A 56,567-nucleotide genomic window follows, 5' to 3' on the forward strand; every position below is an offset into this window, starting at 1 on the left:
TTCCCATCCCGAACAGGACCGTGAAACACCTCAGCGCCGATGATAGTGCGGATTGCCCGTGTGAAAGTAGGACATCGTCAGGCTAATATCCCCAAAAACCCCCTCCAGCTAGCCTGGTGGGGGTTTTTGCTTTGTGCCTTTCTAATGGCGGTTTGAATGCCGCGGAACCCAGGTCGACGTGTATGACCTGCCCCCATCCGCCATACCAGTCATTCGGAGAGAGTCCGGGGTTGAAGGGTAACTTCGTTGGGGGTTGGGTTTTGATCTGTGCCAGCTTGCTGGCGATGCAGGCGCGCGAAGCGCCTCGGTGGCATGCGGCCAATGCTCGAATGGGGTCGCACCTCGTTGTAGTCCTGGACCCAGGCCCGGATCACTTCGCGTGCCTGAGGCAGGGTCTCGAACCAGTGCTCGTTCAGACACTCGTCCCGGAACTTGCCATTGAAGCTCTCGATGTATCCGTTCTGCATGGGCCGGCCTGGTTGAATCAGAATGTGCTGGATCTTGTGGCGCTCGCACCAGCCCAAGAACGCGCGGCTGGTGAACTCCGGTCCGTTGTCGGTGCGGACCGCCTTGGGATAGCCGCGGAACTGGGCGGCCTCGTCCAAGAGCCTGGTCACGTACTGCCCGCCAATGCCAAAGTCCACGGCCATCTGCACGCACTCGTGACTGAAGTCGTCGGCCACGGCTAGGCACTTGATGCGCCTTGCGTTGCACAGGCTGTCGGAGACGAAGTCCATGCTCCAGACGGCGTTGATCTTGTTGGTCGCCATCAGCGGCGTGCGCTGGCCCAACGGGCGCTTGGCCTTCTTGCGCTTGCGAACCGCCAGGTCGGCTGCCTTGTAGAGGCGGTAAACGCGCTTGTGGTTGACGCCAGGAAAGTCGGCGCGCAGCACGTCATGCACGCGCCGGTAGCCAAAGCGCCTTCGCTCCAACGCGATGGCCTTGATCTTCTGGCTCAGCATCTGGTTCTCCGCGCTCGCTTCGGGCGGGTTGCGATAGGCATCTCGGCTCAGCCCCACAAGACGGCAGGCGCGGCGTTCGCTCAACTGGTGCTCCTGCACCATGCGACGCGCCGCGTCCCTGCGCATCTGTGGGGCTAGCGCTTTACCCCGAAGACGCCCTTGAGCGCGCTGATGTCCAGCATGGCCTCTGCCAGCAGCTTTTTAAGCTTGGCGTTCTCGCCTTCCAGCTCACGCAGGCGCACGGCCTCGCTGACCTGCAGGCCGCCGTACTTGGCGCGCCACTTGTAGAAGGTGGGCTGGCTGAAGCCTTCCTTGCGGCAAAGCTCGGCCACGGGTTCACCGGCGGTGGCGCGGTTCAAAAAACCAATGATCTGCTGTTCGCTGTACTTGCTGGTTCTCATGTCCGTCATTCTCCAGATGGGACGGACTTCTCTCGTTCAGGTTGGTACGGCTGGGAGGGGGCAGGTCATGTAGGGTTTCCATAGAAAGAGGGCGCGACATGTCGGCACTCCCTTTCCAATCGCGTCCAAGCTCCGCTGAGGCCCAACCCGCCGCAGACGGTCACCGTCATTCGACCGTGACCGACTTCGCCAGGTTGCGGGGCTTGTCCACATCCGTGCCCCGTGCGCAGGCCGTGTGATATGCCAGCAATTGCAGCGGGATCACGTGGAGGATGGGGCTAAGGGCGCCGTAGTGTTCGGGCATGCGGATGACGTGCACGCCTTCGCTGCTCTCGATGCGGCTGTCGGCGTCGGCGAACACGAAAAGTTGGCCACCGCGGGCGCGCACTTCCTGCATGTTGCTCTTGAGTTTTTCCAGGAGGGCGTCGTTGGGGGCGACGGTGACCACCGGCATCTCGGCCGTGACCAAGGCCAGCGGGCCGTGTTTCAGTTCGCCGGCGGGGTAGGCCTCGGCGTGGATGTAGCTGATCTCTTTGAGCTTGAGCGCGCCCTCCAGGGCGATGGGGTAGTGCAGGCCGCGGCCCAGGAACAGGGCATTCTCTTTGCGCGCAAAGGCTTCGGACCAAGCCACGATTTGTGGCTCCAGGGCGAGCACGGCCTGCACCGCCAGCGGGAGGTGGCGCAGTTCCTTGAGGTAGCGGGTTTCGTCGGCGTCACTCAGGTGGCCGTTCTGTTTGGCCAGCACCAGCGTGAGCAAGAAGAGCCCGACCAACTGCGTGGTGAAGGCCTTGGTGGAGGCCACGCCCACCTCGGCGCCGGCGCGGGTCACAAACTGCAGCGCGCATTCGCGCACCATGGCGCTGGTGGCGACGTTGCAGACGGTCAGCGTGTGTTCCATGCCCAGGCTCCGCGCATGCTTGAGCGCAGCCAGGGTGTCTGCGGTCTCGCCGCTTTGGCTGATGGTGACGACCAGGGTGCGCGGGTCGGGCACGGAGTCGCGGTAGCGGTACTCGCTGGCAATCTCCACGCTGGTGGGGATCTTGGCAATGGATTCCAGCCAGTACTTGGCCGTGCTGCCGCTGTAGTAACTGGTGCCGCAGGCCAGAATGAGCACGCGGTCCACCGCCTTGAGGCGTGCGCCGGCGCCCGGGCCCAGTAGCTCGGGGCCTATGGTTTCGACGGCGTCCAGCGTGTCGGCGATGGCTTTGGGCTGCTCGAAGATTTCCTTCTGCATGTAGTGGCGGTAGGGGCCCAACTCGGCGGCTCCGCTGTGGGCGTGCACGGTCTTGACCTCGCGGCTCACCTGCTCGAAGCGGCCACTCTCACTGAGGTGGGTGATCCAGTGTTTGCCCAACTGCAGGTCGACCACATCGCCTTCGTCCAGGTAGCAGATTTGCTCGGTGATGCCGGCCAGGGCCATCGCATCTGAGGCCAGAAAGCGCTCCGGCGTGGCGGCGTCCTGCCCCACACCCAAGACCAGCGGGGATCCCTCGCGGGCGCCCACCACGCGTTCAGGCTCGTCGCGATGGAAGACGGCAATGGCATACGCCCCTTTGAGCCGCCCAACCGCTTGTTGCACCGCTTCGAGCAGATCGCCGGTGTAGAGCGAATCCACCAAGTGGCAAATCACTTCGGTGTCGGTTTGGCTGACAAATTGGTAGCCGCGCGCTTGCAACTCGGCGCGCAGTTCATCGTGGTTTTCGATGATGCCGTTGTGGACCACGGCCACGCGCCCGGCCGCATCTGCCGGCGCGTGGGCGCCTGGGCTGAAGTGCGGGTGGGCATTGCGGACGGCCGGCGCACCGTGGGTGGCCCAGCGCGTGTGGGCGATGCCGGTGCCGGAGGCAATGCCATCGCTGGCGGCCTGGGCTTGCAGTTCGGCCACCCGGCTGGTCGAGCGGGCGCGACGCAGTGCGCCGCCTTGGTGCACGGCCACGCCGCAGCTGTCGTAGCCACGGTACTCCAGCCGCTTGAGGCCCTCGATCAGGATGGGGGTGATGTTCCGGTTGCTGACCGCGCCGACGATGCCGCACATGATGAGTCGCCGCCCACGCGGCGCATGAAGTGTGAGGGCGCCATGCTAGGTGTGTCGGTTTGAAATGTGCTGTCTAAATTTGTCTCATCACGACAGAAAATTGCATGAACTAGACTCGCTGCAGATTTCATTCAAAATGACAGTAAAACTGAAAGAAAGAATGATCTTGAACGATGCCGACCGCCGCTTGCTGGACTTGGTGCAGACCGATGCCAGCCTGACCAACCAAAAGCTGGCCGAACGGGCTGGCCTGTCGCCCGCAACGGCCCTGCGGCGCATGAAGGCTTTGCGCGAGGCGGGCGTGATCGAGCGCGAGGTGGCGCTGCTGGCGCCCGCCCAGTTGGGCCCGGTGCTGACCGCGCTCGTCGAGGTCACGCTCGACCGCCAGGGCGCCGAGCACCTGGATGGCTTTGAGGCGCGCGCCGTGGCGTGCACCGAGGTGCAGCAGTGCTGGCGTGTTTCGCCAGGGCCGGACTTCCTCCTGGTCATCGCCACGCGCCACATGGAGGCCTACGCCGCGCTGGCGCAGCGTCTTTTCACGCAGGATGCCAACGTGCGCAACGTCAAGGCCTTCTTCGCCACCAAGCGCGCCAAATTCGAGCCGCGCCTGCCGCTGCCCGATCCGGCTTAACGGCGCATTACCAGCAAGCCCTTGAGGTACTCGCCCTCGGGGAAGCACAGGGTCTGCGGGTGGTCCGCGGCGGCGCCGACGCGGTCCACGATGTAGGCGTCTACAAAGGCGTCCATGCCTGCACCGGCCACGATCTTGTGGAAAAGCTCGGGGCCCACGCCGCCGGAGCAGCTGTAGGTGCACAAGAGGCCGCCCGGCTTGAGCAGCTTGAGCCCCAGGCGGTTGATGTCTTTGTAGGCGCGGCTGGCGCGGTCGGCGTGCGCGGCCGAGGGGGCAAACTTGGGTGGGTCGAGCACGATCGCGTCGAACTGCCGGCCCTCCTTCAGGAAGCCGCGCAGCGTGGCGTTGACGTCGGCGTCCAGGGCGCGGTGGTGGTCCGGGTTGAAACCATTGAGCTCCACGTGGCGCGTGGCCCGCGCCAGGGCGGGGCCGGACGAATCCACGCTGGTCACGTCGGTGGCGCCGCCTGCCAATGCGGCGATGGAGAAGCCGCCCGTGTAGCTGTAGCAGTTCAGCACCGACTGCGCGCCCAGGCGGCGCACCCACTGGGCGAACTCGCGCCGGTTGTCGCGCTGATCCAGGTAGTAGCCGGTCTTGTGGCCTTCGGCCACGTCCAGGCTGAGCTTCCAGCTCGACTCGGTGAGGATGACCTCGGTGTTGCCCTCGCCGCGCACCCAGCCCTTGACGGGGGTGAGGCCTTCGAGCTGGCGCACGCCCGAGTCGCTGCGCTCATAGAGGCGCGTGAGGCCGGTGGCGGCGAGCAGGGCATCGGCGATCACGCCCTTCCACTTCTCGGTGCCGGCGGCCAAAAACTGCGCGACCAGCAGGTCGTCGTAGCGGTCGACGATGAGCCCGGGCAGGCCGTCGGCCTCGCCGTGGATCAGGCGCACGCCATTGCTGTCGACCGCGAGGCGCTCGCGGTAGGCGAGGGCGGCGGCAATGCGACGCGCAAAAAAGGCTTCGTCGACGCGCTCGGTTTCATCCCAGCTCCAGGCCCGCACCTTGATGGACGAGCTCGGGCTGTAAGCCGCCCAGCAGAGGAAGTCGCCACCGGCGGATTCCACGCGCACCGTTTCGCCGAAATCGGCCTTGCCCTTGGCGATCGAGCCCTCGAAGACCCAAGGGTGGCGGCGCAAGAGCGAGCGCTCTTTGCCCTCGCGGAGTTTGATGACTTTCATGCCGCCATTGTCGCGGCAAGGCTTGCGGCTTACTTCTTGGCCCGCGGATGGGCGGCGTCGTAGACCTGGGCCAAGTGCTGCCAGTCCAGCCGTGTGTAGACCTGGGTGGTGCGGATGTTGGCGTGCCCCAGCAGCTCTTGCACGGCGCGCAGGTCGCCACTGCTTTGCAGCAGGTGGCTGGCATAGCTGTGGCGCAGCATGTGGGGGTGCACATGGGTGGGCAGGCCGGCCTGCTGCGCGGCCTGGGCCAGGCGAGCGCGGGCTTGGCTGGCTGAGAGCCGGCGGCCCCGTTCCCCCAGCAAGAGGGCCGGCTCTTCCGGCTGGGCCCACTGAGCGCGGGCGGCCAGCCAGGCGGTCAGGGCGGCGAGGGCGGCCTGGCCCAGGGGCACGCTGCGCGCCTTGCCGCCCTTGCCCAACACGTGGGCCTCGCCGGCTTCGCGGTCGATCCAGCCCGCGCCGCCGGGGCGAAGGTCAAGGCCCAGGGCTTCGGAGATCCGCAGCCCGGCGCCGTAGAGCAACTCGATCAGGCAGCGGTCGCGCAAAGCGGCGGGGTCGTCACCCGAGGCCGGCTGCTCGGCCAGCGCGACGGCGTCGTCCACGGCCAAGGCTTTGGGCAAGGGGCGGGCCGCTTTGGGCGGGCGCAGGCCGAGGAGCGGGTCGTGCTCCATCAGGCGCTGGTGGGCCAGCCATTTGAAGAAGCCGCGCCAAGCCGAGAGCGTCAGCGCCAGGCTGCGCGGCCCCAGGCCGCCGGCGTGCAGCTCAGCCACCGCCTGCCGGGCGCCGGTGGGCCGCAGGGCCAGTGGCGTCAGGCCTTGTGCTGCGCAGGCGGCCTGCAGCCGCTCCAGCGCGGCGGTGTAGAGCTGCAGGCTGCGCGCCGCCAGACGCCGCTCCACCTGCAGGTGCTGCAGGTAGGCGCCGGCGTGCTCGGGCAGCGGCATGGCCGGGTCAGTCGTTTGCGGGCACCAGGCGGGCCAGGGCGGCGCTGGCGACCTCACCCACGCGGATCAAGAACTCCGTGCCCTTTTCGGCGCTGTAGCGCGTCGCATCGGGCGAACCCAAGGCGAGCAGGCCAAAGGCCTCGCGCTGCCCCGCACGCCGCAGCGGGATCAGGGCCAGGGAGGCCACAGCCTGCCCCTCGCTCGCGAGCCACTGCGCGGGCTCGGTGCTGCCGCTGCCGGCTTCGTGCACGCCGCAGTAGGGCTCCAGCAAATCGGTCGCGAACTGGCGCACCTCGTCGCTGCAGCCGCCGTCGTGGAACAGGCGCAGGGCGGTGGCGGGAATGAGGAAGCGGTCGCGCAACTCGGCCTGCAGGCGTGCGGGCAGGTCGGTCGGGTCTTGCACCTGGATCAGCGCCAGCGTCCAGGCCTGCAGCTTCTCGAAATGGCCGAGGTTTTCGGTGCCGGCGCGGATCATTTCGATGATCTTGCGCTCCAGGCCTTTGATGCGCTCCCGCAGCATCTCGGCCTGCCGCTCCTGCAGGGACACCGTGCGGTGGCCCAGCGGGTGCGAGAGCTGGATGTGGTGCAGGAGCTCGGCGTGGCGCTCGAAAAACGAGGGGTTGGCGGCCAGGTAGTTGGCGATGTCGGCTTCGGTGATGCCGTCCAGGGGTGCTGCGCTCACAGTGAAATCGTTCCTTCAAAAACAAGGGTGGCGGGGCCGATGAGAAACACGGAGTCCGTGGCTTGACCGCTCCATTCGATGCGCAGGTCGCCGCCGCGGGCCTGCACCTCCACCGCGGGGTCCAGGAGACCGGCGCGGATGCCGGCGACCACCGCGGCGCAGGTGCCGGTGCCGCAGGCGAGGGTTTCGCCCGCGCCGCGCTCGTAGACGCGAATGCGCGCGCGGGCCCGGGTTTGAATCTGCAGGAAGCCCACGTTCACGCCCTGAGGGAAGCGCGGGTCGGCCTGCACTTGGGGGCCCAAAAGGGTCACGGGGGCGCTGTCCACGTCGTCCACGAACAGCACGGCATGCGGGTTGCCCATGGAGATCAGGGCGGCGTCCACGTGCACGCCATCGACCAGTTGCAACGGCCACAGGCCGCGAGGGTCGGGGCGCAGGCTGCCCGCTTCGAAGGGCAGGCTTTCCGGCACCAGGCGGGGTGGACCCATGTCCACGCGCACACGGCCGTCGGGCATCAGGGCCAGCTCCAGCACGGCATTCACGGTGCGCACTCGTACCACCGACTGGGCGGTGAGCCCGCGGCTTGTGACGTAACGCAGAAAGCAGCGGGCGCCATTGCCGCAGTGCTCCACCTCGTCACCGTCGTTGTTGAAGATGCGGTAGCGGAAGTCCACGTCATCCCCGGGAGCCGGGCGCTCCACCACCAGGATCTGGTCGCAGCCCACGCCGAATCGGCGGTCGCCCAAACGGCGCAATTGCTCGGGGCTGAGGTCAAATGGCGTGGTGGTGGCGTCCAGCACGACGAAGTCGTTGCCGGCGCCGTGCATCTTGGTGAACGGGAGTTGCATGGCCGGATTGTCGGCGCCCTCAGTACACGGGCGGCTCGCCCGCTGGGCGCGTCTTGAAACGCCGGTGCACCCACAGGTACTGCGCGGGCTGCTCCCGAATGCGCGCTTCCAGCCAAGTATTCAGGGTGCGGGCATCGGTCAGCGCGTCCCCCGAAGGGTAGGCACTCAGCGGCGGGGGGCAACTGATGCGGTAGCCACGGCCCTGGGGCAGCATGGTCACCACGAGCGGCAGCACCACCATGTTCAGGCTGGCGGCCATCTTGGCCGGGGCCAGCAGGGTGCTGGCCTGAACGCCGAAGAAGGGCACGAACTCGGAGTCCTTGAGCCCGAAATCCATGTCCGGCGCGTTGACGAAGCCATAGCCCTCGCGGATCTTCTTGAGCACCGGGCGAATGCCCTCGTGGCGGCTGACAAAGGCACTCTGTCCGAAGCGCCCCCGGCCCCGCATCAGTTGAGCGTCGAAAACGGCGTTGCGCTGATGCTGGTACACATCCACTGCCGGTTTGGTCTGCATCAACGTCAGGGCGGGGCCAACCCACTCCAGGCCGGCAAAGTGCGGCAGCAGCCACATCACCGGTCGGTCGCTGTGTGCGCCTTGGTGGATGTCACCCTCCACCTGAATCAGGCGCAGCAGTCGCTCCGGGGGGGCGAACCACAGCAGGCCGCGGTCCAGGATGGACTGGCCCATCCAACCAAAGTGCGCGCGCGCCAGGGCCTCGCGCTCGACCTCGGATTTTTCAGGGAAGCACAGGGCCAGGTTGCGCAGGGCGATGCGTTTGCGCGAGCGTGCCAAGCGCCACAGCAGGGCCCCGAGCCCCCGGCCCAGGGCGGCAAGTGCGGGCAGGGGCAGCCAGTGCAGCAACCACAGCAGCGCAATGGCCAGTCGCGCCCCCAGTCGGCCCATCATGACAAGTCCCCCAAGTCCAATGGACGGGGGCCTTTGTAGCGGTTGTAGCCCCACAGGTACTGCTGGGGCGCTTCGAGAATCAAACCTTCCATCGCGCGATTAATTTCGAGTGTGACGTGGTCCAGCGTGGCCTCCGGTGGCGGAGCCGGAAACTCCCGCACGTGGATGCAGAACCCGCGCCCCCAGGACAGTCGTTCGCCCCACAGCAGGGCGACCGGTGCTTTGGTTTGCAGCAGCAGCCGGGCTGCCAGCGTCATGGTGTAGGCCGGTCGACCAAAAAAGGGAGCCCAGAGCCCCAGGCCCTCGGGCGGTACCTGGTCGGGCAGAAGTCCGACGCACTGCCCGCCTTTGAGCGCGCGCAGCATGTGCCGCACACCGGCCAGGGTGGCCGGCGCGGCTTCTAGACCCGGTCGATTGCGGGATGCGGCCACCAGTTCACGCAGCCAGGGCTTTTTGGCGGGGCGAAAGAGCACGGTGATGGGATGCTGGGCGCCATAGCGTTGCGCAAAGGCCTGGGCGGTGATCTCGAAGCAGCCCATGTGAGGCGTCATCAGCAGCAGACCCTTGCCTTGCGCCAGCAGGGCATCCAGGCGCTCCACCCCTTCCCATTGGACCCAGCGGCCCAGGGGCGTGGCGACCGGGCGGAGCCACAGCCAGGGGATTTCGAACAGCATCTTGCCGGCTGCGGCGGCCGCTTGCCAGGCCTGCCAGCGCGACGCGCCGGCGGCGCGGGCGTGTTGCCACAGGCGACGCCCGTAGGAGCGCGACAGGCAAAAGGCCAACCACCCGGCCAGCGCGCCCAAACCGTGCAAAAGCCCCAAGGGCCAGCGGGACATCCAACGCAACAAGAACATGGAACGGTGCACAATCCCTGGGTCGCCGAGTTAAAAGGACAACTTGCGGGGCGACCGGGCCCGAAAGGGCTCCCACAAATGCCGCTAAAGCGTTCGCCGCGACTCCCTCGAATCCGGCAACGCCCGTTGCACTAGGACGAAAGGAGTTTAGAAGTGGCCAGCAGCGATTTCCTCTTCACCTCGGAATCGGTTTCCGAAGGACACCCCGACAAGGTGGCCGACCAAATCTCGGACGCCATTCTCGACGCGATCTACAAACAAGATCCACTGTCCCGCGTGGCGGCTGAAACCCTGTGCAACACCGGCCTGGTGGTGCTGGCCGGCGAAATCACAACGAATGCCCATGTGGATTACATCCAGGTGGCGCGCGACACCATCAAGCGCATCGGCTACGACAACACCGAGTACGGCATTGACTACAAGGGCTGTGCAGTGCTTGTGGCGTACGACAAGCAGAGCAATGACATTGCGCAGGGCGTGAACCACGCCAGCGACGATTACCTGAACACCGGGGCCGGTGACCAAGGGCTGATGTTTGGCTACGCTTGCGACGAGACGCCCGAGTTGATGCCCGCACCGATTTATTACGCGCACCGCTTGGTCGAGCGCCAGGCCCAGTTGCGCAAGGACGGCCGCTTGCCCTTCCTGCGCCCCGACGCCAAGAGCCAGGTGACCATGCGCTACGTCGACGGCAAGCCGCACAGCATCGACACCGTGGTGCTCTCCACCCAGCATGCCCCCGAGATGAGCTTGGGGGACAAGATGAAGCCTGAGTTCTACGAGGCCGTCATCGAGGAGATCATCAAGCCCGTGCTGCCCAAGGAATGGTTGCAGGACACCAAGTACCTGATCAACCCGACCGGCCGCTTCGTCATCGGGGGCCCGCAAGGGGACTGCGGCCTGACCGGGCGCAAGATCATTGTGGACACCTACGGTGGCGCCTGCCCGCACGGCGGTGGGGCCTTCTCGGGCAAGGACCCGACCAAGGTGGACCGGTCAGCGGCCTACGCCGCGCGCTATGTGGCCAAGAACGTGGTGGCCGCCGGTCTGGCGCGTCAGTGTCAGATCCAGGTGGCCTACGCCATCGGCGTGGCGCACCCTATGAACATCACGGTCTACACCGAGGGCACGGGCAAGATCGCCGACGACAAGATTGCCGAGTTGGTGAAGCAGCATTTCGACCTGCGTCCGCGCGGCATCATCGAGATGCTGGACCTGCGCCGTCCGATCTACGAGAAGACAGCAGCCTACGGTCACTTTGGTCGAGAAGAACCCGAGTTCAGCTGGGAGCGCACGGACAAAGCGGCGGCACTGCGTGCCGCAGCGGGGCTGTAAGGCCTGAACAAAAAAGCCCGCGAGTCGCGGGCTTTTTTCTTTACACATCCACGACCTCGTCGTCCTCGCGCCGGGCCAAGCCGCGCTGCAGGAACTCTTCCAAGATCACCTCGCTCCAGGCGGCTGGGCTGGCGCTGTCGGCGGGGGCCCAGCGCTCCCACAGCGACCGGATGGCGGGCACTCCGGCCGACCAGACCAGGGTGGCGGCCACCGGTTCTCGCCCCACCTCCATCAGGTGGAACTTCAAGAGGGCGCGCAGGGCGTGCCGTGCGTGGGCGGCGGGGTCTTGACGCCAGTGCGCCAGCTTGGCGCGCGCTTCTCGCAAGGCATGGGCCACGTCGGAAAAGGGCTGACCGTGTCCCGGGATCACCCAGCGAACCGGCAGGCGCTCAATGCGGTCCAGCGTGCGTTCGGCCGCTTCAAACCCATCGCGCCCCATCAACTCTGGAAACACCAGGGCCATGCCGTGTTCCCACAGCGAGTCGCTGCTGATCAAGATGCCGCGGCTGCGGTCAAAGAGCAATTGCCCTGCCTCGTCGTGGCCGGCCGCGTCCAGCGACTCCCACAACACGCCTCCGGCCTCAAAGCTGTCACCGTGGGCCAGGGCCCGGTGAACCTTGAAGCGCGGGCAGTATTGCCCCGCCAGGACGTGGTTCATCGCCGATTCGTCCCACTGGCGGGCCATGCGCGCTTCTTCGGCGCTGACCCAGGTCTCGGCGCCGAACTGGCGCTGCAAGCGGGCGTTGCCGCCGCAGTGGTCCGCGTGCAGATGGGTGTTGACGACCGCGTGCAGGGCTTCCTTTCCCAGCAGGGCTTGCAGCTCCTGCACCAAGGCCTGCGAGTGCAGGCCGTGCCCACTGTCGACCAGTACGGCACCGGGTTCGCCTTCCGCCGCGCGGATCAGCACTCGATTGGACGACAGCCAACCCCCCTCCAAAACCTGGAGGTTGTCTGTTGAAAAAATTTGCATGGCCCGCATTGTGGAGGCGGTGCCCCGAGCCGGGCGCGGTTGTCGGCCGCTATCCTGCCCCTCCTTTGAGGGGGCGCAAAACCCTGTGCCTTCGAAAACTTTCTTGGGAGGGTGATGGCCCAGCTCTCGCTTCGTGACCTGCGGCGCCATGCGGTGGCGCGCAGCCTTTTCGCCCCCACCACGCTGGTGGGGGCGGTGCAACGCCTGGGCGGTTTTGTGCAAGCCGATCCGCTGCGGGCCCCGGCTCGGGCTCAAGACTTGACCTTGCGGCATCGGGTCAAGGGGTATGCCGCGGGGGACTTGGAGCGCCGCTATCCCCAGTTGCCGCTGCAAGAGGATTTCTTCATCAACTACGGCTTTGTCACGCCGGAGCTGCGCGCCCTGATGCACCCGCGCACCGCGCGCCGAGTGTGGGACCCGGCGCGCTGGCGCCAAGCCGAAGCGGTGCTGGCCGAAGTCGCGCGCCTGGGCGAAGCCCATCCGGCGGACGTGGATGCCGCGTTGAACCACGGCACGGTGCAGAACTGGTTTGGGGGCAGCAGCCGGTTGTCGACCGAGTTGCTGGATGGCTTGCACTACCGCAGCCGATTGGACGTGGTGCGGCGCGACAGCGGCACCCGCTGCTATGCCCTGGGTCCGGTGTGGACGCCCGCTGCCGACCCGCAGGCCGCCATGGATGCGCTGGCCGACGCCCTGGTGCAGAAGTACGCCCCGTTGCCCGCCGCCAGCCTCTCCCAACTCATCAGCATGCTTTCGGCTGCTGCTCCGCAGTGGCGCGAGCGGCGCAGCACCACCCTGGCCCGGGCCAAGGCGCGGTTGGCGCACCGCCGTGTGGAGGGGGTGGACTGGTACTGGCCCGCGGGCGAGGACCCAAGCCAGGGTTGGCGCATCCCCACCAAGGTGCGCTTATTGGCGCCGTTCGACCCCGTGGTCTGGGACCGTCGCCGCTTTGAGCTGCTGTGGGGCTGGGCCTACCGATTCGAGGCCTACACCCCGGCGGCCAAGCGGGTTCGGGGGCATTACGCCCTGCCCTTGCTCTGGCGCGACCAGGTCATTGGCTGGGCCAACCTCAAGGTGGTGGCCGGGCGCCTGCAGCACGAGCTGGGTTTTGTGGAGCGCCGGCCGCAGGAGCCGGCCTTTGACGATGCGCTGGACGACGAATTGAGGGCCATGGCCGCGTTTCTCGGCCTTTAGAATCGTGGCTTCTGCTTTCGAGGAGCGTTGCAACCGGTTGCTGACCGGCCAGGCTCGAAGGCCAGGGTCGGACACCCTGCTGCAACGGCGCTCACCCGCTGAAACGACGTGGGTGAGTCTTGCCGGTTCATCCCTCGCTTCGGCGGCCCTTTGAATGATTCAACGAGGAGCCCGCCATGTCCCACCCCGATTACAAGATTGCCGACCTGTCGCTGGCCGACTGGGGTCGCAAGGAAATTGCCATCGCCGAAGGCGAAATGCCGGCGCTGATGGCGATCCGCAAGGAACTGGCCGCCACGCAGCCCCTCAAGGGCGCGCGCGTCACCGGCAGCCTGCACATGACCATCCAGACCGCCGTGCTGGTTGAGACGCTGCAGGCCCTCGGCGCCGAAGTGCGCTGGGCCTCGTGCAACATCTTCTCGACCCAAGACCACGCCGCTGCGGCGCTGGTCGCCAAGGGCACGCCGGTGTTCGCCTACAAGGGCGAGACGCTGGAAGACTACTGGGACTACACGCACCGCATCTTTGAATTCGGCGCCAAGAACGAGCCGGGCGAAGGTCCGAACATGATCCTGGACGACGGTGGCGACGCGACCCTGCTGCTGCATCTGGGCCAGAAAGCCGAGAAGGATCAGAGCGTGCTGGCCAACCCCGGCAGCGAAGAAGAGCGCATTCTCTTTGCCGCCATCAAGGCCAAGCTGGCCGTGGATGCCACCTGGTACACCCGCAAGAGCGCCGAGATCATCGGCGTGACCGAAGAGACGACGACCGGTGTGCACCGCTTGAACGAGATGTCGGCCAAGGGCACGCTGCTGTTCCGCGCCATCAACGTCAACGACTCGGTCACCAAGAGCAAGTTCGACAACCTCTACGGCTGCCGTGAATCGCTGGTGGACGGCATCAAGCGCGCCACCGACGTGATGGTGGCCGGCAAGATTGCCGTGGTGGCCGGCTATGGCGACGTGGGCAAGGGCAGCGCCCAGGCCTTGCGTGCGCTCTCGGCCCAGGTGTGGGTGACTGAAATCGACCCCATCTGCGCCCTGCAGGCCGCGATGGAAGGCTACCGCGTGGTGACGATGGACTGGGCGGCCGACAAGGCCGACATCTTCGTGACCGCCACCGGCAACAAGGACGTCATCACCCGCGCCCACATGCAGAAGATGAAGAACAACGCCATCGTCTGCAACATCGGCCACTTCGACAACGAAATCGACGTCGCTGGGCTGGAAGGCTGCCGCTGGGACGAGATCAAGCCCCAGGTGGATCACGTCGTGTTCCCGGATGGCAAGCGCATCATCATGCTGGCCAAGGGCCGCTTGGTGAACCTGGGCTGCGGCACCGGCCACCCGAGCTACGTGATGAGCTCCAGCTTCGCCAACCAGACCCTGGCCCAGGTGGAGCTGTACGCGCACAAGGACCGCTACGCCGTGGGCAAGGTCTATGTGCTGCCCAAGCACCTCGACGAGAAGGTGGCGCGCCTGCAGCTGACGACGCTGAATGCGGAGCTGACGACGCTCTCCGACGCCCAGGCCGCCTACATCGGCGTGGACAAGGCCGGTCCTTACAAGGCCGACACGTATAGGTATTGAGGTAGATAGGCGCCGCTCCTGTCGGCGCCTGATTTGTTCCTCAGGAAATCAATATGTTGCCGATGCCCCTAGAAGACGCAATGCGCCTGGCGAACGCGCATGCTGCTCAGGTACGCCTGGATCATTCTGACTACCGCATGAGTTGTGAGCTTGTCGGCAGGGTCGGGGGCGCTTGGTTGTTTTCCTATCGGACCGTTTGCCTCAGCAACGTCCCGCCCGAAGTCCAAGAATTGTTTGCGGGCGCAGCCGGATTTTTGCTGTCCGAGCGGGCGGCAGTGAGAGAACTCGCGGCTCCGGAGTTTTTTGCCCTTGAACGAGAAGCTACCAAGGCATGAACCTCACCGAACGCATCGATGTCCTGCTGGTCCAACGCGGCCTGGCGCCCAGTCGCTCGGCCGCGCAGCGGCTGATTGCGGCCGGGGCCGTGCGGTGGCTGGGGCCGCAGGGCTGGGCCGCGCCCAAGAAGGCCGGCGATGAATTGCCGCTGAAGTGCGAGCTCAAGATCGAGGACGACGCCGAGACCCGCTGGGTCTCTCGTGGCGGACTCAAGCTAGAGGGCGCGCTCGCGCACGCCGATCTGCGGCCCAGCGGCGTGGCCCTGGACCTGGGTCAGAGCACGGGCGGTTTCAGCGAGGTGCTGCTGGCGCGCGGCGCCGAGCGGGTGGTGGGCGTGGAGGTCGGCCACACGCAGTTGCACCCCCGTCTGCGCGGTGAGGCCCGCATCGCCACGCTCGAAGGCCTGAATGCCCGTGAGCTGAGCGTCGGGGACCTCGACGGCCACGGGCCCGATGAGGGCTTCGACTGGGTGGTGGGCGATCTGAGTTTCATCTCGCTCACCCTGGTGCTGCCCCAATTGCCGGCGCTGATGAAGCCCGGTGCACGCCTGCTGCTCTTGGTCAAACCGCAGTTTGAGTTGCAGCCGGGTGACATCGGCAAGGGCGGGCTGGTGAAAAGCGAAGCCAGCTACCCCAAGGTCGAGGCCAAACTGCGTGAGGCCGCCAGCGCCGTCGGCTTGCGCGTCGATGACTATTTCGACAGTCCCATTGCGGGCGGCGATGGCAACCGTGAGTTCTTTCTGCTCGCGACCCGTACTTAAGGAACGCGTTCATGCGCACCCCGGTCAGTTTCGAATTTTTCCCTCCAAACACCCCCGTTGGCCATGACAAGCTGCTGAACCAGGTCGTGCCAGCGCTGGCGGCGCTCCAGCCCGAGTACTTCAGCGTGACCTATGGCGCAGGCGGGGCGACCCGCGAAAAGACGCTGACCACGGTGAAAGCCATTGCGGCCACAGGCCATGAGGCCGCGCCGCACCTCTCCTGCATTGGGGCCACACGCGAATCCATTCGCGAAATCCTGGCCGAATACCGCAGCCAGGGCATCCGCCGCGTCGTGGCGCTGCGCGGCGACCTGCCCAGCGGCACGGCCGGGTTGGGCGAATTCCGCTACGCCGAAGAACTGGTGCGATTCATTCGCGACACCGAAGGCGCGGATTGGCAGATCGAAGTCGCCGCCTACCCGGAAACGCACCCGCAGTGCCGCTACGCCGCGAAGGATTTGCAGCATTTCGCCGGCAAGATGAAAGCGGGGGCCAGTGCAGCGATCACCCAGTTCTTCTTCAACCCCGAGGCGTACTTTCACTTCGTCGACGAGGCGCGAAAACTCGGGGTTGACCAACCCATCGTGCCCGGCATCATGCCCTTCCACAACTACCACCGCATTGCCCAATTTGCCCAGCGCGATGGTATTGACATCCCCCGCTGGGTGGCGCTGAAGATGGAGGGCTACCTGGACGACTCGGCCTCGATCCGTGCGTTCGGGCTGGATGTGGTGACGCGCTTGTGTGAACGCTTGATGGCCGGTGGTGTGCCGGCCCTGCATTTCTACACGCTGAACCAGAGCGAGTTGGTGCTCGAAATCGGTCGACGCTTGGGGCTGGCCCGCGCATGACCACTCTCGCGCTCCTGCTGGCCCTGGCGACCTCCCTGTTTGCGCTGTGCATGGGGGCTCTGGCCCTGCAACGGGCCCTGGGTTGGGGGCCGTTGATGCTGGTGATGGGGGCTCTGGAGGGTTTGAAGATCTTTGTGCTCACGCCGACGGTGATCGACTTTCCCGGTGTGGGGGCCATGCGATTGGGGTCGGTGCTCAGCTACATGAACGCGCTCACCGTGGTTCAGGTGGTTTATTTGCGCGGTGGCTTGGGCGCGGCGCGGCAATTGGTATGGACGCTGGCTGGTGTCTCAGCAGCTTTCGCGCTACTCGGACCACTGCTGACCAATTTGTTGAGCGCGCCGGAAATACGACAACCCCTCCACATTGACGTTGAGGTGCTCAATAGCAGTGCTCGTGTGGAAGCCATCGGCAATGGCTTGTTGATCATTGGACTTTCGGCGAGCGTGTTGCTGGTCAATGCGTTTCAGAGACTGAACTGGGGACGGTGGTTGAGTTTGTTCCTGACCCTGCTGATCGTGTCTGCGGTCGACAGTGTGCTCTTTATCGCGTTTGCGTTGGGTTCGGAGATTTTTACGTTCCACATGGTCCTGTCTGCGGTGCAGGGTAAGTCTCTAATGGCCGTTGCATTCGCGAGTCTGGCCTGGTTGAGCTTGGTGATCCTGAGGCGCGACCATGGTGAACCCAGGACGGTTTTGCCGGGGCGTGAGCTGCTGGCGTTCTTGTCCTTTCAGCGCCAGTTGGGACAGATTGAAGCCCAACTGCTGCGGGATCCGCTCACGGAGGTTTACAACAGGCGTTACCTGGAGCAAGTTGTGCCTGACCTCTTGCACTTGGATCAAATGCGGCAACTGCCAACCAGCTTGGTTTTGGTGCATGTGCGTAGCGTCGGTGTGGCGAACGAGACGTATGGACGGGCAGTCGGGGACAGGGTGCTGGCTCATGCAGCGCGATGTCTGGAGCTGGCCGTCCGGCGAAATGATGTGGTGATCCGAGATCATGGGGCGACCTTTGTGGTGGTTCTCCCTGGTACCTTGGGTGCGGATGCAATGCAGGCGGCCCAGCAGGTGCTTGAGCGCCTGAAAGCGCAGCCCATCGCGCTGGCTAAAGGTGCGCCTATTGAAGTTGACGCCTGCGCGGGCCTAGCCGTTGCCCCCGACGACGGTGACGATTTGGGTAGTCTCCTGGTAACGGCTCGCCAGCGCTTGGAGATGGCTCGCTCGGACGGTGCAGGGCAGGTGGTGGGCCTGCTTGGGTAAAGAAGCGCAAAGCCCGGCGCTGGCTTTTGGCAGGGCTTTGGGTGGCGGGAGACACTGACCGGATGCGACGCTTCCTCTTGACCTGTGGCCTGTGGGCTGCCACGGCGCTCCACGCGCAAACGCAAACGCAAACGCCGACGTCGAAAGATCCCGATCCCAAGTCCAAAGAGACGCCGGAGAAACTGGACAAGGTCGAAGTCAACAGCCGGGCCACCGACGAGAGCCGCCGCCGTGCCAGCACGGCCAGCAAGATCATCATCAGCCGCGACGATCTGCTGCGGTTTGGCGACGGCAATCTCACCGATTTGATGCGACGCCTGCCGGGTGTCACCCCGGGGGGGCGCCCAGGGCGCGGCGGTGAGATCCGCATGCGGGGCATGGGCGGCGGGTTCACGCAAATTCTGGTCGACGGCGAGCGCATGCCGCCCGGCTTCTCGCTGGACCAAATCCCACCCGATCAAGTGGAGCGGATCGAGATCCTGCGCGCGCCCACGGCGGAGACTGGGGCGCGCGCCGTGGCGGGCACCATCAATGTGATCCTGCGCGAGCCGCTGGCCCGCAATCTGCACGAAATGCGCGCCAGCGTGGGGGGCGACCACGGCGCGCCACAAGCGAACCTCAGTTGGACCCGCAATGACACGCTGGCCGGGGGGCTGAACACCTCGCTCACGGTGGTGGGGCAGTCCCAGCGACGCCCCGATCTGATCGACACGCGCCAACAAGGTCCGGGTTCGCTGCTCACCACGCAGCAGGGCCACAGTGAAGAGCGTCGCAACAGCCTGAACGCCAACGGCCGATTGCAGTGGCGGTTGGGCGAGGGCGAGCAGTTGATGCTGATGCCCTTTTGGGTGGTGGCGCAAACTCGAAACAGCAGCCAATGGGCTCAAACGGGGCTTTCGCGCTATGACGCGGTGCACAGCGAAGGGGATGGATCCTTCAACAGCCTGCGCGTGGCGGGCAACTATCAAAAGCGCTGGAGCGAAACGACGCGGTTTGATGGCCGGCTGAGCGGCGGTCAGACCCGGTTGACGTCCCACGGCCAGCGGTTCGAGACCTTGGCCGGTACCCCGGTGCGGATCCAGGACGATCAGTCGACCAACCGCGATCGGGTGCTGAACGGTACTTTTAAATTGACCCAGCAAACGGCGACCGAACACAACTGGGTGAGTGGCTTGGAGTTGGAGCGCAACCAGCGCGACAACGCTCGCACCACCTTGGAAAATGGTCAACCCAAGCCGGGACTGTCGGAGTTCGGTGACGAGCTCCGTGCGCGTACGCAGCGCTTGGCGCTCTACACCCAGGATGAATGGCAGGCCACATCACAGTGGAACTTGCATGCCGGGCTGCGGTGGGAAGGTATCGAGAGTCGAGGCGATGCCGGTGCGCTGGTCGGCGAGGTGCGCAATCGCTCGTCCGTGTGGTCTCCGCTGGTGCATGCCCTGTGGAAGCCCAACCCCCAGGCGCGCGACCAGCTTCGCATGAGCCTGACGCGTAGCTACCGGGGCGCGAACCTCAATGACCTGATCGCGCGCCCTTCCATCAACAACCAGTTCCCCAGCGGGGCCAACACCGAATTGACACCGGACCGGGCCGGCAACCCGGCGCTGAAGCCCGAGTTGGCCACCGGCCTGGAGCTGGGATGGGAGCACTACCTCAGCAAGGGCGGCATGCTGTCAGCCAACGTGTTTGCGCGCCAGATCCAGGGCTTGATCCGCTCCGTCATATCGCTGGAATCCGTGCCATGGGACGCCGCACCGCGCTATGTTGCGAGGCCGCGAAACCTGGGTGACGCCCGCACGGCAGGGTTGGAATTGGAGCTCAAAGCCCGGGTGGACGAACTGTGGGCGGTGGAGGCCCTGCCGCTGCAACTGCGCGCCAACGTCAGCCTCTTCACCTCCCAGGTGGAGGGCATCCCCGGCCCGCACAACCGGATCGATGCCCAGCCGCGTTTCAGCGCCAATGTGGGGGCCGATTACCGCATGGGTGCTTGGAGCTACGGCGCCAACTGGAGTTTGACCCCGGAGATCCTGATCCAGCAAACGGAGACCCTCACCAGCCGCACCAGCCGCCGCTCGGTGGTCGATGCCTATGTGCAGTGGGTGCAGAGTCGCGCGCTCACGTGGCGACTGGGCCTCTCCAATTTGGCACCGCTGGACAGTCTGAGTCAGACGGTGATTGAGAGTGGCGCGGGCCCGCTGGTGAGCACCGACCGCAAGCCCAGCTTCACCACCTGGAACCTGCGCGCTGAAATGCGGTTTTGAGCCCCCCAACTTTTGGCCATGGGCGGTGTCGGTTTTGGCAGGGGTGAGGCCCGTCGGCGCGCCTACGGCGCCAACCACAATGGCACCATGAACGGCAGAGTGTGGATCGCGGTGGCGGTCATGGGGGTGGCGCGGTTGGCGGCCGCGGCGGCGCCCGATCCAGCGGCTCCGACCGCGGTAGGCGCGCAAGCTCCCCAGAAGCCGGCTGCTGCTCCGACGGAAAAACTGGACAAGGTGACTGTGACCAGCAGCCCCACGGCGGCCAGTCGCCGCCGCAACAGCACGGCCAGCAAGATCGTCATCGACCGCGAGGATTTGGCGCGCTATGGTGATACGCAACTGGGCGATGTGCTCAGGCGTTTGCCGGGGGTCACGCTCGGGGGGCGCCCCGGGCGCGGGGGCGATATTCGCTTGCGCGGGCTTGGAGGCGGCTTCACCCAAATCTTGATTGACGGCGAACGGGCGCCAGCGGGCTTTTCCGTGGACCAGCTCTCGCCCGATCAAATCGAGCGCATTGAAATCTTGCGCGCGCCCACGGCTGAAACCGGGGCCCGCGCCGTGGCGGGGACGATCAACATCCTCCTGCGGGAACCGTTGGTCAAGAGCGCCAGCGAGTTGCGCGTGGGCCTGGGTGGGGACCACGGTGACCCGCAGGGTGACTTCAATTGGACGCGCAATGCACGCGGTTGGAACGATGCCCTGGTGGGGGCATTCACCTTGAGTGGGAATGCCGCAACGCGCTTCAACGATGTCGATGTGCGCTACCGCAGTGAGCGATTGGACACGGGGCAAGTGACCGGTGAAAGCGGCCAGATCGGCGGTAGCCGGGGGCGCACGCGCAGCCTGAATGGCAGTGGTCGCCTGCGCTGGAAGCTCAGCGACACCCAGCAACTGCACCTCTCGCCGGTGGCCTTTGTCTCAGGGAGCGACGGCACGACCGATGTGCGGGTCTGGGGCAACAGCCGCTACGACGCGGCTCAAGGGCGCAACGAAGGCTCGAGCGCCTTGCTCCGATTGAATGCCAGCTGGCTGTGGCGCCCCGATCCGGCGCAGCGATTCGAACTTCGCAGTGGCACGGGGCGCACCCGTTGGGACAGCGAAAACCACCGGCAGGAGTTTCTGCTCGATCAAGCGGTGCGCACCCAAGACGACCGCACGCACACCCAGGACGACAACCGCACCTTGACCGCGAAGTGGAGCCTTCAAACCGACCGTGAGCACCAGTGGGTGAGCGGGGTGGAAGGGGAGTGGGGGGAGCGCGTGCAAACGCGCGCCACGCTGGAAAACGGGGCGCCCAAGGCCGGTTTGGACGAATTTGGCGACACCTTGGCGGCGCGCACCCGCCGGCGGGCGGCCTACACCCAAGACGAGTGGAGCCCCAACCCGCAGTGGTCGATTTACCTGGGGTGGCGCTGGGAGGAGTTGCGAACGCAGGGGGCGGGGGGCGGGGTAGTGCCCCCCAGCCTCACCGTCAGCCGCGTGGCATCCCCCCTGGCCCATGCCCTTTGGAAACCCAGCTTTTGGCCGCGCGATCAAGTGCGCGCCAGCTTGACGCGCAGTTACCGGGCGCCCGCGCTCAACGACCTGATCGCCAAGCCGGTGGTGAATGCCAGCTACCCGCAGGGCCTCAACCCCCAAACCCATCCGGACAGCGCTGGCAACCCTGAGTTGCTGCCGGAACTGGCCACGGGTCTGGATATGAGCTGGGAGCACTGGCTGGACAGCGGCGGCGTGCTGATGGTCAGCGCTTACGTGCGGGAGATCCGCGGGCTGATTCGCCGGCTGCTCGTGCAGGAAGTCGTGCCCTGGGACGACCGCCCGCGCTGGGTGAGCCGCCCGCGCAATCTGGATCGGGCTCGGACGGCGGGGCTGGAACTTGAGGCCAAGGCGCGGCTGGATGAGCTGTGGCCCTCCGCACCCGAGGTCTTGGGCGGACTCTTGGTGCGCGGCAACCTGGCGGTTTTCGCCTCCCGAGTGGACGGGGTGCCGGGTCCGGACAACCGGCTCGACCAGCAACCGCGCGGCACGGCCAACCTCGGGGCGGACTACTTGTGGCCGAACGGGGTTCGCGGGGGGTTCAACTGGGGTTACGTTCCCCTGACGCGGGTGCAACAGACTGCCTTGCTGGCGCGGCAAGACAGCCCGCGCCGCGTGCTGGACGCTTACCTGCAGTGGCACAGCGGCGAGGCCCGGGATGGCATCGTTTGGCGGCTTTCCACCGCCAATGTGCTGGCCTACCCCACCGAGGTGCTCACGCAGGTGGACGTGGGCACCAGCCGAACCCAAACGCTGGATCGCAAGCGCACGTTTGTGGTGTGGTCCCTGCGGGGCGAGTTCCGCTACTGAGGGTGGCCCGGCCCGACGCGGTGGGAAGTTAGGCCTGTGTGGGCAGGATGAAGACGCCCACGGCATTGAGCAGCTCGCTGCTTTGCTGCCGCAGGCTTTCGGCCGCTGCTGCGCTTTGCTCAACCAGCGCGGCGTTCTGCTGGGTGGTCTGGTCCATGTCGTTCACGGCGCGGCTGGCTTGCAGCACCCCGTCACTCTGCTGTTGATTGGCATGACTGATGGTCGCAACCAGCGAGCCCAAGTGCTGGATGGCCCGCACCACCTCGGTTACTACATCCCCGGCACTGCGGGCGTGGCCCGTCGTTCCCGAGACTTGATCCGCCATGGCGCCGATCAGGTGCTTGACCTCCGCTGCCGCTTCCGCCACGCGACCCGCCAGGCTGCGAACCTCGCTGGCCACCACGGCGAAACCGCGCCCGGACTCGCCCGCGCGTGCTGCCTCCACCGCCGCGTTCAGCGCCAGGATATTGGTCTGAAAGGCAATGCCATCAATCACCCCAATGATTTGGCTGATGCGCTGCGAGCTGTGATGAACCGCCTGAATTTGCTCCACAACGTCGGTGACGACTTTGAGACCCACTTCGGCCTGCTGAACCGTTTGCGTCGCCAAGCCGCGGGCTTGATGGGCATGGTCGGCGTTGTCGCGGACGGCGCCGCCCAACTCCTCCATCGTGGCGGCGGTTTGTTGAACCGCGCTGGCTTGCCGTTCCGTGCGCGTGGACAAGTCGGAGTTGCCGGCGGCGATTTGTCCGCTGGCCGAAGCCACTTGCTCCGCGCTTTGCCGCACGGCCACACAGACCTTGACCAGTTGCCCTCGCATTTCCTCCAGTGCCAACAGCAACTGCCCCATGTCGTTGGAGCCTTGCTGCGGCACCGGTGATTGCAGGTCACCCGCAGCAATGCCGCGCGCGGCGCGAACGGCACGCTCCACGGGCAACGTGATGGATCGCACCAAGCACAGGCCCAGCCACATGGAGGTCACCAGGAGCAAACCACCGACGCAGGCATAAAAAAACAGCGTTCGCTGAGCCGAATTCGCTCGGGACTTGAGCAACTGGGCCAATGCCGCCTCCGCACGGGCGGACTGTTCTTGCAGGCGCTTGAGCGGCTGAGACAGGGCCGAGAAGGCAGCGGCCGGTGAGGTGGAGCCCTGGGGGGCGGCGAGCAGTTGCTTGCGAAGGTCAAAGACGCTGGCCGTGGTTTCTGCCAACAGCTTGGGCGTCAGGACCGATGCCAGATCGGGGTTGGCGTCTGTGGCCAGCTCGTAATGGTGTTGCAGGCGTTCCTGATGCGATTGAATGTCGTGCTGGCCGTCGGCGGCCGGACCGTTCGAAGCGGCCGCTCCCGCCAACTCCAGCGTGGTGCGCGCGCGAATGCGACCGAGGCGATCCAGCAGCTCGGGCATCACCTCGTAGCTTGCGATGATCAAGTGATAGCTGTCGACGCTGGGGTCATAGGACAGCAGGGTCTCGTGAAGGATTTGCGCTGAAAACTGCGCCAACTGGTGCAGATGTTGCCGATGCAAGTCTTGGCTTTGTTGGGGGGTGAGTTCGCGTCGGGAAACGCTGCCGAGCAAGCCCTTCAAAGCGATTGCTTCTTCCTGCCAGCGTGCTCGGGTCTGCGCCGGAATTTCGGGGATCTGCAGCGCGGCCGTCACGGACTCCAGGTCACGTGTGAGCTGCTGCTGGGCCTCATGAATGGGGGCGATCGAAGCGTCCGAACGCGCCAACCAAAGCCCTGACTGGCCGCGGTGTTGCATCAGGGCGAGCCGGACAGCCACCAACCGGGAGGCCACGGCCGTGCCTTGGCTCTCTTGTCTCGCCACCTGCCAGGTCTCCCACTCCAATTGAACGAGGCGATGACCCAGCCACAGGCAGGGCAAAGCCAAGAGCAGGCCCACCAAGGCGAACTTGGTGCGTGTGTTGATCCGATCCAACCACGATTGCATGACGTCCTCCCCGCGCTTTTGTTGGGACGCGATGCTCCGGCAGTCGCCGGGCGGTGTGCTACATCATGAAGAAGGATTTCGCTTTGATCCCCCTCAAACCAAGGGGCTAAACGACTTCAGCCGCTGAGGGCGCGGAAGGCGTCTCGCGTCAAGTTCTCCGGCGCCCCTTCTGCGCGGCAGACCACATCGTCCTCAATGCGGATGCCGCCAAAGGGCTTCAGCGCCTCCACCCGCGCCCAATTGACGTGGGCAGTCAGGGGGCTGGCCTGCAGCTCGCGCAGCAACAGCGGAATGAAGTACAGCCCGGGCTCGATGGTGACCACCATGCCCGGCGCGAGGGGACGGGTCAGCCGCAAATAGGGGTGGCCAGCCGGGCGTTCGCGGCGCGTACCCGCCGCGTCGATTTGCAGGCCGGCGATGTCGTGCACCTGCAAGCCCAGCAAGTGGCCGATGCCATGCGGGAAGAACGGGCGTGTCGCGCCCTGGGTCACGGCGGCCTCGGCGCTGAGGCCCTGCAGCAGTCCCACGTCCAGCAGCAAGGTGGCGATGCGCTGGTGCGCGTCCAGGTGAATGGCCGCGTAGTCGGTGCCTGCGCGCACTTGATCGACCAGGGCCAGCTCCAACTGCTCCATGCCCGCCAGCAGGGCCGCAAAGTCGTCCCGCGCACTCCCTTGCGGCGCGTGTGGGTGCAGCCAGGTGCGGGTGATGTCGCTGGCGTAGCCGGCGCATTGGGCGCCTGCGTCAATGAGCAGGGTGGTGGGCTGCGCGGGGGCCAACCGATCCTGGAATTGCCAGTGCAAGACCGCGCCATGGGCGCCCAAGCCGACGATATTCCCGTAAGGCAATTCGCGCTCGCTCTGGCCGCTCGCCGCCAGATAGGCCAAGTGAATGTCGAACTCGGCCCCGCCGGCCTCAAAAGCTGCGCGTGCCGCCAGATGCCCTACCGCTGCACGCCGGCTGGCGGCCCGCATCAACTGCAGTTCGTAGTCCGTCTTGTAGGCCCGGGCATGGTGCAGGGCCGCCAGCACGCCTTCGGGGTTGTGCGCCACCGGCCCACCCGGCACGGCGGCATCGGCCTCGCCAATCACCGCCAAGCGCGCGGGAGCCGCCGCCTGCAGAGCCGCGGCTGCAGCTTCGAGGCTACGCACCACCTGAATTTCCAGCGCCTCCACCCAGTAACCACTCGGCGGGGCCGGGGGGGCGTGCCAATAGTCCTCGGCTTGCGGATAAATCAGCAGCGGGGGCCGGCCCGGGCGAATCAGCAGCCAACACCCAGGATGCTGGGGCAGCGGCACCCAGTGCAAGAAATGCGGATTGGCTTGGAACGGGTAGGCCTTGTCATCCAGAAAGGCGAACTTTTCCACCCCGGAAGCGATGGCCAGACCATCGAACCCATGCAGGGGCAAGAGCTCGGCGCAGCGCGCCTGTAGCTGATCCAGATGGGTCCGGTACAGCGCCGGCAGGTCGGGGTGGTGGGCGTTCATCATGCGGACATTCTGCAATGGACGCTGGGCCGGCGGTGCCGCCTGGCGGGGCGCAGCGGCGGCGCGAGTGGTGTCTTGCCGATGCGACATTCAGGCGGCACAAACCCAGCACTGAGGATTGAAGAAACCGGTCAAAAGGACGATGCTGGCCCTTCCGGCGAATCCCCTTTTGTTTCCGAGACAAGGAGTGTGAGATGACGCGTTCCCCTCGTTGGTGGCCCCTGTGCTTGGGCCTGGTGGCAGGATTTCCGGCGTCGGCGGTGGAGCTGACTCCGTGGTTGAAGTTCGACGGTTTTGGCACGCTGGCGGCCTATCGCGGCGATGACCCGGTGGCAGGGGCTCGGTCCGACCAGCGCACTTCGCAATACACCTCGAACAAAGAGTGGCGCTTTGACGGCGACTCGCAACTCACGGGCCAGTTCACCCTGAATCCCAGTGGGCCGGTGCGAGGGGTGTTGCAGGTGCTCTCCAAAGACGACGTAACCGAACGCTTCAAACCGCGCGTGGAGTGGTTGTACGCGAGTTGGGATATTTCGGCCGATTGGACCGTCAAGGGGGGGCGTGTGGTCGCCCCTGTGTTCTTGTTGTCCGATACCCGCAATGTGGGGTACGCCCAGACTGCGGTGCGTCCCAATCAGACGGTGTATCAAATCAACCCGATCACCAGCCTGGACGGGGTCAACGTCAATTGGGCCAAGGCCGTCGGCGGTGGCAATCTTTCCTTTGAAGCCGCCTTTGGCAAGACCGAGTTGAACTTGACCAGCGGCAAGATCGATGTCAAGCGCACCAGTTCGTTGGCACTGAAATGGAGCCAGGGCCCGTGGACCGTTCGTTGGGGGCGGTCAGATTTCAGGTTGGACGGGTCGCTGCCTGCCACACAGGCGGCTCTGAACGCACTGAGTTCGGGGGCCACGGCCTGCACCAACTGCGCCACGGTGCTGCCGGCGCGCTTTGCGTTCACGGACATTAAAGGACACATCGACACACTGGCGGGCACGATTGAACAGGGTGATTGGCTTGTTCAGGCGGAGTGGACGCGGCGTCTGTCCAACAGCGCGCTGGTGCCGGATATCCAAGGCTGGTATGCCCAGCTGGGGTATCGCGTGGGCGACTTCACGCCGTATGCCGCCGTTGGCGGGCTCAAGGTGACCGAAGGGCCCCTGGGCCTGCAAACCCATCCGGCGGCGCCGGCTTCTGCCGCAGCCGCCAACGCGGCGTTTGAGCACTACTTGCGCAACCCCAACGATCGCGACACCTGGCAGTTGGGGGTGCGCTGGGAGGTCCGAGAAAACTTTGCGCTCAAGCTGCAGTGGGAATCCATCAAGAACACGCGGGCTCCGTTTCTGGGCATGAACAGCGTGATTTACAGCCCCACCACGCGCCCCATCGGGACTTACATCGGGCCGGCCTGGGACGGCAAGATGAACGTCTTGTCCGTCAACCTGGACTTTGTTTTCTAAGGGAGACGAACATGGCAATTCGTGTCGTGCAACCGATCGCCCTGGTGCTTGCCTTGATGGCGGGTGACGCCATGGCCGACGTGGTGGTCGTGGTGTCAGCCAAGAGCCCGCTGGCCAAGCTGGACAAGGCCGCCGTGACGGATCTGTACCTGGGGGCCACCAAAGAAGCCCCAGGCTTGGGGCAGGCCACGCTGGTGGCCTTGGCGCCTCCGGTGCGGGATGAGTTCTATGCCAAAGTGCTGGGCAAGGAGGCCTCGCAAGTCAAGGCCATTTGGTCGCGGCTGATCTTTAGCGGCAAGGGCATCGCGCCCAAGGAGCTGACCTCAGCGGCGGAAGTGAAGGCGTTGCTCGCGGGCAATCCCAACGCCATTGGCTATGTTGATAAGGCGGACGTGGACGCCTCGGTAAAGGTGGTGTTCGCGCCTTGAAAACCCCGCATCGCTGGGTCGTGCTCGTGGCGGTGGCGCTGGTCGGCGCCGCCGCCTTGATGCTTTTGGTGCTGCGAGCCCAGCACGAGGCCCGCGCCCTGTGGGAGCAGGAGGTACACCGCAGCACCAGTCGCCTTCAGCAGTTCACGCTGAATTGGGTTGAGCACCGCCGTCAGCTGTTGCGCAGCCTGGGGTTGTTGTCTCAAGCGCAAGGGTGGCCCGATGAGGCCGCGTTCTTGGCGGACTTGAAGGCACTGAGTCAAGACACCGATGGCGACATTGCCTTGGCGGCCGTGGCCCTGAAGGGGGCGGCCGGGCAGGCGTGGCAGCGTTTGGCGTCTCAGAACGTGACACCGGATCAGTGGGCTGAGCTGGCTCGCCGTGCGGCTCCGCCGGAGCGTCGCCTGGGCGGGCTGGCCCCGCTCACCGATGGCAGCGTCCCCTTGGCCTTGCCGCAGGGCGCGGATCAATGGGTGGTCTTGCTGCTGGATGTGGGGGGCATGTTGCGCCAGTTGCAGTCAGTCGATTGGCCGGCGGGCGTGCTGCTGCAGTTGGACTGGCTGGATGCGCAGGGCGTCGCGCATGCGGTCAGCGGGGAGACGCAGACGGGATCCCTCTTGTCCTACACCGAGTTGGAGCCGGCTCCGGGGGGGCAGTGGCGGTTCCGCTGGAGCATCAAGACCGATGTGCGCAGCGGTCCGAATCAGGGGCTGGCCCTGGCCATCGCCGTGTTGGGCGGGCTCTTGGTGTTGGGGGCGGTGTTGCTGCTGGACCGAGCCTTTCGGCTGCGCGAAAGCAACCGGGCGCTGGCGGGTTTGAACCGGCAGCTCGATGCTCGCGTGGTCGAGCGGACGGAATCGCTTCAATTGGCCAACGACGGCTTGCAAAAGGCCATGCATCACCTGGCCGAAGCGGAGAAGTTGGCGGCCTTGGGGCGCTTGGTGGCCGGGGTGTCGCATGAACTGAACACGCCCTTGGGCGTGGTGACCACGGCGGCCAGCAGTTTGCAAGACCGGGTGGGGAGCCTGCAGAGCCAGGTGCAAGAGGGGGGCGGCACCTTGCGCCGCTCGCAACTTCTCGAAGAGTTGCAAACGGTGCGCGACCTCGCCGACCTGACCTTGCGCAATGCGGCACGTGCGGCCAATTTGGTCGAACATTTCAAGGAAATGGCGGTCGACCAGTCCAGCTTGAGGCGGCGGCGTTTTGATGTGGCCCAAGTCATCCAGGCGGTGTTGCAGGCGCTGGCGACCGGGTTGCGACGCGCCAACTGTGAACTGCAGATCGAGCAATCCGGAGACCCCGAACTGGACGGCTACCCGGGGGCGGTGGAGCAGGTGCTGACCAACTTGGTTCAGAACTGTTTGGTGCACGGCTTCTCAGGGCGCACTGCCGGGCGCATCCGGGTGGGTTTCGAGTCGGTCGAGGCGTGGGTCACGCTCTGGGTGGAGGACGACGGGGTGGGCATGGATGCCACCGCGCAGGCGCGGTATTTCGAGCCGTTCTTCACCACGCGGCTCGGTCAGGGCGGGAGTGGGCTCGGCGGCTACCTGATCTACAACCTGGTCACGGGGCTGCTGGGTGGGGAAGTCAGTGTCCGCAGCACCTTGGGTGAGGGCACGCGGGTGACCGTGCGTTTGCCGCGGGTGGCGCCGGTGCCACGCAACAACCTGCACGAGGCCTACGCCGTGCCGCCGCCTGCGTTCAACGCCCCCACACCACCCCCTCGTCCGTGAGCAGGGTGTCCAGGGGGCGGTCGCCTTCCAGGGGCTCCAATCCCGGCACCCAACTGACGCTGTAGGCCAGGCCGCAGGTCACCGGGTGGGGCTCGCGCTGGCGCAGCGTTCGGTCGACAAACCCTCCGCCGTAGCCCACCCGCAGGCCCCCCGCGCCGAAGCCCAAACAGGGGACCAGCAGCAATTCAGGCTCAAATTGCTCGGTGTCTTTGGGCTTGAGGATGCCGAAAGCGTCTTCCTCCATGGGGCAGCCGGGGTACCAGACGTGAAAGCTCAACAAGCCCGTGTCTTTGTGTTTCACGGGCAGGCCGATGCGGCGCTCGGGGTGGTCTTCGCTCCAGCGGTAAAGCGCGGGGAGCGGGTCGAATTCCCCCTTGATGGGCCAATAGGCGCCCATGCGCTGTTCGGGCCGTTGCAACAACCACACGCGCAACACCTCTTGCAACGAAGCGGCCCGTTGCAGACGGTCGGGCCACTCTTGGCGCAGTTCGACCAGCACATCGCGCAAGGCACGTCGGCGATCCGCCGCGGATCCGGGCAAGCTCATGTCAGGGCTTCGCTTTCAGGGTGCATCAATCGGCGCAGGTCGCCGCCGGGGTCGCCTTGGAACAGCGTTTGCGCCCAGGCCGTTTCGCGCTGCTGAACCCGTGCCAAGAATTCGTCGGCGCCCTGCATGGCGCGAAAGGTATCAAACCCGCACTCCAGGAAACGCTGCAGGTCTTCCAAACCAGCGGCAGCGGCGGGGCCTCGCATCATGCGCAGGGCCTGTCGCAAGAGTGGCTTGTGGGTGTAACGGTCCAGGGCTTGCCCCACCTGCAACGTGAGCTGAATTTGGGCCTGGCGGTGCGCCGCGCGGCCCACCTGCTGCCAGGCAGCCACGTAGGCCGACGCGTTCGCAGGTTCGCGCAGGGCCAGGGCCATTTCGGTATCGAGCTCTTCGGACAGGGCGTGCAATTCCGCCAGCGTCTGCACCGTGGTCACCACTTCCTTGGGGAACAAGCGCACCAGGGGGCGGACGATGCGGCGGAATTGCGCATCCCGCTGGCTGTAGTCACGAGGGCCGTACAGCTCGTCCAAAAAGAAGCCGGCCGCCCCGGCGTACCGGGGGCTATGCAGCAGGTCCTGATAGGCCTGTCGAAATCGCGCCTGCTGGAAGCGTTTCAAGTCTTCCGTGCGCGCGGCCAAACCGGGGTGTGCCGCACGCCGAGCGCGTTGGTGCTCCACGTGTTCCAGCGCGTCCAGAATGGCTTCGGTGCGGGCATTACTCACCGCAACTCCTCACCGGTCCACCGTTCATCCCTCGCGCACAGTGGGCGGGGCCCCGGCAATGTCCTGCAGCAAGCGCAGCGTGGGCGTGGACGCCAGGTTCAGCAGCTGTCCGATGTCTTTGACGTCATCGGGAATGGCTGGGTTGTCCCAGCCTCGAGCGCTGTGGCGGGCCAGGCGCACGGCTAAGCGCACCGTTTGCACCTGAGGGTCGGACTCACACCGGTCGTCGGTGATGTGGGCCAAAAGCGGTGGCAGGTGCCACAGTTTCATCAGCGCCTGTTCGAGCAGAGAGAGTTCGATACCCAGCACTTGTTTCTGGGCTTTGACGCTGCGCAGGGTCGGATCCGCCGTTTGCAGGCGTCGAATTTCACTGGCCAGCGTCGGGGCGTGGAACCACAGCAGCACCTCGGCAAAGTCATGCAGCAAGGCGGCGGTGTGAATCACCTGCGCATCTTGGTCCATGCGGTGGGCGGCAAACGCCAGGGCGAACCGGGCGGAGCGTTCCGAGCGATGGAGCACGTCCATGGCCCCTTCCAGTGCGCTGGGCTGATCGGCGAACCAGGCCTCCACCGTGGGCTGAGGAGGAAAGTTGGCGAAGAACGGGGTGATGCCCATCAGCACCACCGCGCTGGTGATGGTTTCGGCATCGGCGTTGCGCCGCTCCCGCCCCAAGCTGGCCGCGGCCACCAGCACCTTCAGGCACATCAGGGGGTCGTGCGAGAAGGTTTCGCCAATCGAATGGGCGTCGACGTTGTCTTCATCGGCGCGGAGTTGCTCCAAGGCCTCCGCGCTGCTGGCCAGGACGGGAATTTCTTGCGAAGCAAAGTGCTGTGCCCAAGCGCTCAAACTGCCGAGCGGGCGTTCCAGCAGGCGTCGATCCGGGAGATCCATCGGGCGAACCTTGAAGCGGCAGGTCGCCGGATGATAAAGGGCAGCGCCCCGCCATGTTCTTCGACAAGGGGGGCGCTGTGACATTCGGGCGCTTTTAGGCGCCCGCGGTGCGGATTACAGGCGTTCGAGACCTTGCAAGAAGGTGAAACGGCGCAATCCGTCCTCAAAAAGCACACCGTGCCCCGTGCGGGGGTCCACCCGGTATTCCAGGGCTCCGGTGGGAGCCGCTTCAACGGGCAGGGGACGGGCTAAGCGTGCGGCCAATCCATCCAAGCGGCGGCTGGCCGCGTGCAGGGTGTGGATCAGGAGCTGACGGGGGAGGGAGCGGCCACTGGCGCGGGCGCTGAGGGCGAGGGTGTGCATGGGTTTCTCCGGCTGCTGAGCAGCGATTCAGGTGCTTCGAGGGGGTGTCCAGAACTCGCGCAATTGGCGCGCCAGTTCGCGGCGGTCCGTCTGTCGGGGGGCGGCGGGCTGGTGCGCGCCGGCTTTGCGCCGGGCGGCCGGGGCCACCCAGGGGTTGCGGGGCTTCAAATTCAGCGCTGGGCGCGGGGACGTGAATTGCGGCATGGAGTCTCCTGATCAAGAAGGGTGATAAACGAGCGTCGAATGATAAATAAACATTGCGCAAAAGCGCAAGTGGATACGAAGTCACCCCTTCGTTTGGAGGAGTTGCTCGGTGGGCGGGCTTTTAGAATCGGAGCCAGTTACGGCGCGGTTACCAAGTCCGCGCGCCCCGGTTTTCACACTCTCAGGACCCACCCATGCCTCTCGTTTCGATGCGCCAGCTGCTCGACCACGCCGCCGAGCACGGCTATGGCATTCCCGCCTTCAACGTCAACAATCTGGAGCAGGTCCAGGCTGTGATGATGGCCGCCGACGAGGTCGGGGCCCCAGTCATCCTGCAAGCCAGCGCGGGAGCGCGCAAATATGCGGGTGAAAGCTTTATCAAGCACTTGATCCAAGCCGCCACCGAGGCCTATCCGCACATTCCGCTGGTCATGCACCAGGATCACGGCACCAGCCCCAAGGTTTGCCAGGGCGCCATCGACCTGGGCTTTGGCTCGGTCATGATGGACGGCTCGCTGCGCGAGGACGGCAAGACCCCGGCTGACTTTGACTACAACGTCAACGTCACACGCACCGTGGTTGAGATGGCGCACCAGGTCGGTGTCTCGGTTGAGGGCGAGCTCGGCTGCCTGGGCAACCTTGAAACCGGCGACGCCGGCGAAGAAGACGGCATCGGCGCCGAAGGCAAGCTCAGCCATGCCCAGATGCTGACCGACCCGGAGGAAGCCGCTCAATTCGTCAAGGCCACGCAGCTGGATGCCCTGGCCATCGCCATTGGCACCAGCCATGGTGCCTACAAATTCAGCCGCAAGCCCACCGGAGACATCCTGGCCATCAGCCGCGTGAAGGAGATCCACGCCCGCATTCCCAACACCCACTTGGTGATGCACGGCTCCTCGTCGGTGCCGCAGGAGTTGCTGGCCATCATCAACCAGTACGGCGGTCAGATGAAGGAAACCTATGGCGTGCCGGTCGAGGAGATCCAAGAGGCCATCAAACACGGCGTGCGCAAGATCAACATCGACACCGACATCCGCTTGGCGATGACGGGTGCCGCCCGCAAGTTCATGTTCGAAAACCCGGACAAGTTCGACGCCCGTGAGTGGCTCAAACCCGCCCGGGCGGCCGCCCAGGCCATCTGCAAGCAGCGCTACCTGGAGTTCGGATGCGAAGGCCAGGGCCGGGCTCAGGCCAATCGCACGCTGGTTGACATGGCCGCCGCCTACGCCAAGGGCGAGTTGGCTCAGGTGGTGCGCTAACTCGACCCGGACCCACCCCGGTGGGTCCGCAACCGGGCGCCCCACCGGGCGCCTTTTTTGCGCCCGTACCATCCCGGTTTTGACATTCCCTCGGAGTGCCCAGTGTCAGCTTCAATGCAGACGGCCTGTCCCAACTGCGGCCACCGCCTCGCGGCCTGGGACAAGTTCTGCTCGCAGTGTGGGCAGGACACGGCCAATCACCCGCCCTCGTTGTGGGAGTTTGTGCACGAGTTCCTGCTGCACTACGTGGCCTTCGAGGGCAAGTTGTGGAAGTCGCTCTGGGCCTTGATGGCGCGCCCAGGGTTCTTGACGCTGGAGTATTTGGCTGGGCGCAAACAGCGCTACGTGCTGCCCTTGCGCCTGGTGCTGACCCTGGGCCTGGTGTTCTTTATCGCCCTCAAATTGGTGCCGGGCGACGATTCGCTGATTCAGGTCAAGCCGCCCGCGCGCGCCGCGACGGTTGAGCTGCCGCAGGGGGTCGGAGAAGTGCTGGCGCAGGCCAAAGCCCAAGCGCAGGCTGAAGGGGCGACGGATCAGCGCCGACGCGAACCGTCGACCGAGGGCCCGAGCGACGACGAGCAGTTCGATCTCTTTGTGCGTCAACTGCCGCCCGCGCTGGCGGGGGCGCTGGAGCGTTCGCGGACCCGTTTCAAAGCGGACACCGAGGCCGAGCTCAAGCGGGTGGGCGCGCGCATGCTGGCCCTGGCGCCCTATGCCGTGCTGTGCAGCCTGCCGTTTTATGCCGGCCTGCTGGCGCTGCTGTACCGCAGCCGACGCCAGCCCTTTGGCACCCACTTTGTGTTTGCCCTGCACCTGCACGCGGCGTGGTACGGCGTGCTGCTGCTGGCTCAACTGCCGGGTTGGTTGTTTGGTCTGGCGGCCTTGTTCTGGGCCAATGCCTACCCCCTGCTGGCGCTCCAGCGGGTTTACGGCGGGGCGTGGTGGGCCACGGTGTTGCGGGCCAGTGCGCTGCTGATGCTGCACTTGCTCGTGCTGCTGGTGGGCGTGGTGATTTTGGGCGTGCTCGGCGCACTGGCCTGATGCAGGCCCAGACCCAGGCGCTGCTGGAAGCGCTGAGCGACGCTGGGCTGCTGCGCCACTGGGCGCCGCACATCTTGGAGCGGGGGGCCGCGCTGACGCCCAAGGTGCGCGAGTTTGAATGGTCCCAACAAGGCAGCCTGAGTGCAGCGCAGGGGCGCGTCCAAGGGGGCTCGCTCTACCGCACCCACCTGACGCACAGCCCCGGCGGCGCCTTGCGCGGGGATTGCGACTGCCCGCATGCGGCCGGCGGCGAGGCCTGCAAGCACCAAGCCGCGCTGGCCCTGGTCTGGCGCCAGGCGCTGAGTGGGGAGGCTTTGACGAGCCCGACGGCGCCCGAAGCCGCCAGCGCCGCGAACCCCGGGCCACCGGACGAACCCGACTGGGCCGTGTTCGTGCGCGCTCAAGGTGCACCCGCCCTGGCCGAGCGTCTGCTGGCCTGGGCCGCCAAAGTGCCCGAACTCAAGCGCGAGCTGCAGCTGTGGCAGCGCAGCAGCACGCCCGTGGAGGATTTGGCTCAGGCCAAGAAGCTCGTGACCAGCGTGCTGACGGCGCCGCGGGATCTTTACGAATGGCGTCGCGTCAGCGCCTACGTGCGCAAGGCCGAAAGCGTGCTGGGCCTGCTGGCCGGCTGGACGGACGCCGACCCGGCGCTGGCCCTGGGGGCGGCTGAACACGCGTGGCTCAAATTGTGGAAGCTCCTGGAAACGGCCGACGACTCCAATGGCGAAATACAAGGACTCATCACCGAGGTGGGGCAACTCTGGCTTCAGGCGCTCAAGCAGCTGGGGCCCCAACCCGCGAGCTTTGCCGAGCGCCTGATCAAGCTCTACCGCGTGGACGAGTGCGGCTATCTGCCCCTGGATCAAGCACTGGCCGCCGCCGGCCCGTTGCCGGCCGCCAAGCTGCGCACGCAATTTGCTGCCGCGTGGGAGGCCAGCCGGGCCGAGCCGTCCGGCGAGCGGTCTACGGGTTGGGGGCCGCAAGACGATTACTTGCGCCTGCTGAGGGCCCTGGGCGACGGTGCGGAGCGTCTGCGGGTGTTGCGTCAGCGGCTGGAGCGGCCGTACGACCATGTGCGGCTGATCGAGGCCTTCGTGGAGCTCGGTCAGGCGCGCGAAGCCCTGCAGGCCGCGGAGGCCGCCTGCAAGGCCCACCCCGACGATCGCCGGCTGCGCGGGCTGCTGATCGCCGCCTATGAGCGTGACGGGTGGGACGATGAAGCGCTCGCTTTGCGCCAACGTGACTTCGAAGACCACCCAGCCAACGCCGAGTACCACGCCCTGGTGCAGGCCGCCCAACGCTGCGGGCGTGACCCGCAGGCGTTCCGCGCGGGCCTGTGGCAGCGCCTGATGGATTTGCACGCCGCCCAGCGAAGCGCCTTCCTGGCCGAAGGCTTGGCGGGTTTGCTGGTGGAGATCTGGACCGACGAGGCGGAGTTCGATCGGGCCTGGGCCTGGTTGCAGACCGGTGCACCCGTGCCCATCTCGGCACTGTTGCGCTTGGCCCGCGCCCTGCCGGCGTCATCGGCTGAGTCCGCCGCCACCCTGTTCAAGAGCGTGTTGGCGCGTCAAATGTTGGGCGCCAAGACGCCCTATGCGGCAGCGCTGCAGACCGTTCGGGCGGCCTTGGCGGTGATGCCCCACGAGGCCGGCCGCCTGTGGCTGGCTTGGCTGCGGCTGGAGTACCGCGCCAAGCCTCGCTTCGTCGAAAGCCTGGCCGGGCTGTGACAATAGCGGTCTTTGCACCGCACTTGTCTTGCCATGTCCGCAGCCCTGTACCAGTCTTCCCTGCACTCCCTGCCCCTGTTGGCCCGCGGCAAAGTGCGGGAGAACTACGCAGTGGGCGAAGACCGCATCCTGATGGTGGCCAGTGATCGCCTCTCGGCCTTTGATGTCGTGATGGGGGAACCCATCCCGGGCAAGGGCGCGCTGCTCACCCAGATGGCCTTGTTCTGGTTCGAAAAACTCAAGGACGTGGTGCCCAACCACTTGACGGGCGAGGACCCGCTGTCGGTCGTCGCGCCGGATGAGGTTGAACAGGTGCGGGACCGCACCATGCTGGTCAAGCGCTTGAAGCCCCTGCCCATCGAGGCGGTGGTGCGCGGCTACTTGGCCGGATCAGGGTGGAAGGAGTACCAGGCCACGCAATCGGTATGCGGCGTGGCCCTGCCGGCCGGCTTGCAGAACGCCTCCAAACTGCCCGAACCCATCTTCACGCCCGCCACCAAAGCTGAGATGGGCGATCACGACGAGAACATCGATTTCGAGCGCTGCGTGGCGCTGATTGGCCGCGAGATGGCGGAGCGCGTGCGCGCGGTGTCCATCGAGCTGTACCAGCGGGCCGCGGCCTACGCCCTGACCCAGGGCATCATCATTGCCGACACCAAGTTCGAGTTCGGCCTGGATGCCGAGGGCACCTTGACCTTGATGGACGAGGTGCTGACGCCGGATTCGTCGCGCTACTGGCCGGTGGAGGGCTACGCGGTGGGGGCCAACCCGCCCTCCTACGACAAGCAATTCGTGCGCGACTGGCTGGAGGCCCAGCCCTGGGGCAAAACCGCCCCCGCACCTGCCTTGCCGCCCGAGGTCATTGAACAGACCGCGGCCACCTATCGCAAGGCCCTGGAGCGCCTGACCGCCTGATGATCAAGCTGTCCGGCTCCAATTCCCGCCTGCTGCGCAAGCTGGAGCAGGACTTGGCCGTGGCGCAGCGCGAGCACCAGCACCTAAGGGCCCATTGCCTGCGGGCCCGGCGGGCGGGCCTTTTGGCTCGCCTGGGCCAGCAGGACAGCGCCCGCTCCGAACTCACGTCACTGCACCAAGTGGCGTTTGCCAGCCCCAATGCGCGGCTCTCTGCTTGGTTGTGCTGGGCCGAATCCCAAGTGGCCTACTACACGCAGTACGACATGGGGGCCGTGGGGTGGCTGGTGCGGGCGGAAGAGCAAGGCCGCGCGGCCGAGTGTCTGGAGGTGCGGGTTGAGGCCCTGGCCTTTCTGGCGCACCTGGCCTTCGCCGACCACCGGCCCGAAGACGCCGCCGACGCCATTCAGCGCTGCCTGGCGTTGGGGGCGCCCGAGCATGGCCCCGCCCTGGCGCGTTTGCACATGGTGGTGGGTCAGGCTTGGCACTTGGCGCGTGGCGTGGACCAAGGGTATGAAACCGCGCAGCCCTGGTACACCCGGGCCCGCAGCTTTGCCGCGGCCTGCGGGGACGATGCCCTGATTTCCGCCCTCATGTACAACAGTGCGACGCTGCGTGTGGCCTGTGTGCGCGAAGCCGAATTGGCGGAAGGGCGCAGCGAAGCCCCGGTGCCGTTGGCGGCGGTCGATTCCGTCTCGCACTTCGATCAAGCCATGGGCGTGGCCGGTTTGCGCGAGCTCACACCCCTGGCGCGGGCGCAGATGCTGGTGTCGGCGGGACGTTTCGCCGAGGCCATGGTGTTGATGCCCCACAACCTGGACGACACGCAGCGCCTCTCCTTGGGGCGCTTGAGTCCGGCGCTGCGCGCCGACTGGGCCTGGTGTGCGGTCAATTTGGGTGACCCCACGATGGCCCGCGCCCAAGCGGATCAAGCCCTGCTGGAAATCGGCCCGCACTGCCATGCGGATGACCGTGGGTGCACCCACGCTCGGGTGGCCCAGGTCTATGGGCAACTGGGGCTCAGCGAACTGGCGCAGGCCCAGTGCGAAAAAGCGACAAGTGCCTGGTCGGAATGGCGCACGCTGCAAGCGCGCTGGCGGGCCGCGCTGGCGCCCCACTCGCTGCCGGACGCCCAGTAAACACGGGCGTTGAACCGACCCTGCGATGCAGCGGCGGGTTTTCCCGATGCGGGAATTTGCTCCCTTCGTTCGAATGGCTTTGCGATAGCGTTACATCCAATTTCATCGGGTCATGCGGAATCGGCATTGGTTCCAGGCGGTGATCCGAGGCGCTGAAGCTTGTTGAGGTCAGCGCGGCCGGTTTTCCAACCCCCTGAGGACCTTGACGATGACTCGCATGAATCGCGTTTGGCGCCGTGTTTTGCCCGTTTTGCTGGGCTTGGTGGTGACCGGCCCAGCGCTGGCCAGCACCTTGAACCAAAACGTCTCCTGGACGATCGACCGCGCCGGCACCACGGCCAAGTACCGGGTCGTGGCCTATGGCGACTCCATTTACGCCGGTTACAACGGTTCCACCACCAGCGCCGCGAAGTACTCGGCCCCGACGGTCGACGCCGAATACCTGTCGGCCCTGTGGAATGCTGACATCGAGAGCGTGCGCCGTACCAAGTCTGGCGCCGTGGCGTCCGATGTCTACGCCAACAAAATCGTGGCCGAGCGCAGTTACATGCAGGCCACCAACACCCGCGTGGTGACCTTTGAGATGTGCGGCAACGACGGCCTGCAAGCGCGCACGGCCTTCAAGGACCAGACGGGCACCTGCAATTACGGCGTCATGGACACGGCGCTGGCCAATTGCAAGACCAACGTCGCCAAGGCGATGGACTACATCAACGCCAATGCCTATGCCGGCGTGAAGCTCAAGGTCATCAGCAACGTCTACTACCCGGGCTACGCTGCGGACAACGTGCAAAGCAGCTGCAAAGACGCCACCACGGGCGCCACGGTGAACCTGCGCGACAAGTTCTTGCCCTACCTGGCCAAGATGAACTACTGGATGTGCGAATACGCGCGCCTGAAGGGCTTCAAGTGCGCCGACAACTTTGCCGAGTACATGGGCGCGGACTACGACAGCAATGGCGACGGCTTGGTTGATGCCGATGGCCTGCGCTACCAAAGCGGCGAAACCGAGCTGAACTACGTCACCCGGCTGACCTCGACCCTCAAGTCCACGCTGCGCGACGCCAACACCAAGATGCTGTCGGCCAGCAGCAGCTACGACTACATCCAGTCGGACGACGTGCACCCCACCTACAACGGCGGCACCGTGACGGCGGGCTTGTTTGGTGGCACCACGGGCACGGGCGCGGCGCGCTACATCAGCTTCACGTCGGGCAAGAACCCGATCTGGAACCAGCTCGGTCATGAGCGCATGGGCTGGCGCATTTCCACCTACAACCCGGCCACGCCCTGAGCATGCTGGGGCGTCCGGCCTGGGGCTGGCTGGCGCTGGCCGTGGCCGGCGCCGTGGCGGCGGTCTGGTTGGGGTGGGCGGAACCCGACCCGCCCACGGAGGCCCCGCCGCCCCGTCCCGGGCCGTCCCAGGCCGCGGGGCCCCTCGCGGCAGCCCCGATGGCCTCGGCCGCTTCGAGCCGTCCCCTGGGGCCGGCGCTGCCCACGGCCCCCGCTCCGGATCGCACCGATCGTGACCTGGCCGATGTGGTCGGCCCCCTGCGCCCGGGCGAGGAGCCCACGATGGGCGAGGTCATTCAGCGGCTGCGCGCCGCGGGGGTTCGCACCGGCCTGGCGGCTTTCAACCCCCCAGGCACCAAGCCCATCTTGGTGGGGCTGGCAGTGCCGCCGGACTTCCCGCTGCCGCCCGGCTACGTCCGCCACCACCAAACCACCGATGACGGCCAAGCGGTCGAGGCCATCCTGCGCTATGCGCCGGACTTTCAGCCGGTCGATGCCTGGGGGCGCCCCCTCCCGTTGCCGCCGGACCGCGTGGTCCCGCCCGAATCCGCCCCGCCCGGGTTGCCCCTGCGGCGCATCGTGATTCCCCCGCCCTTGCCCCCAGTCCGGCCGTGACTCCGATGACGACGACGCCTGCGCGCACCTGGCGCGAACGCCTGCTCTCCCGCCTCCCCGACCTGGGCTTGCTCGCTGCCCTGGCCGTGCTGCTCGGCCTGTGTGCTCAGGGGGGCTTGGCCTGGCCGCTCCTGGGGGTCGGCTGGGTGCCGGCCGTGCTGCTGCTGCAGCGCCACGCCGGTTGGCGGGCCACGGGGCTCGCGGCCTGGGCGGTGGCGGTGGTGTACACGGCTGCAGCGTTTTCCTGGTTTGGCGTGGCCATTGGGCAGTACACGCAAATCGGTGCGGGCTGGGGCCTGGCGCTGCTGCTCCTGCTCGCGCCGGTGTTCCAGCCCCAAATCTTGGCCTATGCCCTGGTGCGGCAGGCCGTGCAGCGCCACCACGGCGCCGGCGTGGCGGCCCTGGCAGCGGCCGGTGCCTGGGTGGCGTGCGAGTGGGCCTGGCCCAAGATGCTGGGTGACAGCTTGGGCCACGGCCTGTACCCCTCGCTGTGGCTGCGGCAAGCGGCCGACTTGGGCGGCGTGGCGGGCCTGAGCCTGCTCGCCTTGGGCCTGAACGAGGCGCTGGCCGCGGCCTGGCAACGCCGCCGGGCTGGGGCGCGGGCTTGGGGCTTTCCCCTGGCGGTGGCCGGGGCCATTCCGCTCTTGCTGGCGATCTATGGCGCGGCCACGCTGGCGGGGCGGCCCGCCGAGGCCGATCAGCCCCAGCTGCGCATCGGTCTGGTGCAAGCCAACATCACCGACCTGGAGGCGCGCCGCCGCGCGCAAGGCGCGTATGCCGTGGTGCGCGAGGTGCTGGACACGCACTACGCCATGAGCCACGACGCGGTCGAGCGCCAGCGGGCCGACGCCGTGCTGTGGAGCGAGACCGTCTACCCCACCACCTTCGCCCAGCCCAAGAGCGAGGCCGGGGCGGAGTTGGACCGCGAGATCGTCTCCATCGTCAACGCGGCGGGCGTACCTTTTGTGTTCGGCACCTACGACCGTGACCGCGAGGGCGAGTACAACGCTGCCGCCTTTGTAGAGCCCGGTCGCGGCCTGCTGGGCTTTTATCGCAAGACCCGGCCGTTCCCCCTGACCGAATATGTACCGCCCTGGCTGGACGGCCCCACCCTGCGGGGCCTGCTGCCCTGGCTGGGCACTTGGCAGCCGGGCAATGGCCCGCGCCCCTTGCCCCTGCGCTTGCGCGACGGGCGCGAAGTGCCGGTGCAAGCCTTGATTTGCCGCGACGACGTGGACCCCAGCCTCGCCATCGCGGCCGCCCGCCTGGGCGTGCAGGCCCTGCTCACGATGTCCAACGACAGCTGGTTCAGCCGCGTGCCGCAAGGCGCCGAACTGCACCAAGCCGTGGCGGCCTTTCGCAGCATCGAGACCCGGCTGCCGCAGTTCCGTGTCACCACCAACGGCTTCAGTGGCCTGATTGACGCCACTGGCACGGTGCGGGCCGGCACCGGCATGAACGAACGGGCCCTGGTGGTGGGCAGCTTGCCCGTGCCGCAGCCCGTTCCCACGCTGATGGTGCGCTGGGGTGACTGGGTGGGCCCGACGGCGCTCGCCGGCCTGCTGCTGTTGGCGGCGGGGCCCCTGCTGCGGCGCTTGGTTCGCCCCGTGACCCCGGCCACCGCCGGGGCGATGACGGCCGCTGGCGTCAAGGTCGCCGTGCTGCCCACCTGGGCTTGGGGGCTCACCCTGGCGCTGCGCACCCTTGCCCGCGTGGCCGTGTTGGTCTTGGCAGCCGCGTGGCTGACGGACGAGGCTTTCCGCGCCAACAGCTGGGGCCAGCTGCGGGCTTTCGTGGCGGCCGTGGTGCTGCCCGAGGCGGTGGCGCTGTGCCTGCTCGCAGCTTTTGGCGCGCGCCTGCGCTGGGGTTCCAGGGAGGGCGCGGCGGCCGAACCCCGGCTCCAGTTGAGCCGGGGAACGCACCAGCTGGAACGGCCTCTCAGCGACTTGGCGGGCATGACACGCTGGCGCTGGCCCTTGCCCCTCAGCGGCCAGACGCTGCACTGGCGCGCTGGCCCGGCGTGGCACTTGGCCGGGCAGGGGGCGGCAGCCGCTCTCGACGCGGAGCCTGCGCTCAATCTCGCGCCCGCGCAGGCCCCCTTTGAGGCGGCCCGCGCCGCATGGCCGCCTGGGGGGCTGGCATCGCCGGCCCTGCGCTTTGCGTTGCTGCCGCTGGGGCTGGCCATCCCCGCCTTTTTGCTGCACCAACACATCGCCTATGGCGCCTGGCTGGGGGAGTTTCACAGCTACGGCCTGCGGGCTTACACCCTGGCCTTTGCCCTGTGGTGGGCCGCCTGGATCTGGGGCGTCACGGCCTTTGCAGCCACCCTGCGTGTGGGCATCGAAGGCGCCGCCTGGCTCACTGCCCACCTCCGCCCCGCCTGGGCCCAGCCCGCCCGCCTGGCCCTGGAGCGCCTGGGCCTCCTGGCGCTGTTTGGGGGGCTGCCGGTGTGGCTGGGCTTGAGGCTCGCTGGGCTCTGAACGGGCCGACAAACAAAAAACCGCGCAGATGCGCGGTTTTTTGTTGGGGCGGTGGCGTTCAGAACAAGGCCATCGACAGCTTGCGCCGGTATTGGTCCAGCACCGGGTCGCTGGGCACGGTGGCGGCGTGGCCGGTGAGTTGCAGCTTGCTGTCAGCCGTGCCCTTGCCTGCGGCGGGCTTGGCTTGGGGTTTGGTCATCACTTCGAGGATGGCGACGTAGGTCTTGCGCGCCAGCTGGCCGTTCCACTCTTTGTCGCGCATCACGATTTCCAGCAGGGCGTCGAGCGCGTCCACCAGGCGCCCGGCCGCGAAATGCTGCTGGGCCAGGGCGAAGCGGGCGTCGAAGTCGCGGCGGTTGGCGGCGATGGCGGCTTCGAGTTGCGCGGTCGCAGGGCTGCTCGCTGCCGCGCGGCCGGCGGCCAGCCAGGCCCCGAGCGCGGCAAAGCGGGTGTGCGGGGTGATGGGGTCGAAGGCTTGCGCGGCGACGGGCTCGAAGGCGGCTTCGGCATCCATCCAGCGCCCGGCCTCAATCAGGGCCTTGACCCAGTCAAACCGCGCCCCCTCATTCTTGGGGTCGGCCTGCACGGCAGCCATCAGGTGCGCCAGGGCGTCGTCGGTGGCGCCTTCGTCGAGCAAGGCCTCGGCCTGGGCCACTTCCACTTCGGCAGCCAGCGCGCCCTCGCCGGGCACGTGTTTGTCCAGGAAGCTGCGGATTTGGCTTTCGGGCAGGGCGCCCACGAAGCCGTCGACGGGCTGGCCGCCGACGAACATCACGCAGAACGGGATGGAGCGCACGCCAAAGGCGGCACTCAACTGACCGGCGATCTCGGGTTGCTCGTCGCTGTTGAGCTTGGCCAGCGTGAAGCGGCCGGCGTACTCGGTCTCCAGCTTTTCCAGGATGGGGCCCAGCGCCTTGCAGGGGCCGCACCAGGGGGCCCAGATGTCCAGCAGCACGGGCGCAGCCATGCTGGCGCCAATCAATTCGGTTTCGAAGTTTTCGAGGGAGATGTCGATCATGGTCGGGCTGGACGGCAGGCGAGGTCAGAAGGTGGGGCAGGTGAGGGGGAGTGCCTAAAATTCAAGTCTTTCGACGTCCCCTGCAAGGAGCGCCATGAGCGCAAAACCCCTGGTCGGCGTGGTGATGGGCTCCAGCAGTGACTGGGACACCCTGAAGGCCGCCGCCGACATTCTGACTGAGTTCGGCATTCCGTTTGAAGCGCAGGTGGTTTCCGCCCACCGCATGCCGGACGACATGTTCCGCTATGCGGAGGGCGCGGTCGGACGGGGCCTGCGCGCCATCATCGCGGGTGCGGGCGGGGCGGCCCACTTGCCTGGCATGCTGGCGGCCAAGACGCCGGTGCCGGTTTTGGGCGTGCCGGTCGCCAGCCGTCACCTGCAGGGGGTAGACAGCTTGCATTCCATCGTGCAAATGCCCAAGGGCATTCCGGTGGCGACGTTTGCCATTGGCGCGGCGGGCGCGGCGAATGCCGCCTTGTTCGCGGTGGCCATGCTGGCTGGCGAGCAGCCCGAGTTGTTGGACAAGCTCAACGCCTTCCGCGCCCGGCAAACCGAAGCTGCGCGGGCCATGACCCAGGAGCTGACATGAGCGCCCCGACCCTGAACCCTTTGCACCCCGGCGAGTGGCTGGGCATGCTGGGCGGCGGCCAGTTGGGCCGCATGGCCGTGCACGCCGCCCAGGCCCTGGGCTACCGCGTGGCGGTCTTGGACCCAGACCGTCACAGCCCGGCGGGCGCAGCCGCCGACGAACACCTGCAAGCGGGCTACGACGACGCCGGCGCCCTGACGCAGTTGGCCTCGCGCTGCGCGGCGGCCAGCACCGAGTTTGAAAACGTGCCGGCGGCGGCGCTGTCGCGTTTGGCGCAAGACATCGACGTGGCGCCGGCGGCCATCGCCGTGGCCGTGTGCCAGGACCGTGCGGCTGAGAAAGCCCACTTCCAGAAAGCCGGCGTGCCCTGCGCGCCGCACGCTGTGTTGCGCGGCGCGGCCGACTGCGCGGGGGTGGATCCGGCCTTGCTGCCCGGCATCCTGAAGACGGCCCGCATGGGCTATGACGGCAAGGGCCAGCGCCGGGTGAATGACGCGGCGGAACTGGCGGCCGCCTTCGCCGAACTGGGCGGGGTGACCTGCGTGCTGGAGCAGCGGCTGCCGCTGGCCGCCGAGTTGAGTGTCATCGTTTCCCGGGGCGTGGACGGGCAAATGGTCACCCTGCCCGTGCAGCGCAACTGGCATGTGAACGGCATTCTGGCCACCACCGCGGTGCCGGCCCAGGGCATTGCGGCGGAGCTTCAGGCCCAAGCCCAGCAGTTCGCCCAGTCCCTGGCGGCCGAGTTCGGCTACGTGGGCGTGCTGTGCGTGGAGTTTTTCGTGCTGGAAGATGGCCGCCTGCTCGCCAATGAGATGGCGCCGCGCCCCCACAACAGTGGGCACTACAGCATCGATGCCTGCTCGCATTCGCAGTTCGAGTTGCAGGTCCGGGCCATGGCCCAGTTGCCGCTGCCCGAGCCGCGCCTGCACAGCGCCTGCGTGATGCTGAACCTGCTGGGGGACCTGTGGTTTGACGCCCAGGGCCACCGCCGCGAGCCGAACTGGGCTGCTGTGCTGCGGCTGGAGGGCATGCACCTGCACCTGTATGGCAAGGCCGACCCGCGCCCGGGCCGCAAGATGGGCCACCTGACGGTGACCGCGCCCACGGCTTGGGAAGCCCGCGGGCAGGCCCTGGCGGCGGCGCGTGTACTGGGCTTGCCCGAGGACGGTTTGGTTTGACCCTCACCCCCCACGAAGCGGCCGTGCGATTGGCGGCCGGTGGCATCGTCGCCCTGCCCACCGAGACCGTGTATGGCTTGGCCGCGCGAGCGGACGATGACGCGGCCGTGGCCCAAATCTTCGCGGCCAAGGGGCGGCCCTCGGATCACCCCTTGATCGTGCACGTGGCCGATGCCGCGGCGGCACAGCACTTTGCGGGCGAGTGGCCGGCGCTGGCGCAACAGCTCACGGCCGCGTTCTGGCCGGGGCCGCTCACCGTCATCGTGCCGCGCCGCGCCGGTGTGGCCCAGGCGGCGGCTGGGGGGCAGGCCACCGTGGGATTGCGCTGCCCAGCCCACCCGCACTTCCACGCCGTGCTGGAAGCGGCGGTGGCCTTGGGTGTGCCCGGGCTTGCGGCGCCCAGCGCCAACCGTTTCGGCCGTGTCAGCCCCACCACGGCGGCCCATGTGCTGCAAGAGTTCGACGGCACGGTGCCGGTGGTGGATGGCGGCGCGTGCGGCGTGGGCATCGAGTCGACCATCGTGGACTGCAGCCGGGGACGGCCCGTGCTGTTGCGCCCCGGCATGGTGGATGCCGCGCAGATTGAGGCGGTGTTGGGCGAGCCCTTGGTCGCGCCCGACGCCCAGGCGCCCAAGGCGTCCGGCACGCTGGAGGCGCACTATGCGCCGCGCGCCCGGGTGCGACTGTGGGCGGGGGCCGATTTGCAGCGCGCCCTGTCCGGGCCGCACCCCGCTGGCCTGACGGTATATTCCCGCACCCCTTGGGCCGCGGGCCCGTGGGCGGCCTTCCCGGCCGACCCCGATACCGCCGCCCAGCACCTGTTTGCCACCTTGCGCGCCTTGGATGATGCCGGCGCGCAGGAAATCTGGGTCGAGGCCCCGCCGGCCGATGACCCCCGATGGGCCGGCGTGCTGGACCGGTTGCGTCGGGCCGCAGCGGCCGGGTGAGAAGCCGAATGATGACTGGAGCATTGACGATGAATTGGGTTCCTTTGCGCCGCGGCCTCGCGGTTTTGAGCTTGGCTGTGCTGGCCGCCTGTGGTGGAGGCCGCAGCCAGGTGGAGCCCTTCGCGCCCACGCGGTTGCTCAGCTTCGGCGACGAGTTCAGCGTGCTGACGGCCGATGGCAAGCGCTACGGCATCAACGGGTTGAAAACCGACGGGACGGGCGCGGTGGATTGCGCCCTGAACCCCATGTGGATTCAAACCTTGGCCACCCAGTTCAAGCTGGGCATGAGCCAGTGCAACCCCAGCAGCCTGGCCGTGGCGGTCACCTTGCGGGGGCAAGCGGGCGCCAAGGTGGCGGATGTCAAAGCGCAAATTGATGCCCAACTGGCCGCTGGCGCCGTCGGCCCCAAGGACCTGATCACTGTCCAGGGCGGTTTCCACGACCTGATCGAGTTGTACCTGCAATACCCGGCAAAAACGGCTGCGGAGCTGACGACCCAGGCGCAAGCCCGCGGTAAGGCCTTGGCCGAGCAGGTCAACCGCCTGGCCAACCTGAACGGTCGCATCCTGGTGCTGACCGTGCTGGACCCCAGCACCACGCCCCAAGGTCTGGCCGAGACGGCCGCCAGCGCCGACCGCGGCACCCTGCTTCAGGAGATGGCCAAGGCGTTCAACCTCGGGTTGCGCATGGGTCTGATCGAAGACGGTCGTCTGATTGGCCTGGTGCTCGCCGATGAAACCATCACGCAAATCGTCAAATTTGCCTCGTTCTACGGGTACGACAACGTGACCCACGTCGCGTGTGCCACGGCGCTGCCCAACTGCACCCCATCCACCCTTGTCGCCGAAGCCGTGGGCAAGAACTGGCTGTGGGCAGACGCGCTGCACCTCGGTGCCGGCGGCCAGCAGCAGATCGCCAACGCAGCCGTGACCCGCGCGCTGAACAACCCGTTCTGACGGGAGCGCCCGGTGCGGGCGCCAGGATCAGCCAAACGCCGCTTTTCAAGCGGCGTTTTCTTTGATGCCCCCGAACCGGGGCCGACTACCCCAGCCCCCGCAGCACCGCATCCAAGACCCCGCGTCCGCTCTGGGCGCGGTCGTGCTGGATGAGGGCCACCACCACCCAGCGTTGGCCGTTTTTACCGTGCATGTAGCCGGCGACGGCCACGACGTCGCGCAGCGAGCCGGTTTTGAGGTGAGCGCGGGCGCGCACGGGCCCGAAGCGTTCGGGGTTGCGGCGCAGCGTGCCGTCTTCGCCGGCCAGCGGCAGGCTGGCGACGAATTCGGGCATCACGGGGCTGGCCCAGGCGGCCTGCAAGAGCTGGCCGATCTGCTGGGCGGAGAGCCGTGAGCCGCGGGCCAGGCCGGAGCCGTTCTCGAGCTGCCAGCCCGGCGCGTCCCACTCCAGGCGCTGGCGCAACCAGGTGTGCAGGTGTTCGCGGGCTTGCTGTGCGCTGATGGGCGTTGCGGCCCCGGACTGCAGCGCGAGGGTGAGCCAGAGCTGTTCGGCCATCAGGTTGTTGCTGAACTTGTTGATGTCGCGCACCACCTCGCCCAGGGGCGGCGAGGCGTGCTCCAAGGCCGGGGCGCGGGCCGTTAGCTCGGCCCCCGCCGCCGCATTGCGCACCCAGCCGGTGAGCTTGCCGCCACTCTGGCGCCACAGGGCGTCGAAGAGTCGGGCATTGGCTTGCGCGGGTTCGGGGTCGGCCAGCGGCCAGACCTGTTCGCCACAGCTGGCGGGGTAGGCGCCTGTGAAGCGCAGCGGGCCCGGCGCCTCGTCCACCCCATGGATCCGATGAACCCAATTGGCCTTGAGCGCGCCACGGGCGTCGGTGCAGGGGCCGGCGCGCAGCGGGGCGGGTTCGGGCGCGGGCCAGGCGGGCGTGTCCCAAGTGCCGCGCACCACGCCCGCGGCGGGGTCCGGGCGCAAGGTCAGGCTGTGGGCCTTGAGGTTGAAGAGCAGGGCGTCCGGGCGCACATTGCCGGCGCGCCAGGGCTCGCCATCGAAATCCGCAGGGCTTTGGGGGTCGGGCGCGAAGGCACTGCTGTCCAGCAGCACATCGCCTTGGATCTCGCGCACGCCCAGGGCCTGGAGGCGACGCACCAGCAACCACAGGCGCTCCAAGTTGAGGCTGGGGTCGCCTCGGCCTTGGATGAGCACATCGCCCTGCAGCACGCCGGTGGCGGCATCGAGCTTGCCATTCAGCCAGACCGGGGTTTTCCAGCGCCAAGCGGGGCCGAGTTGCTCCAGGGCGGCGAAGGTGGTCGCCAACTTGGTGAGCGAGGCGGGGTTGCGCGCCACGGTTTCGTTCCAGGCCCAGCGCACCCGGCCACCGTCGGCCGGGGCGATCCACACGGACAGGGCCTCGGGTGGCAGTTGGGCCTCTTTCAGCGCTTGGCGCACGGCGGCGGGCAGGGCGGCACGGTCTGCCGCACCGGCAGGGGGCGACAGGGTGAGGGAGCCGGCGAGGGCCAGGAGCAGGAAGGCAGCGCGCATGGGCGTGATGGTAGGGAACCTAAACTGCCGGGGTGAACACCCCAGCTTTTTCTGCCCCCCAAGCCACCGGCCGTGCCGTGCTGGCGCTCGAAGGGGCCACCGACCAGTTGGCGCTGGCCCTGGTGCATGCCGACGGCCGCCGCTGGTGGCGCGATGCACCGGGCGGCGCCCAGGCCTCCAGCACCCTCATTCCGCTGGCAATGGCCTTGCTGCAAGAGGCGGGCCTGCAGGGCGGGGATCTGGCGGGTTTGGCCTATGGCCGTGGCCCGGGCGCGTTTACCGGCTTGCGGGCGGTGTGTGCGGTGGTGCAGGGCCTGGCTCTGGGCTGGGAGTGCCCCGTGCTGGAGTTGGACAGCCTGGCCCTGGTGGCCGAGGCCGCCCGGCAGGCCGATGCCGCTTGGCAGCGCGGCTGGGTGGTGATGGATGCGCGCATGGGCGAGCTCTACGCCGCCCCGTACGGTTGGGACGGGAGCGCCTGGCGGGCCGAAGCCGAGCCGGCGCTGTGGACGCCGGAGGCCCTGGCCGCCGCGTGGCAGGAACACCCACCGGCGGGTGTTTGCGGGAATGGCGTGGCCCTGGTGCCGGGCGCCGGGCTCGATGCGGCGCCCGGCGTGAGCCGGGCCCAGGCGCTGGTGGGTTTGGCCGTGCAGGCTTGGGCGCGGGCTGACTGGCGCGATGCCGCGCTGGCCCTGCCGCTCTATGTGCGCGACAAGGTCGCCCTGACCACGGCCGAGCGCAGCGCGGCGGGGTTCAAGGCATGAGCGCCATCGCCGCCTGGCGCCTGGTGCGCCAAGACCTGCAGGTCACGGACCTGGACGAGGTGCTGGGCATCGAGCAGGCGGCCTACGCCCACCCGTGGACGCGCGGTAATTTCATCGACTCCATCGCCGCCGGTCACACGGTGTGGGGCTTGCGTGAGCCGCTGTCGGGCGAGCTGCTGGCCTATCTGGTGGCGCAACGCGTGCTGGACGAATGCCACCTGCTCAACCTCACCGTGGCCCGCGCGCACTGGGGGCGGGGTTTGGGCTCTGATTTTTTGCAAACCCTGCATGCCCAGGAACGGGCGCAGGGGGTGACGCAGATGTTCTTGGAAGTGCGGCTCAGCAACGACCGGGCCATCGCGCTCTACCAGCGCCTGGGCTACCGGGACGTGGGCCTGCGCAAGGGCTATTACCCCGATGGCGACAACGCCCGGGAAGACGCGCGGGTGATGCGCCTGGATTGGGGGACGCTGGCATGACCGAACCCCGCTGGGATGCGCGCCAGCGCGCCATGCTGGGCGCCCTGGGGCTGAACTGGTGGCCCACGCTGCGGGAGGGGCGCGAATCGCCGCGGCCTATGGCGGCGCCGACTCCTGCCACCCAGCCCGTGGCGACCGAACGCCCGCAGCCGGCGCCGGTGGCGGCGCCTCGTCTCGTCCCGGCCAGAGATGTGCTGCCTGCACGGCCTGTGCAGGAGCCCCAACCCCTTACGCACCCAACACCTGACCCCGCGCTGCCTGTGCCCGAGTTGGCGGGTCTGGACGCCGAGGGCCTGAAGGCCGCGATTCACGCCTGCCGCGCCTGCGGCCTGTGCGAGCGCCGCCGTCAGGCCGTGCCCGGCGCGGGCGTGCAAGGGGCCCGTTGGTTGATCGTGGGCGAGGGCCCGGGCGAGCAAGAGGACCTGCAAGGCCAACCCTTTGTGGGGCCGTCGGGGCAGCTGCTGGACGCCATCCTGGCGGCACTGAACTTGAGCCGCGCCCCGGAAGCCGGGCAGGACGGGGTTTACATCGCCAACGCCGTCAAATGTCGCCCGCCGGGCAACCGCACCCCGACGCCGGAAGAACTGGCGGCGTGCCGGCCCTACCTGCTGCGCCAGATTGAACTGCTGCAACCGCGCATCATCGTGGCGCTCGGACGGGTGGCGGTGCAAAGCCTTTTGGGCCAGGAAGGGGCGCTGGGCAGCTTGCGCGGCCGCGTGCACCCTGGGCCCCTGGGTGTGCCGGTGGTGGTCTCGTACCACCCGTCCTACTTGCTGCGCAACCCGGCGGAAAAAGCCAAGGCCTGGGCCGATTGGTGCCGGGCCGCCGACACCTTGGATGCCCTGAGCGGGAAATCGGCGAATGGCGATGAATGACTTGACCCAGCGCCTGCGGGCGCGGATCGCCCAAGCGGGCGGCTGGCTCCCGTTTGACGCCTTCATGGCCGAGGCGCTGTACGCCCCGGGCCTGGGGTATTACAGCAGCGGGCGGCCCACCTTCGGGCATGGACCGCAAAGCGGCAGTGACTTTGTGACCGCCCCCGAGCTCAGTCCTTTGTTCGGCCAAGCCCTGGCTCGCCAAGTGGCGCAGGCCATGGCCGCGACCGGCGTGGACCAACTCTGGGAGTTCGGCGCGGGCAGCGGCGCGCTGGCTGAAAGCGTGCTGGACGCCCTGGCCGCCTTGGGCGCTGTACCGAGCCGCTACACCATCGTCGACCTGTCAGGCAGCTTGCGCGGGCGCCAGCAGGAGCGCTTGGCGCGCTTTGGCGACCAGGTCCAGTGGCGGGACACGCTGCCGGAGGCGGTCGAAGGCGTGCTGATCGGCAACGAGGTGCTGGACGCCATGCCCGTCAAACTGCTGCATTTCGACGGCGAGGCCTGGGCCGAGCGCGGCGTGACGGGGGCACCGGATGGCTTTGCCTGGGCTGACCGTCCTACGGACCTGCGTCCGCCCCTTGACCGTGACGACTGGCTGCCCGGCACCGTCACCGAGGTGCACCCGCAGGCCGAAGCGTGGGTTCGCACCTTGGGGGCGGCGTGGCGGCGTGGGGCGATGTTTCTCATCGACTACGGCTTTGGCGAGCAGGAGTACTACTTGCCCGCGCGCCAGGGTGGCACCTTGATGTGCCACCACCTGCACCAAGCCGATCCGGATCCGCTGACCCAAGTGGGCGAAAAGGACATCACCGCCCATGTGAACTTCACCGGCATTGCCCTGGCGGCTCAGGACGTGGGGCTGACCGTGCTGGGCTACACCACCCAAGCTCACTTTCTGCTGAATTGCGGCCTGGGGGACTTGCTGGCTGCGGCCGACCTGCGTGGCCGCGCCATGGCGCAGAAACTGCTGACCGAGCATGAGATGGGTGAGCTCTTCAAAGTCATCGCCCTGGCGCCCGAGGCGCAGGCGTTCGATGCCTTGGGTTTCGTGCGCGGCGACCGCAGCCATCGCCTCTGAGCAGGCCGGCTCGGGCAGGACCCTCCGTGAGGGGGGCGGAACGTAACGCTCTGGTAACCCCTAGATCAAGGTCAAAGCGAAGGGCACGCTTTGCTGCTGAAATAGGGGGTTATCTCTAAACGCCGCAGGAGCGACGCGTGCTGCCAACCAAAGTGAGCGACCCGACCTATTTCCACAAGGTCGTGGATTGCCAGTGGGCCTGCCCGGCCCACACCCCGGTTCCTGAATACATCCGACTCATCGCCCAGGGGCGTTTTGACGAGGCCTACATGGTGAACTGGGTGAGCAACGTCTTCCCCGGCATCCTGGGCCGTGTCTGCGACCGGCCCTGCGAACCGGCGTGCCGCCGCGGCCGCGTCGAAGAGGAAAACCTGGCCAAGCCCGAGCCGGTGGCGATTTGCCGCCTGAAACGAGTGGCGGCCGACCTGAAGGATGACGCCGTGCGGGCCCTGATGCCCGTGCCCTTGCCCAAGACGGCCCGCAACGGCAAAAAAGTGGCCTGCGTGGGCGCCGGCCCGGCGAGCTTGACCGTGGCGCGAGACCTCGCCACGCAGGGTTACGCCGTGACGGTGTTTGACGCCGAGGTCAAAGCCGGCGGCTTCATGCGCAGCCAGGTGCCGCGTTTTCGCCTGCCCGAGTCGGTGATCGACGAGGAGGTGGGCTACATCACCCACTTGGGCGTGGAGTTCCGCGGTGGCCAGCGCATCGATTCGCTCAAAGCCTTGGTGGCTGAGGACTGGGATGCCATCTTTGTTGGCACCGGCGCGCCGCGCGGGCGCGACCTGGACCTGCCCGGTCGCTGGGACGCCAAGAGTCAAATCCACATCGGCATCGACTGGCTGGCTTCGGTGAGCTTCAGCCATGTCGAGAAGGTGGGCAAGAAGGTGCTGGTGCTCGGCGGGGGCAACACGGCCATGGATTGCTGCCGCTCGGCCAAACGCCTGGGCGCGGAGTCGGTCAAGGTGCTTGTGCGCTCGACCTACGAGGACATGAAGGCCTCACCTTGGGAGAAGGAAGACGCCGAGCACGAGGGCATTGACATCCTGCCCTGCCACGCCCCCAAGGCCTTCTTGATCGAAAACGGCGTGCTGGTGGGCATGCGCTTCGAGGTGGTCCAGTCGGTCTACGAGAACGGTCGCCGCAGCTTGGTGCCCAGCGGCCAGCCGGATGTGGACGTGCCCTGCGACGAGGTGCTGGTGGCCGTGGGGCAGGAGAACGCCTTCCCCTGGATCGAACGCGACATCGGGCTCGAGTTTGACCGCTGGGGCTTGCCGGTGCTGGACGCGGTGACGCACCAGTCCACCCTGCCGCGCGTGTTCTTCGGCGGCGATGCCGCTTTCGGCCCCAAGAACATCATCACGGCGGTGGCGCATGGCCACGAGGCCGCGGTGTCCATTGACCGCTTCCTGCACGGCGAAGACGTGACCCGGCGTCCGCCGCCGCACGTGAACCTGATGTCCCAAAAAATGGGCATCCACCAGTGGAGCTACGACAACGCACCGGTCAACGATTCACGGCACAAGGTGCCCTGGGCCGCGGCCGAAGCGGCGCTCAAGAGCATCAAGGTCGAGGTCGAACTGGGCTTCGACCCCAAGACCGCGCTGAAGGAAGCTCAGCGCTGCCTGAACTGCGATGTGCAAACGGTGTTCACGGCCAAGACGTGCATCGAGTGCGATGCCTGCGCGGACATCTGCCCGACCGACTGCATCAGCTTCACGGCCAATGCCGAGACGGAGACCGAGCTCGAGTTGCGGGCGCCACGCCTGCACCCCGATCAGGGCTTGATGGTCAGCGAGTCGCTCAAGACCGGGCGCGTGATGGTCAAGGACGAAGACGTGTGCCTGCACTGCGGCCTGTGCGCCGAGCGCTGCCCCACGGGCGCCTGGGACATGCAGAAGTTCTCGCTGCTCACCACCAAGGCCGGTCCGGCCTGCCGGGGCACTTTTGAATTGGGAGGCGCGAAGTGAAGCGCATCGAAGCGACGAACGATTTCGTCATCAAGTTCGCCAACATCAACGGCTCGGGGTCGGCCTCGGCCAACGAACTGTTTGCCCGCGCCATCCTGCGCATGGGCGTGCCGGTGGCGCCGCGCAACATCTTCCCCAGCAACATCCAGGGCATGCCCACCTGGTACGAGCTGCGCGTGACCGAAGCCGGCTGGCTGGGCCGGCGCGGCGGCATCGACATGATGGTGGCCATGAACCCGCAAACCTGGGCGGCTGACGTCAAGGAGATCGAGCCCGGCGGCTACCTGTTCTACGACAGCACCAAGGCCATCGATTGCGGGCGTAGCGACATCACGGTGATCGGCATGCCGGTGACCGCGATTTGCAACGGCACCTACGAGGATGCCCGTCAGCGCACGCTGTTCAAGAACATCATGGTGCTGGGCGCGCTGGCCGAGTTGATGAGTGTGGAGCTGGGTGTCATCGAGCAGCTCTTTGCCGAGCAGTACAAGGGCAAGGAAAAACTCTTGGACGGCAACGTGCGGGCCCTGCACGCGGGGGCCAGCTTTGCCCGCGAGCACCTGGGCCAGCATCAGATGGGGCTCAAGGTGAAGCGGGCCGACAAGGTGGGCAACCAGATCTTCGTCGAGGGCAATGCCGCCAGTGCCTTAGGGATGGTCTATGGCGGTGCCACGGTCTGTGGCTGGTACCCCATTACCCCGTCCAGTTCGGTGGCCGAAAGCTTCCAGAGCTACTGCAAGAAATTCCGCACCACGCCGGAGGGCGAAGCCCAATACGCCATCGTTCAGGCTGAGGACGAGATTGCCTCCGTGGGCATGATCCTGGGCGCGGGCTGGAACGGCGCGCGCGCCTTCACCGCCACCTCGGGCCCGGGCGTGAGCCTGATGACCGAGTTCCTCGGGTTTGGCTACTTCGCGGAAATTCCCTTCACCATCATCAATGTGCAGCGCGGCGGCCCCAGCACGGGCATGCCCACGCGCACCCAGCAGTCGGACCTGATCTCCTGCGCCTACGCCAGCCACGGCGACACCAAGCACGTGATGCTGTTCCCCGAGGACCCCCACGAGTGCTTTGAGTTCAGTGCCACGGCACTGGATCTGGCCGACCGCTTGCAGACCCCCGTGTTTGTGATGAGCGACCTGGACATCGGCATGAACCAGCGCCTGTGCAAGCCCTTCCATTGGGACGATGCGCGGCGCTACGACCGTGGCAAGGTGCTCTCCGCCGCCGACTTGGAGGCGGGCAAGGAGTTTGCGCGTTACAAGGACTTGGACGGCGATTCCATCCCCTACCGCACGCTGCCCGGCACGCACCCCAAGCTGGGCAGCTATTTCACACGAGGCAGCACGCACAACGCCCAGGCGGTCTACAGCGAGGCGGGCAGCGACTACAACTACATCGCCGACCGTTTGCAGCGCAAGTTCCAGACCGCCGCCAAGATCGCCCCGCAGCCCCTCGTCAAGCCGGCGGCCCAGCCCACGCGCTTGGGGGTGATTCACTTTGGCAGCACGGCGCCGTCCATGGACGAGGCGCTTGCGGCGCTGGCGGAGGAGGGCATCCACCTGGACGCGATGCGGGTGCGCAGCTTCCCCTTTGCGACCGCGGTGAAGGACTTCATCCTGGCGCACGACCGCGTGTTTGTCGTCGAGCAAAACCGCGACGGCCAGCTGCGCACGCTCTTGGTGAACGAGCTCGAGATCGACCCGGCGCGCTTGCGCAAGGTGCTGCATTTCGACGGCACGCCCATCACCGCCCGTTTCATCGCGGCCGCCATCACCAAGCAAGTCCATGAATTGGCTGTTGCCCCCATCGGAGTGAAGGCATGACCTACATCGCCAAACCCGTTCTGCACCACCCGACGCTGACCAAGAACAAGGTCGGCTACACCCGGCGCGACTACGAGGGCCGCATCTCCACGCTGTGTGCGGGCTGCGGGCACGACAGCATCAGCGCGGCCATCATCCAGGCCAGCTGGGAGCTGGACATCGAACCGCACCGCGTGGCCAAGCTCAGCGGCATCGGCTGCTCCAGCAAGACGCCGGACTACTTCCTCTCCGCCAGCCACGGGCTGAACAGCGTGCACGGGCGCATGCCCTCCTGCTTGACCGGCGCCTCGCTGGCCAACCGCGAGCTGCTGTACCTGGGGGTTAGTGGGGATGGAGACTCCGCTTCGATTGGCCTGGGGCAGTTCGCCCACGCCATGCGACGCGGCGTGCCCATGGTCTACATCGTGGAGAACAACGGCGTCTATGGCCTGACCAAGGGCCAGTTCTCGCCCACGGCCGACAAGGGCAGCCAGAGCAAAAAGGGCGCGATGAACATCGATTCGCCGGTTGACTTGGTGAGCTTGGCATTGCAGCTGGGGGCGACCTATGTGGCACGCGGATTCAGCGGCGACAAGGCCCAGCTCGTGCCCTTGATCAAGGGCGCGATGCGCCACGGCGGCGCGGCCTTCATCGACGTCATCAGCCCCTGCGTCGCGTTCAACAACCACGCCGGCAGCACGCGCTCCTACGACCATGTGCGCGAGCACAACATCGCCCTGAACCGCATTGACTTCATCGACCTGGCTCCGGAGCAAACGGCGGCACCCGCT

At 67.0% G+C, this 56,567-nt stretch carries 48 protein-coding genes, 1 pseudogene and 1 riboswitch (1 of these 50 running past the window's edge); of the genes and pseudogenes, 31 read left to right on the plus strand and 18 right to left on the minus strand.

The window, feature by feature from the left end; all coding sequences use genetic code 11:
- Positions 1–293: 293 nt before the first annotated feature.
- Both I7X43_RS04920 and glmS read right to left on the minus strand, forming a co-directional pair.
- Positions 294–1,363 (minus strand): annotated as a pseudogene (locus tag I7X43_RS04920) (IS3 family transposase); the annotation flags it as partial.
- A 166-nt stretch (positions 1,364–1,529) separates the two neighbouring features.
- The gene (gene glmS, locus I7X43_RS04925; RefSeq protein ID WP_198099816.1) at positions 1,530–3,398 is read right to left on the minus strand and encodes a glutamine--fructose-6-phosphate transaminase (isomerizing); all 1,869 of its coding nucleotides are present in this window, start codon (positions 3,396–3,398) and stop codon (positions 1,530–1,532) included.
- A gap of 160 nt (positions 3,399–3,558) precedes the next feature.
- On the opposite strand from glmS, the gene I7X43_RS04930 reads away from it, so the two are divergent.
- A complete protein-coding gene (locus tag I7X43_RS04930; protein ID WP_198099817.1) occupies positions 3,559–4,029 on the plus strand; it encodes an Lrp/AsnC family transcriptional regulator in 471 nt (156 codons plus the stop codon).
- Here the strand turns inward: I7X43_RS04930 and I7X43_RS04935 are convergent.
- Genes I7X43_RS04935 through I7X43_RS04960 form a run of 6 tightly spaced genes read right to left on the minus strand, consistent with a single transcriptional unit; the run spans position 4,026 to position 9,436 of the window.
- Positions 4,026–5,207, minus strand: coding sequence for a class I SAM-dependent rRNA methyltransferase (locus I7X43_RS04935; protein ID WP_198099818.1), 1,182 nt, complete (start codon positions 5,205–5,207; stop codon positions 4,026–4,028). The genes I7X43_RS04930 and I7X43_RS04935 overlap by 4 nt on opposite strands.
- Before the next feature lie 29 nt (positions 5,208–5,236).
- A complete protein-coding gene (locus I7X43_RS04940) occupies positions 5,237–6,145 on the minus strand; it encodes a tyrosine recombinase XerC (RefSeq protein WP_198099819.1) in 909 nt (302 codons plus the stop codon).
- A 7-nt stretch (positions 6,146–6,152) separates the two neighbouring features.
- On the minus strand, positions 6,153–6,827 hold the full coding sequence (locus I7X43_RS04945) for a DUF484 family protein (RefSeq protein WP_198099820.1): 675 nt from the start codon (positions 6,825–6,827) through the stop codon (positions 6,153–6,155).
- Positions 6,824–7,675 (minus strand): diaminopimelate epimerase, encoded by an 852-nt coding sequence (gene dapF, locus I7X43_RS04950; protein WP_198099821.1) that lies wholly within the window; start codon positions 7,673–7,675, stop codon positions 6,824–6,826. The genes I7X43_RS04945 and dapF overlap by 4 nt, the downstream gene beginning before the upstream one ends.
- A 19-nt stretch (positions 7,676–7,694) precedes the next feature.
- Positions 7,695–8,582 (minus strand): LpxL/LpxP family acyltransferase, encoded by an 888-nt coding sequence (locus tag I7X43_RS04955; protein WP_246480203.1) that lies wholly within the window; start codon positions 8,580–8,582, stop codon positions 7,695–7,697.
- Positions 8,579–9,436, minus strand: a complete 858-nt coding sequence (locus I7X43_RS04960) for a lysophospholipid acyltransferase family protein (protein WP_198099822.1) — start codon at positions 9,434–9,436, stop codon at positions 8,579–8,581. Before I7X43_RS04960 ends, I7X43_RS04955 begins: the two co-directional genes overlap by 4 nt.
- 153 nt (positions 9,437–9,589) lie before the next feature.
- Here I7X43_RS04960 and metK point away from each other — a divergent pair, with 153 nt between their 5' ends.
- Positions 9,590–10,771, plus strand: a complete 1,182-nt coding sequence (gene metK / locus I7X43_RS04965; protein ID WP_198099823.1) for a methionine adenosyltransferase — start codon at positions 9,590–9,592, stop codon at positions 10,769–10,771.
- Between the two features lie 40 nt (positions 10,772–10,811).
- Here metK and I7X43_RS04970 read toward each other — a convergent pair whose 3' ends face one another.
- Positions 10,812–11,741, minus strand: coding sequence for an MBL fold metallo-hydrolase (locus I7X43_RS04970; protein WP_198099824.1), 930 nt, complete (start codon positions 11,739–11,741; stop codon positions 10,812–10,814).
- A gap of 114 nt (positions 11,742–11,855) precedes the next feature.
- Between I7X43_RS04970 and I7X43_RS04975 the strand changes: the two genes are divergently transcribed.
- The 7 genes from I7X43_RS04975 (at position 11,856) to I7X43_RS05005 (ending at position 22,337) form a co-directional block, all read left to right on the plus strand.
- On the plus strand, positions 11,856–12,935 hold the full coding sequence (locus I7X43_RS04975) for a DNA glycosylase AlkZ-like family protein (protein ID WP_198099825.1): 1,080 nt from the start codon (positions 11,856–11,858) through the stop codon (positions 12,933–12,935).
- 13 nt (positions 12,936–12,948) lie between these two features.
- A riboswitch (S-adenosyl-L-homocysteine riboswitch) is annotated at positions 12,949–13,035 on the plus strand.
- A 76-nt stretch (positions 13,036–13,111) separates the two neighbouring features.
- A complete protein-coding gene (ahcY, locus tag I7X43_RS04980) occupies positions 13,112–14,524 on the plus strand; it encodes an adenosylhomocysteinase (RefSeq protein ID WP_198099826.1) in 1,413 nt (470 codons plus the stop codon).
- Positions 14,525–14,855: 331 nt separating this feature from the next.
- Complete coding sequence (locus I7X43_RS04985) at positions 14,856–15,620, plus strand: TlyA family RNA methyltransferase (protein WP_198099827.1); 765 nt, start codon at positions 14,856–14,858, stop codon at positions 15,618–15,620.
- Positions 15,621–15,631: 11 nt separating this feature from the next.
- On the plus strand, positions 15,632–16,471 hold the full coding sequence (gene metF, locus I7X43_RS04990; protein WP_198099828.1) for a methylenetetrahydrofolate reductase [NAD(P)H]: 840 nt from the start codon (positions 15,632–15,634) through the stop codon (positions 16,469–16,471).
- Complete coding sequence (locus I7X43_RS04995; protein ID WP_198099829.1) at positions 16,468–17,730, plus strand: GGDEF domain-containing protein; 1,263 nt, start codon at positions 16,468–16,470, stop codon at positions 17,728–17,730. The genes metF and I7X43_RS04995 overlap by 4 nt, the downstream gene beginning before the upstream one ends.
- A gap of 62 nt (positions 17,731–17,792) precedes the next feature.
- Entirely contained in the window at positions 17,793–19,991 is a 2,199-nt protein-coding gene (locus tag I7X43_RS05000) for a TonB-dependent receptor plug domain-containing protein (protein ID WP_198099830.1), read from the plus strand.
- An 87-nt stretch (positions 19,992–20,078) separates the two neighbouring features.
- The gene (locus I7X43_RS05005) at positions 20,079–22,337 is read left to right on the plus strand and encodes a TonB-dependent receptor plug domain-containing protein (protein WP_198099831.1); all 2,259 of its coding nucleotides are present in this window, start codon (positions 20,079–20,081) and stop codon (positions 22,335–22,337) included.
- 28 nt (positions 22,338–22,365) lie between these two features.
- Here the strand turns inward: I7X43_RS05005 and I7X43_RS05010 are convergent, their stop codons facing one another.
- Together I7X43_RS05010 and pepQ are read right to left on the minus strand one after the other, a co-directional pair.
- Positions 22,366–24,285 (minus strand): methyl-accepting chemotaxis protein, encoded by a 1,920-nt coding sequence (locus I7X43_RS05010; protein ID WP_198099832.1) that lies wholly within the window; start codon positions 24,283–24,285, stop codon positions 22,366–22,368.
- Positions 24,286–24,401: 116 nt separating this feature from the next.
- Positions 24,402–25,772, minus strand: a complete 1,371-nt coding sequence (pepQ, locus tag I7X43_RS05015; RefSeq protein WP_198099833.1) for a Xaa-Pro dipeptidase — start codon at positions 25,770–25,772, stop codon at positions 24,402–24,404.
- Between the two features lie 191 nt (positions 25,773–25,963).
- Here pepQ and I7X43_RS05020 point away from each other — a divergent pair, with 191 nt between their 5' ends.
- From I7X43_RS05020 to I7X43_RS05030, 3 genes are read left to right on the plus strand one after another with little or no spacing between them, the layout of a single operon-like run.
- Positions 25,964–27,229 (plus strand): hypothetical protein, encoded by a 1,266-nt coding sequence (locus I7X43_RS05020; RefSeq protein ID WP_198099834.1) that lies wholly within the window; start codon positions 25,964–25,966, stop codon positions 27,227–27,229.
- 11 nt (positions 27,230–27,240) lie between these two features.
- Positions 27,241–27,657 carry a type 2 periplasmic-binding domain-containing protein gene (locus tag I7X43_RS05025; RefSeq protein WP_198099835.1) on the plus strand — a complete coding sequence of 139 codons (417 nt, stop codon included), beginning with the start codon at positions 27,241–27,243 and terminating at the stop codon, positions 27,655–27,657.
- Positions 27,654–29,390: a sensor histidine kinase gene (locus tag I7X43_RS05030; protein ID WP_198099836.1), complete on the plus strand. Its 1,737-nt coding sequence runs from the start codon at positions 27,654–27,656 to the stop codon at positions 29,388–29,390. The genes I7X43_RS05025 and I7X43_RS05030 overlap by 4 nt, the downstream gene beginning before the upstream one ends.
- Here I7X43_RS05030 and I7X43_RS05035 read toward each other — a convergent pair.
- The 5 genes from I7X43_RS05035 to I7X43_RS05055 form a co-directional block, all read right to left on the minus strand.
- Positions 29,359–29,937, minus strand: a complete 579-nt coding sequence (locus I7X43_RS05035; protein WP_198099837.1) for a 5-formyltetrahydrofolate cyclo-ligase — start codon at positions 29,935–29,937, stop codon at positions 29,359–29,361. The genes I7X43_RS05030 and I7X43_RS05035 overlap by 32 nt on opposite strands.
- Positions 29,934–30,659, minus strand: a complete 726-nt coding sequence (locus I7X43_RS05040) for a DUF8198 family protein (protein ID WP_198099838.1) — start codon at positions 30,657–30,659, stop codon at positions 29,934–29,936. Before I7X43_RS05040 ends, I7X43_RS05035 begins: the two co-directional genes overlap by 4 nt.
- 24 nt (positions 30,660–30,683) lie before the next feature.
- Positions 30,684–31,550 (minus strand): HDOD domain-containing protein, encoded by an 867-nt coding sequence (locus I7X43_RS05045; RefSeq protein ID WP_198099839.1) that lies wholly within the window; start codon positions 31,548–31,550, stop codon positions 30,684–30,686.
- A 114-nt stretch (positions 31,551–31,664) separates the two neighbouring features.
- Entirely contained in the window at positions 31,665–31,913 is a 249-nt protein-coding gene (locus tag I7X43_RS05050; protein ID WP_198099840.1) for a hypothetical protein, read from the minus strand.
- Positions 31,914–31,940: 27 nt separating this feature from the next.
- Positions 31,941–32,117, minus strand: a complete 177-nt coding sequence (locus I7X43_RS05055; protein WP_198099841.1) for a hypothetical protein — start codon at positions 32,115–32,117, stop codon at positions 31,941–31,943.
- A 194-nt stretch (positions 32,118–32,311) separates the two neighbouring features.
- On the opposite strand from I7X43_RS05055, the gene fba reads away from it, so the two are divergent.
- The 8 genes from fba to lnt all read left to right on the plus strand — a co-directional run bounded on the left by fba (position 32,312) and on the right by lnt (position 42,583).
- Positions 32,312–33,376 (plus strand): class II fructose-bisphosphate aldolase, encoded by a 1,065-nt coding sequence (gene fba, locus I7X43_RS05060; protein ID WP_198099842.1) that lies wholly within the window; start codon positions 32,312–32,314, stop codon positions 33,374–33,376.
- Positions 33,377–33,478: 102 nt separating this feature from the next.
- Positions 33,479–34,417: a DUF3667 domain-containing protein gene (locus I7X43_RS05065; protein WP_198099843.1), complete on the plus strand. Its 939-nt coding sequence runs from the start codon at positions 33,479–33,481 to the stop codon at positions 34,415–34,417.
- Complete coding sequence (locus I7X43_RS05070) at positions 34,417–36,144, plus strand: SWIM zinc finger family protein (RefSeq protein ID WP_198099844.1); 1,728 nt, start codon at positions 34,417–34,419, stop codon at positions 36,142–36,144. The genes I7X43_RS05065 and I7X43_RS05070 overlap by 1 nt, the downstream gene beginning before the upstream one ends.
- Before the next feature lie 33 nt (positions 36,145–36,177).
- On the plus strand, positions 36,178–37,059 hold the full coding sequence (locus I7X43_RS05075) for a phosphoribosylaminoimidazolesuccinocarboxamide synthase (RefSeq protein ID WP_198099845.1): 882 nt from the start codon (positions 36,178–36,180) through the stop codon (positions 37,057–37,059).
- A complete protein-coding gene (locus I7X43_RS05080) occupies positions 37,059–38,195 on the plus strand; it encodes a tetratricopeptide repeat protein (protein WP_198099846.1) in 1,137 nt (378 codons plus the stop codon). The genes I7X43_RS05075 and I7X43_RS05080 overlap by 1 nt, the downstream gene beginning before the upstream one ends.
- Positions 38,196–38,412: 217 nt before the next feature.
- Complete coding sequence (locus I7X43_RS05085) at positions 38,413–39,489, plus strand: SGNH/GDSL hydrolase family protein (protein ID WP_246480205.1); 1,077 nt, start codon at positions 38,413–38,415, stop codon at positions 39,487–39,489.
- 2 nt (positions 39,490–39,491) lie between these two features.
- Positions 39,492–40,103: a hypothetical protein gene (locus I7X43_RS05090; protein ID WP_198099848.1), complete on the plus strand. Its 612-nt coding sequence runs from the start codon at positions 39,492–39,494 to the stop codon at positions 40,101–40,103.
- Positions 40,104–40,108: 5 nt separating this feature from the next.
- On the plus strand, positions 40,109–42,583 hold the full coding sequence (gene lnt, locus I7X43_RS05095) for an apolipoprotein N-acyltransferase (RefSeq protein WP_198099849.1): 2,475 nt from the start codon (positions 40,109–40,111) through the stop codon (positions 42,581–42,583).
- A gap of 58 nt (positions 42,584–42,641) precedes the next feature.
- Here the strand turns inward: lnt and I7X43_RS05100 are convergent, their stop codons facing one another.
- On the minus strand, positions 42,642–43,601 hold the full coding sequence (locus I7X43_RS05100; protein WP_198099850.1) for a tetratricopeptide repeat protein: 960 nt from the start codon (positions 43,599–43,601) through the stop codon (positions 42,642–42,644).
- A 94-nt stretch (positions 43,602–43,695) separates the two neighbouring features.
- Between I7X43_RS05100 and purE the strand changes: the two genes are divergently transcribed.
- Genes purE through I7X43_RS05120 form a run of 4 tightly spaced genes read left to right on the plus strand, consistent with a single transcriptional unit; the run spans position 43,696 to position 47,271 of the window.
- On the plus strand, positions 43,696–44,190 hold the full coding sequence (gene purE, locus I7X43_RS05105) for a 5-(carboxyamino)imidazole ribonucleotide mutase (RefSeq protein ID WP_198099851.1): 495 nt from the start codon (positions 43,696–43,698) through the stop codon (positions 44,188–44,190).
- The gene (locus I7X43_RS05110) at positions 44,187–45,368 is read left to right on the plus strand and encodes a 5-(carboxyamino)imidazole ribonucleotide synthase (RefSeq protein WP_198099852.1); all 1,182 of its coding nucleotides are present in this window, start codon (positions 44,187–44,189) and stop codon (positions 45,366–45,368) included. Before purE ends, I7X43_RS05110 begins: the two co-directional genes overlap by 4 nt.
- Entirely contained in the window at positions 45,365–46,315 is a 951-nt protein-coding gene (locus I7X43_RS05115; protein WP_198099853.1) for an L-threonylcarbamoyladenylate synthase, read from the plus strand. The genes I7X43_RS05110 and I7X43_RS05115 overlap by 4 nt, the downstream gene beginning before the upstream one ends.
- 29 nt (positions 46,316–46,344) lie before the next feature.
- Positions 46,345–47,271, plus strand: a complete 927-nt coding sequence (locus I7X43_RS05120) for an esterase (RefSeq protein ID WP_198099854.1) — start codon at positions 46,345–46,347, stop codon at positions 47,269–47,271.
- Positions 47,272–47,356: 85 nt separating this feature from the next.
- Here I7X43_RS05120 and dacB read toward each other — a convergent pair whose 3' ends face one another.
- Positions 47,357–48,811 (minus strand): D-alanyl-D-alanine carboxypeptidase/D-alanyl-D-alanine endopeptidase, encoded by a 1,455-nt coding sequence (dacB, locus tag I7X43_RS05125; RefSeq protein WP_198099855.1) that lies wholly within the window; start codon positions 48,809–48,811, stop codon positions 47,357–47,359.
- A gap of 32 nt (positions 48,812–48,843) precedes the next feature.
- On the opposite strand from dacB, the gene tsaB reads away from it, so the two are divergent.
- The 7 genes from tsaB to I7X43_RS05160 form a co-directional block, all read left to right on the plus strand.
- Positions 48,844–49,572, plus strand: coding sequence for a tRNA (adenosine(37)-N6)-threonylcarbamoyltransferase complex dimerization subunit type 1 TsaB (gene tsaB, locus I7X43_RS05130; RefSeq protein WP_198099856.1), 729 nt, complete (start codon positions 48,844–48,846; stop codon positions 49,570–49,572).
- Complete coding sequence (gene rimI, locus I7X43_RS05135) at positions 49,569–50,051, plus strand: ribosomal protein S18-alanine N-acetyltransferase (protein ID WP_198099857.1); 483 nt, start codon at positions 49,569–49,571, stop codon at positions 50,049–50,051. Before tsaB ends, rimI begins: the two co-directional genes overlap by 4 nt.
- The gene (locus I7X43_RS05140) at positions 50,048–50,926 is read left to right on the plus strand and encodes a uracil-DNA glycosylase (protein ID WP_198099858.1); all 879 of its coding nucleotides are present in this window, start codon (positions 50,048–50,050) and stop codon (positions 50,924–50,926) included. The genes rimI and I7X43_RS05140 overlap by 4 nt, the downstream gene beginning before the upstream one ends.
- On the plus strand, positions 50,919–52,004 hold the full coding sequence (locus I7X43_RS05145) for a class I SAM-dependent methyltransferase (protein ID WP_246480206.1): 1,086 nt from the start codon (positions 50,919–50,921) through the stop codon (positions 52,002–52,004). Before I7X43_RS05140 ends, I7X43_RS05145 begins: the two co-directional genes overlap by 8 nt.
- A 137-nt stretch (positions 52,005–52,141) precedes the next feature.
- Positions 52,142–53,971, plus strand: coding sequence for an FAD-dependent oxidoreductase (locus I7X43_RS05150; protein ID WP_198099860.1), 1,830 nt, complete (start codon positions 52,142–52,144; stop codon positions 53,969–53,971).
- Entirely contained in the window at positions 53,968–55,797 is a 1,830-nt protein-coding gene (locus I7X43_RS05155; protein WP_198099861.1) for a 2-oxoacid:acceptor oxidoreductase subunit alpha, read from the plus strand. The genes I7X43_RS05150 and I7X43_RS05155 overlap by 4 nt, the downstream gene beginning before the upstream one ends.
- Positions 55,794–56,567: the 5' portion of a 2-oxoacid:ferredoxin oxidoreductase subunit beta gene (locus tag I7X43_RS05160; RefSeq protein WP_198099862.1), read on the plus strand. Its footprint extends 282 nt past the window's final position; the window shows 774 of its 1,056 coding nt (coding positions 1–774); the start codon lies at positions 55,794–55,796; its stop codon lies off the right edge, out of view. The genes I7X43_RS05155 and I7X43_RS05160 overlap by 4 nt, the downstream gene beginning before the upstream one ends.

This window comes from Inhella gelatinilytica (assembly GCF_016093295.1).
In the GTDB taxonomy this organism is placed as follows: domain Bacteria; phylum Pseudomonadota; class Gammaproteobacteria; order Burkholderiales; family Burkholderiaceae_C; genus Inhella; species Inhella gelatinilytica.

Bases quoted from the DNA above. Each gene is read 5' to 3' on its own strand.
- glmS (WP_198099816.1), bottom strand. From the start codon at position 3,398: ATGTGCGGCATCGTCGGCGCGGTCAGCAACCGGAACATCACCCCCATC.
- I7X43_RS04930 (WP_198099817.1), top strand. From the start codon at position 3,559: ATGATCTTGAACGATGCCGACCGCCGCTTGCTGGACTTGGTGCAGACC.
- I7X43_RS04935 (WP_198099818.1), bottom strand. From the start codon at position 5,207: ATGAAAGTCATCAAACTCCGCGAGGGCAAAGAGCGCTCGCTCTTGCGC.
- I7X43_RS04940 (WP_198099819.1), bottom strand. From the start codon at position 6,145: ATGCCGCTGCCCGAGCACGCCGGCGCCTACCTGCAGCACCTGCAGGTG.
- dapF (WP_198099821.1), bottom strand. From the start codon at position 7,675: ATGCAACTCCCGTTCACCAAGATGCACGGCGCCGGCAACGACTTCGTC.
- I7X43_RS04955 (WP_246480203.1), bottom strand. From the start codon at position 8,582: ATGATGGGCCGACTGGGGGCGCGACTGGCCATTGCGCTGCTGTGGTTG.
- I7X43_RS04960 (WP_198099822.1), bottom strand. From the start codon at position 9,436: ATGTTCTTGTTGCGTTGGATGTCCCGCTGGCCCTTGGGGCTTTTGCAC.
- I7X43_RS04970 (WP_198099824.1), bottom strand. From the start codon at position 11,741: ATGCAAATTTTTTCAACAGACAACCTCCAGGTTTTGGAGGGGGGTTGG.
- I7X43_RS04975 (WP_198099825.1), top strand. From the start codon at position 11,856: ATGGCCCAGCTCTCGCTTCGTGACCTGCGGCGCCATGCGGTGGCGCGC.
- ahcY (WP_198099826.1), top strand. From the start codon at position 13,112: ATGTCCCACCCCGATTACAAGATTGCCGACCTGTCGCTGGCCGACTGG.
- I7X43_RS04985 (WP_198099827.1), top strand. From the start codon at position 14,856: ATGAACCTCACCGAACGCATCGATGTCCTGCTGGTCCAACGCGGCCTG.
- metF (WP_198099828.1), top strand. From the start codon at position 15,632: ATGCGCACCCCGGTCAGTTTCGAATTTTTCCCTCCAAACACCCCCGTT.
- I7X43_RS04995 (WP_198099829.1), top strand. From the start codon at position 16,468: ATGACCACTCTCGCGCTCCTGCTGGCCCTGGCGACCTCCCTGTTTGCG.
- I7X43_RS05000 (WP_198099830.1), top strand. From the start codon at position 17,793: ATGCGACGCTTCCTCTTGACCTGTGGCCTGTGGGCTGCCACGGCGCTC.
- I7X43_RS05005 (WP_198099831.1), top strand. From the start codon at position 20,079: ATGAACGGCAGAGTGTGGATCGCGGTGGCGGTCATGGGGGTGGCGCGG.
- I7X43_RS05010 (WP_198099832.1), bottom strand. From the start codon at position 24,285: ATGCAATCGTGGTTGGATCGGATCAACACACGCACCAAGTTCGCCTTG.
- pepQ (WP_198099833.1), bottom strand. From the start codon at position 25,772: ATGATGAACGCCCACCACCCCGACCTGCCGGCGCTGTACCGGACCCAT.
- I7X43_RS05020 (WP_198099834.1), top strand. From the start codon at position 25,964: ATGACGCGTTCCCCTCGTTGGTGGCCCCTGTGCTTGGGCCTGGTGGCA.
- I7X43_RS05025 (WP_198099835.1), top strand. From the start codon at position 27,241: ATGGCAATTCGTGTCGTGCAACCGATCGCCCTGGTGCTTGCCTTGATG.
- I7X43_RS05035 (WP_198099837.1), bottom strand. From the start codon at position 29,937: ATGAGCTTGCCCGGATCCGCGGCGGATCGCCGACGTGCCTTGCGCGAT.
- I7X43_RS05045 (WP_198099839.1), bottom strand. From the start codon at position 31,550: ATGGATCTCCCGGATCGACGCCTGCTGGAACGCCCGCTCGGCAGTTTG.
- I7X43_RS05050 (WP_198099840.1), bottom strand. From the start codon at position 31,913: ATGCACACCCTCGCCCTCAGCGCCCGCGCCAGTGGCCGCTCCCTCCCC.
- I7X43_RS05055 (WP_198099841.1), bottom strand. From the start codon at position 32,117: ATGCCGCAATTCACGTCCCCGCGCCCAGCGCTGAATTTGAAGCCCCGC.
- fba (WP_198099842.1), top strand. From the start codon at position 32,312: ATGCCTCTCGTTTCGATGCGCCAGCTGCTCGACCACGCCGCCGAGCAC.
- I7X43_RS05070 (WP_198099844.1), top strand. From the start codon at position 34,417: ATGCAGGCCCAGACCCAGGCGCTGCTGGAAGCGCTGAGCGACGCTGGG.
- I7X43_RS05075 (WP_198099845.1), top strand. From the start codon at position 36,178: ATGTCCGCAGCCCTGTACCAGTCTTCCCTGCACTCCCTGCCCCTGTTG.
- I7X43_RS05080 (WP_198099846.1), top strand. From the start codon at position 37,059: ATGATCAAGCTGTCCGGCTCCAATTCCCGCCTGCTGCGCAAGCTGGAG.
- I7X43_RS05085 (WP_246480205.1), top strand. From the start codon at position 38,413: ATGAATCGCGTTTGGCGCCGTGTTTTGCCCGTTTTGCTGGGCTTGGTG.
- I7X43_RS05090 (WP_198099848.1), top strand. From the start codon at position 39,492: ATGCTGGGGCGTCCGGCCTGGGGCTGGCTGGCGCTGGCCGTGGCCGGC.
- lnt (WP_198099849.1), top strand. From the start codon at position 40,109: ATGACGACGACGCCTGCGCGCACCTGGCGCGAACGCCTGCTCTCCCGC.
- I7X43_RS05100 (WP_198099850.1), bottom strand. From the start codon at position 43,601: ATGATCGACATCTCCCTCGAAAACTTCGAAACCGAATTGATTGGCGCC.
- purE (WP_198099851.1), top strand. From the start codon at position 43,696: ATGAGCGCAAAACCCCTGGTCGGCGTGGTGATGGGCTCCAGCAGTGAC.
- I7X43_RS05110 (WP_198099852.1), top strand. From the start codon at position 44,187: ATGAGCGCCCCGACCCTGAACCCTTTGCACCCCGGCGAGTGGCTGGGC.
- I7X43_RS05120 (WP_198099854.1), top strand. From the start codon at position 46,345: ATGAATTGGGTTCCTTTGCGCCGCGGCCTCGCGGTTTTGAGCTTGGCT.
- dacB (WP_198099855.1), bottom strand. From the start codon at position 48,811: ATGCGCGCTGCCTTCCTGCTCCTGGCCCTCGCCGGCTCCCTCACCCTG.
- rimI (WP_198099857.1), top strand. From the start codon at position 49,569: ATGAGCGCCATCGCCGCCTGGCGCCTGGTGCGCCAAGACCTGCAGGTC.
- I7X43_RS05140 (WP_198099858.1), top strand. From the start codon at position 50,048: ATGACCGAACCCCGCTGGGATGCGCGCCAGCGCGCCATGCTGGGCGCC.
- I7X43_RS05145 (WP_246480206.1), top strand. From the start codon at position 50,919: ATGAATGACTTGACCCAGCGCCTGCGGGCGCGGATCGCCCAAGCGGGC.